A 57671-nucleotide genomic window follows, 5' to 3' on the forward strand; every position below is an offset into this window, starting at 1 on the left:
GAACCTGTGACCTTCGGGTTATGAGCCCGACGAGCTGCCTACTGCTCTATCCCGCGATGTTTCGGGTGCAAAGATACACAGTTAATACGGTTATGCAAGCTAAAAATGAAAATATTTTTAAATATCTTAATTTTAGATGCAAAGTACTGGCGTACAGTTTGTTGTGTTTTGTTGAGAAAAGTTTAAATTTTATATTTCAGTAATTCAGCATACGGATCTCCATTTAAACCTAATAAAAAAGCAAAAGCAGGTTCAGTTTTGTATCCCTTTTGTTTGAGTTTGACAATCTCTAATCGGAAATTTTCACCTTTTAATTGCAGAATTTCATGTTCTATGAGCATGTGCAGATGCGCATTCTGTTGTTGAGTTGGAATATTTTGTCCAAAGATTTCAAATTCAAAAGGGCCTATTCTAAAACTTGCAATAATCGATTCTCTGTTATCAATTACTGTTTCCCGAATGGTATAATTGTTTTTGTTTCCAAAAGCAGCATGGAGTTTTTCGATAAATTTAGTTTTGTTTTTCCAGTAACAAATGATATCCAAATCACTACTTTCGATATCAATCGCAATGGGGATGGTGCCCACTAAAATAGGATCAAATTCAACTAGGTCGCCCAAAATATTATGCTGAGTCAGGGTTTTATAAGCCTGAATTTGTTTGCTGTTTCCGTTTTTTAGATAGTCGATAGTGGTAAAATCAATCATTTACTATAATTCGTTTCTTCTTTAATTTCAGCCTTCAGTCTTTTGTTAATGTCGATTTTGGCATTGATAAAAACAAAAATAGTCGCTCCATACTCTCTTGCATATTTGTTGGTGATCTCACCTGCAATACGTGAAGATTGAAAGAAAGGGCTGGTTTCCTGAAGTTCGGCAGTTCTTTCCCAAGAGTTTTTAACTCTGATGACATTTTTGTAGGGTACATCAAGAACAAACCAATTGAGATAATCGGCATTAAAAGACACCGCTTTTATCCCTTTTTTAGAGTAATAATTTATGGCACCGGCTTGTCCGTAATTATCACAGAGTACCAGTGTTGTTTTAGGATTTGGAATTAGGGCATAAACAGAATCTGTTTTTCGGGCGAGTTCTTTCCAGCCCAGCATATCGGCAAAATCTTGTGGCAGTTCGTGGTCTTTTCCATCTTCCCAACGCAGCATACCAAGTTTTTTGTAGGCCTCTGGATTTTTCACGATGTATTCCGGACTTTTATTAGGAAAGGCTAAGTCGTACATCGGAATAAAAAATAACAATGGAAGGATAATGAAAACAGGTTTTAGATAACGTTTCCAGCCTGTTTGCAATACCTGAGAAAGAAAAACAGCTCCAAAAGCAATATAAACAGGGTACAAACCGATGGCATAATAAGCTTTGGCTTTGAAATACAGAAACACTGCCAGTGTAAAAACCATCGAAGCAAAAAAGAATCGGTATTTTTCGAATGGCTTGTAAAACAACAATGCATATAAAGCGGAAAGAATAACAAAGAGCGAACCGATGAAAAATAACAATTGCTTTTTTAAAAAATCCATTCGATCTACATTAACAAGCTGCGTTTCGGCCAACTCTTTCATGTGATGTACAATGGGGAAATGGTTGTTGTACTGCCATAAAAGATTTGGCAAAATTAGAACTACTCCTAAAAGCAGTGCCCCATAGAGTTTTTTCTCTGAAAATATTTTTCTTTGACGGGATAATAAAAGAGCAGGTAAGAGGCCGATAAGGAGAAATAGCATATTGTATTTGTTCAGAAAGCCAAAAGCAAAGACAACGGACCCAATGTAAAAGCATTTTTTGTTTTCGGTGGTCATGTACTGCACAAGCACATAATAAAAAGAAGTCCAGCATAAGATGTCCAACGAGTTAGGCTGGTACAAGATATTGATTCGTAACAAGGTCGAGAACGTAATGCAGGTGGCGCCTAAAATTAGGGCGTATAAGTTTCCTTTCAAAGCCTCAATCGTTTTCCAAACCATCAAGAGCGTTAAAACTCCAAAAAGGACAGGGAAAAACTTGACCCAGAAAACCGAATTTCCAAGTAAAAGGATAAGGTAAGAAATCCAGGAAGTAACCGGCGGAACCGATAAATAGCCCCATGCCAAATGATGCGCCTGATCCAGATGCAGGTATTCGTCGCGCTGCAAATCATATTCGGGACTTATTAAGATATATTGCAGTATAAATTTTAAGGCGATAAACCCGAGTAAAATGATGGTTTTTTTGGTCATGGTGGTTTTTGGTTTTTTAAACGGTCGTTTTTGGTAATAGTTTAAAATTAAAGCTAATATAAGTTTATTTTGGATTTTGTGGTGAGATTTGTTTTGTTGTAATCTTTCTGAAATGGAATAAAATTACCCGATAATGGAGCAGGATTGCACTTTTAAATTAGATAACTTGCAATAATCAATTATTTAGAAGATAAATATGGTCTTCCTTAAAATTCAAATTGATCGGTTTTGAATTTCACCAATTCAGAATCGGTTTTATTTCATTGATTTATTTTTTTTTAATTTAACAGGTTATTGTTTTGAGAGAATTATCTAATTGTTTTTTAATTGTTTTAATAAATATTTTTTTTATGAATTTATCCTTTGGACAAAGTAGTTCAAAAGATAAAATTTACACGCAAACTGATTTTGAGAAAAACAAAATATTTAATGAAACTTATAGCTTTTGGGACAAAGATCGGAAGAATTGGTTTTCAGTATCAGCTGACACTTCAAAAATATCTTATTTTGTAGATGCCCGAAATTATAAAGGGATCGTTAATTACGGGGTAACTTTTCGCACTAAAACTTTTAGGAATTTTAACTTTTTTGAGCATTTGTCTATGTGTTTTTTAAAAGTTGAAATTAGTAAGTGTTCCTATAATCCAAAAGACAGTATTGCAGACATTGAAGGTTTTGTGAGTGGAAATAATGAATGGGGAGCTAACGTTCTGATTAAAACAAAAAGAGAAAAGGAGTACGTCGAAATCTTTTTGGGAGAAAAAATAAATACGACAAAGATCTGTTATTTGGGACAAACCGTCAACAAAGATTCTGTCGAAGTAAAATTAAATAGTAAAGAAGCAAATGAATTTACTGTCTTGGATACATTTCCTGCGTTTTATTTTAAAAAAAAATATTCTCATTACAAGACAGTTTTGGGAAACAGATTTCCTTTTAAAATAAGCGGTAAAGTCAATAGAAACTCGCTGCTTGCTTTCGGTTCAAGTTATTCTGAAATATTTGATATAGGAGCTATGATTTATGATTCTGAAAAGAATAAACGAAACAAAATAATCCGTAGGGAAAATTATGACTGCATCCCCTTAATTACAGCTAATAAACGGGTAGCAGATATTGAGAAAGAAAAAGTACAAAAACAGGAGATCAATTATTACACTTATACACAGAATGCTGAGAACTATATTCTAGGCAGGCAGTTTGGCAAAGCAAAAGAAGAGTATAATGTTTTAGCTCAAAAATATCCCATACTATTTGCGAGAGATATTCATAATGCTATGCGTTGCGCCATACTGTCAAGAGATTATAAAAATGCCTTTTGGTGGGGAGAAAAACTGGCATTAAAAGGCATTGAATTGCCGTATTTTAATTCTAAAATTTTTGCTGTTTTGAGGAAAAATGCGGAATGGAAGAGCTTTAGTGTCAAATACGATTCCGTTTCTAAAAATGCGCAGTATAAATGGAATTTAAACCTAAAAAAAGAATTAACAGATTTACTTGATGAAGATCAGGCTGAATATGGGCTTGAAAACCGAAAGAGTCCGAAAGTATTATATGAAACAACAGAAAAAGTTACCGGTAAACTGATCGATTTACTGAAAAAAGAAGGTTACCCTTCCGAAGAAAAAATAGGCAGTCTTGTAGTAAGGGATACTGTTTTGATCCCTTTTCCTGATTTTAATGTTTTAATCCTTCATGCCATACAACAAACGCCAAAAAATAGTAAAGATCTAAACGAACTGTTGGATAAAAGCACTATTAATTTGGAATACGATCAAAAAAGGAGTTTTAATAACACCATAGGGTATGGATCTTGTTTTCGTATTTATAAAGGCAATTTATACAGTTCCAAGTCGTGTGGAAGAACTAATGATGCTGAAGTTCGAAAAATTGCATTCAAATTTAACAACCCTAATGGTTTTATTACAGATTATGGTAATTATGTGGTTGAAGCACACGATTCCAAAGATGAAAAATTGGTTGATGAGGACTATAAAAAAAAATACAATTTAATCATGAAACTTACGGATGACTGGGCGTTTTATGATAAGTATTAATAATTAGGATTTTGATATAGTCAAGGTGTAGATGAGTTTGTAAATAATGTTATCGACTGCTTAGACCGGGGTTTTGTAAGAATAGGGGAATCTGATAAGGTTGTAATTGAAAGCATGAATTTTAGTAATGAAAAAAGCTCTTATACTTTGAAAAACGCTTTATTTAGAAAATATAGAATTAGAAGAAGTGTAAAGTGTCTGGTTTAATGGGAGGTGCATCAATTCCAGGGAGAACGACTATGAAAATAAATGTTATGAAGTTCTCAATGATGCTTTCGTGTTACAAAAGCCGGTTAAAAAAATTGGAAAGAGTAGTCCGTTAACCGGAATTCAAACTAATATACAAAGCTTCAGAGAAATCCGAAGCTTTGTATGAAGATCTAAACACATTTAGTTGGCTCTGCTTCTTTCTTCCTCATTTCCAAAATCACGTTGTTTGGATTTGATGTTTTGATTACCAAATTTATAACTCAATGAAATTCTGAAACCTCTCGTGTCTGAATAGCTTTTTACATTGGTTTTAATATGGTTGGAATCATAGGAAATCAATGGTTTTTGTGCGTTCAGTAAATCTTCGCCAATGATGGTAACCGAAAGATTTTTGTTGAAAGTTAACAGCTTAACAGAGATGTCAAGAATATTTAAAGTCGAAATATTAAAGATCTGATAACGACCAGGAAGCTGTAAACCATAGTTTAAGCCAAGAAATAAGGTTTTATTAGTGTTTATGGTAAAATCATTATTGCTGTAAAGGTATCCGTTATAACCATCGATGGACTGAATAAATGCAGTTTTTGATTTTACATTCTGATAGTTTAAATTGAATCCGGTAAAGCTGTTCCACCACGACCATTTGTTGAAATTATAAGAGGTCGAAAGTCCAATTTGGTAAGTATTAGCATAGTTTAAAGGCGTGTTTCTGGTAACATTCGTATTCGGATCGATGATCGATAATTCCTGTCCAAAATCGGAAACCTGAGAAAAGTAAACAGAGTTTACCCATTTTTGATTTCGGATAAACGAGAACTCAAAATTATCAATCAATGAAGGCTTTAAGTACGGATTACCTTCGGAATAATAATAAGGACTTGTTTTAATGACAAAAGGATTCAAATAATCAAAATCAGGTCTGCGGATTCTTCTGCTGTAGTTTAAGGAAAAAGAATTATTTTCGTTTGGTACATAAGTCAGATAAGCTGTTGGAAATAATTTGATGTAATTGTTGGTGTTCGTTTGATTCAAATTTTCAGAGTAACCTTTGGTTTGTGTTGCTTCGATTCGTAGACCAATTTGAGTTTCCCATTTTGAATTTATTTTTTTACTTCCGGAGAAATACAAAGCCTGATTGTATTCTTTATAATTGAAAACATTGGATTGATTGGTGTTGAAGACGGGAGTTCCGGTTTCGTTATCGTACACGATCAGATTGTTGTTTGTATTGGTGTGGAAAGTTTTCGCTCCAAAACTAAGATTTGCCCAATCGTACGGTAAAGTAACGTCAATATTGGCCGAGTAATTTTTGATTGCATTGACATTTGAATTTGTCGAAGAAAAGTAACCTCCGGGGATATTATTTTTACTGCTGTCCAGTTCATTCCCTGAAAAGAAACGATAATCTTTCTTGTTATACTCAAAATAATCCAAGTCCATCGAAATATTTTTTCCTAAACTGTCTAATACAATCGAATTATGAAAGTTAACGGCATTCATTTTCGGGTTATTTTTCGCATTCGCATTCGAAGCGATATAGGAATTCGCCGTTCCGTTTGCATTATCATAAATAGTGGTAAAAGGATTGTTTGCATTTACTTTATCCGTAAAACTGCCAAGGTATTTAAGTCCGGTACTCCATTTTTCGGTTACTTTATAATCAAGACCAAGGCCTAAACTTAAAACATCGGCTGTTGATCTGTTTTGAACGTCCTGTTTCCAGGTTTCGTCTTTGTAGAAAATAGAACTTTCAGAAGTAGTCAGTAATTTTTGTTTCCCTTTGCTTGCAGTGGCCTGTACCGAAAGGTTATCGTGATTGTACGTAAAAAGTCCGTTCACGTTTCCGCCTGCGTATGTTTTTTGTGTGTAGGATGTTCCAAGATTAGCATTCCATGAGTTTGCTTTTGCCGTTTTTAATTTAATATTAATAAGACCGCTATTGCCTTCCGCATCATATTTTGCAGGCGGAGTTGTAATTACTTCAATACTTTTAATATTATCAGAGGGAATTGATTTCAGAAATGCCGCCAGATCTTCCTGAGGCATTCTTTGCAAACGATCGTCAATCATTACTAAAATTTCTCCTTTACCTACAATCGAAACAACCTCGTTTTGAACCCTTACGGTAGGCGTCGCTTTTAAAGCATCTAAAGCGGTTCCTCCGGTGGCTGTTACAGAATTTTCGACATTAAAAACAAGGCGGTCTACTTTTTGTTCAATCAGTTTTTTTCTTGATTTCAGCGTTACCCCCTCCAGCTGTACCGATTCTTTAATTTCAATGATACCCAGATCTGTATCGTGATCAATTGTAACTTCGCGGTTCATATATTCTGTTCCAAATTGTTCCAATATCAAACGGTAATTTCCTTTTGGTACTTTCAGAACAAAACTCCCCAAACTGTCGGTTGAAGCCTGAGCAATTAAAGTTTTTTGAGAATTGAACAAACTGCCGATGATAAATTCAACAGCTGATTTATTTTGATTGATTACTTTTCCTTTAAGTTCGTATTGCTGAGCAAAAGAATACGTTTGAAATAAAAAGGCAAGTACTAAAAGGCTACTATTTTTCATGGTTTTTAGATTAATTACGCTGCAAAACTGCGCCGAAAAAATGCCTAAAACTACTTTTATCGACAAACCCCCGGGATTAATCTACAAACCCTGTTTTGGACTTTTTTATGAATGCATATCTTTGAAAAAAACAAAAAGATGTATAAAGGAACATTATCAAAAAAAGTAGAAGTATTCATTCACATTATATATTGGCTTTTGATGGGGTATTTCACCTTTGTTAAAAATTTAATCCAGGCCAAAAACTACACCCCGGATCTGTTCCTGTCTACGTATATGATTGTGTTTGTACTAACCTTCTATTTTCATTATTTTGTGGTGATGAAATTGGTTTTTAAATCCTTTCAATGGAAAAGATTTTTTGCAGGAGTATTGGTTTCGTACTTGTTTTTTACGGCCTTACGATGGCTGTTGGAGCAGGAGATAAGTCAAGTTTTATTCCATAGAATCAATTACACCAATCCCACCTTTTTTAATTATATGGAAGACAATCTGCACTACAGCAGCATGTCAGTCATTTTAAGTTCACTGCTTTGGTTTGTGATTTATTTTATTCGTTTGCTCGAGTACAATCAGGTTATTTTGGAAGAAAGCAAAAACACCGAAATAAAATTTCTGAAAGCGCAAATCAATCCGCATTTTATCTTTAATACCCTGAACAATATCTATTCGATGGTGTATTTTCAATCCGATAAATCGTTGATGGCCATCGAAAAATTAAGTCAGATCATGCGTTTTACCACTTATGAATCTCAAAAAGAAAAGATAAAACTGGCAGATGAAATCGATTATATTAAAGCCTATATTGAGCTCGAACAATTGAGGCATCAGGACAGTGCTTTTATTGATTTCAGAATTGAAACTCAAAATATTTCTGAAGAAATTCCGCCTTATATCTTGTCTCCGTTAATTGAAAATGCTTTGAAACATGGCGTAACATCCAATGAAAAGCCAATTTTAATTGAGTTACGTTTAGAAGATAAGAAGCTTAATTTTAAAGTAGTCAATGATATTGCCGTGCAAAAGAAAGACAAGCTGGGAGGCATTGGATTAAGTAATTTGAAAATGAGACTGGAAATTCATTATCCGCAGAAACATCAAATAAAAGTAGTCAATCAAAACAACCAGTTTACAGCTGAACTTGAAATAGAATTAAAATGAAAAAAATAAATTGTATCATATTAGACGACGAACCTTTTGCAGTAAAATTAATGGCAGACTATGCTTCTAAAGTGCCGAGATTAAATGTTTTATATGCTGATTCAGATGTTTTTAAAGCCATTGAGATACTGAACAATGAGACTGTCGATTTAGTCTTTATCGACATTCAGATGCCACAATTAACGGGGATTGAATTGATGCAGATGTTCAATCAGAAGCACAATTTCATCATCACTTCTGCGTATCCGGATTATGCTTTAGATGTTTTTCAGTTTCATGTTATAGATTATTTACTCAAGCCAATTGTTTTTAATCGTTTTTATCAGAGTGTAGAGAAATTTATCCGTTGGCAGGAAACCATGCAAAACCAGCAAACCGATGATTTTCTGTTTGTAAAAGCTGATCGAAAGCATCATAAAATAGCCACCGAAAATATTCTTTACATTGAAGGACTTAAAGACTACATCAGGATTCATACCAAAGGCGAAAAAATTATGGTTTTGGAAAACATGAAAGATATTCTCGAAAAACTTCCCCTAAATCAATTTGTCCGCATTCATCGTTCGTACATTATTCCAAAAAATAAAATAAAAGTGATCGAAGGCAATCAGATACAATTGACTGGCGGTGAACAACTCCCTATTGGTGAAACTTACCGAAAACTGGTGAGTGACTGGCTGAGTTAGTGGTCTGAAAACTACAATTGAGTCACTTTATATAGACGAACAATAATTAATCTTAAAACCTGTGAACCAAATTCACAGGTTTTTTATGTTTTTATTTGTAGGAATATACCGATTGTTTATTGAAAAATACCAGTTGTTTCTTTTGAAGTTGGTATCTGGTGTACGTGCTCTAAATTTACTATCATATCGATTAAAAGAAGGTAAATAGTTGCTAGTCTATAATAATTACTATAGGAGAAAAACATAATTGCTATTTGAGAATTTTGAGATTCTATAAAGTATATGGGTAGAAAATTAAAATACAATCTCAACGAATTTTAGTTTAAGGTTCAATAGAGTAAAATGTAATTTTAAATAATAGAAGAGTGATGCAAAAAAAGACAAACGCAGTTCTTAAATATATAAAAGAGGGAGTTCTTTTTTATATTTTAGTGTTAATGGTTAGTTGTCAAGATGACTTACACCATAGTGAAGACAAGAATACCTTAAGTCTTCATAGTAATTACGAAATAACAGATGGTACTATTAAAATTGAAAGCAAACAAAGGTTAAAAGCTATTCTGTCTTCATATCAGAATGATATAAAAAATCAAGATGATTTTAATGACGAAATCAGAATAATTCAAAATAGAGGTTTTAAGCCTTTAACACCGATATTTGATCGGAATGATAATCAAAAATTAGAAGATTTTGTACGTGCAAAAAAAGCAAGACAACAAAAAACAAGTTCTACTCATAGCAAAAATATTGCAGAATCTGTAGATGAAGATTTTGATGTTGAGGACGATTTGATACAAGACCCAGGCTTCGCTGCATTATTAAATGAGGAAAGAGAATTAATTATTGGCGATAGTTTATATAAATATACTGATCATGGATTATACTTCTGCCTAGAAAAAGACAGACAAAAACTTTATAATTATTTAAAAGATTTAAGTTCTTCATCAAAAAAAAATAATGGAATTGGAATGACTGCAAAGGTTCCGCAAGATAAAGATGGAATTTCTTTCTTTATACCAGAAGAAAGTACTTTTCAAATAGTTCCTAATTCAAATACACTAGGCCAAAGCTCTTTTTCTGGGCTTCCAACACCAAAATTAGCAAAATCGAGTTTAGAGATTTCGAGAATAGATAAGGATGGTTTTTTTGAAAAAATATTTGGTGAAACTGAAGTCGATACTGAAGATTTTGATGACGGTCGTAGAATTAAAGTTAAGTTTTGGAATCAAAATTATTTCATATTTTCTTCTTTAGGTTGTAGTGCCAGATTTCAAAAAAGAGTGAAGATTCTAGGTATTTCGGGTTGGCAAAAATCATATGCTGATCAGATTGAACTAGGCATTAATGATATTTCCTATGATTATAATTTTAATGTACCTGTTTATAATGCTGCTAAATATAATTATGAAAACTTTTTTATAGAAATAAACGGTGTAAAATATGTGGGATCAGGGAAGCAAATTATTGAATTTCCAAGTGGTTCAACAAATTTCCCTTTCGCAGGGGCTTCCCCGCAAGAAGTAACAGTTCGCATATTTAATAAAGACTTATTTGATGTAAAGTATGATGCGAATAAAGTTTACAATCAAGCGGTAGATTTAGCCGTAAAACAAGCATTTAAAAATATTGTATCACTTAATCCTTCTCAGGCATCACTTGCCAAGCAAGTAGAGAGTGGCGAACTTCTATATAAAGTAATTGCCGTAAATCCACTTTCTAATAAAGTTACTATATCTACACACGGAGTTAAATGGACAAACAATAATGATAATGCAATTACTCACTACTTTGATTTTAATTTCCTTTTAACATATAAATCTAATTACAATAATCCCGAAGATTATTTAAAAGGATTACAAGGCTCAAGAAAATATACAAGCATTAGAGCAGATATTTATGGAGCTGCTCTTCATGATAACATATGGAAAGGGAGAAGATTGATTTTAGGGAATAAATAAGTAAAAACGAGGTTAATTTATTTGGTTTGATTTTAAAATAATAAAAATGAAAAGGCACATCGCAATTTTGTCATTATTATTAGGATTTGTGAATTTAAATGCACAAAATGAAAACGATTATTTGGAGAATAATTTGTTAAAAGTAAATATATTGTCTTCAGGTATTACATATGAAAGGAGTTTAAATAAGAATACGACATTATGTACAGACTTGAATCTTAATCTGTGGTTTTCTTACAATAGTAACTTAGGTAGTAATTTATTATTTACACCATATATAAGAGAACAATACAGGTACTATTATAATATTGAAAAAAGAAATTCAAAAGATAAAAATAGTAAAAAACAATTCGGCTAATTTTATAGCATTGAATGGAAGTTACTATCTAAGACCTATTGGTAATTCTGTACATGTAAGTGTATATGATGGATTTACAGTTGCCCCAATTTGGGGGTTACAAAGGATGTATGAAACAGGGATAAACATTGGTTTGGTATTAGGTCCAAGTTATAATTTCGGGACAAAAAAAGAACCGTGGATTTTGTACCAGTAATTAATTCTACCCTGGGATGGGGTAATTGGTAAATAAAAAGTATGAAAAATATTTTCACATTGTTTTTTTTAATCTCATTAGGAACTTACGCACAAAAAATTAGACCTTTTGTTGGAGTTTCGGCCTACATTGATACAGACTTTGATGGATCACTTTTTGGCGATCTGAAAATGGGAGCGGAGTATAAATTAGTTTATTATTTGAAGCCGGAAATAGAAATTAATTATATGTTTGGAGCTCTTGAGAAACTTACTGATAGAGACAATACAGGACTGCTTTTATCTGAATATTCGAAAAAAGTATCTGCCGTAAATTATAGTTTTTGTCCTAAAATTATTCTAGGGAATAAAAATGGCGATGGTACTGGGTATTTACAAATTCTTCCTAAATATACTTATTCGAGCATTCAGGCAACCGGAAATAGATTATCTAGGAATCAGGGTAATTTGTCAAAACCTCTTGAAGAAAAAGAAAAAGTCTCCACTAATCAACATTCTTTCGGGATAGGTTTGGGATGTGCCATAGATTTGACAGATGACAACTCCCAGTCATTGGCAGTAAACATTTATTTTAATAATATAAATTATGGAAGTGCACTAAATATGTTGAAACAAGATAGGAAATTTAAAACACAAGATGTGATTGGATTTGGTTTAAATTATTACTTTGTTTTCAAAAAAAAGAGCAGAGTCTGAATTCTACTAGATGCCCAGGTAAAAGAACAGAGTGTAGAGAAATTTATCCGTTGGCAGGAAACCATGCAAAACCAGCAAACCGATGATTTTCTGTTTGTAAAAGCTGATCGAAAGCATCATAAAATAGCCACCGAAAATATTCTTTACATTGAAGGACTTAAAGACTACATCAGGATTCATACCAAAGGCGAAAAAATTATGGTTTTGGAAAACATGAAAGATATTCTCGAAAAACTTCCCCTAAATCAATTTGTTCGCATTCATCGTTCGTACATTATTCCAAAAAACAAAATAAAAGTGATCGAAGGCAATCAGATACAATTGACTGGCGGTGAACAACTCCCTATTGGTGAAACTTACCGAAAACTGGTGAGTGACTGGCTGAGTTAAGTGTTTAAAAATTGTAGTTGATTTATTGGATACAAATCGATTGCCCTTACTAAATTAATTTCAAGACCTGTGAATCAAATTCACAGGTTTTTTTATGTTTTTATTGCGAAAACACACCGATTATTTCTTAAAACACACCAGTTATTGCTTTTGAAATTAATCTCGAATTCGATCCTATATATTTGGTACAATTACGAAGAGAAAAGTCATAAAAACAAAATCTTTGTGCGTCATCAATCTTTATTCTTTGTAACGAATAGAAATTGTTGCACAACACCCTGAAATACCACTTTAGCAGGGAACTATTTCCCAATTTTTTGTTGATACATTAGAAACTAAGATGCAATTTATTTACAGTATCTGTTCGAATTGTATAATGGCATTTGCTATTTAAATACCACAACTTTTGTTTCAAGATAATAAGAAGAAAGAACTTAAATGCTTCTTTTATTCTTATACGATCAATTTCCCTGACTAACCAAAACCATTAATTGTATATAGTATGAAGAAAATGACTATGATGAAAGCCCGAACGGCATCTCTATTTTATTTAAAACGGACTTTGAAGGTCAAACTAACCGCATTTTTAATTATTGCTTCAATATGTGATGCTCAATCCGAAAACTACGATCGAAATACTAAAATTTCGAAAGAGCTTCCCCTTTATGGCCTTATGGGAAAAAGTACAGACCAAAAGAAGGTTGAGGGTGTCGTAAAAGACAATAAAGGCATGCCTTTGACCGGAGTGACAGTTTCAGTCAACGGTAGTAAACAGGGAACAGTTACTAATTTTGACGGTAAATATGAAATTGCTGTAAATGAAGGTGATGTAGTAAGTTTTAGTTTTGTAGGTTTCGAAACTAAAACTATTAAGATTACCAATCAGGTTTTACTTAATGTTACTCTAGAACCCAGTACTAATAAACTGGACGAGCTTGTTCTGGTAGGGTATGGAAAGATGTCCCGGGATAAAATTACCGGTGCTGTAACAAAATTGGATACCAAAGTATTAAAGAATACACAAAATGTATCTTTTGCAGATGCGTTGATTGGAGTTGTTCCCGGGTTATTTGTACAGGAAAATTTTGCCTCTCCGGATGCACCGCCTTCTATTTTATTAAGAGGTATTGGCTCGATAAGCGCCAGTACAGACCCTCTGATTGTTGTTGATGGTGTTCAGATGCCCAGATCAGGATTGGGGGCTTTTGCCTTAAATGCTGCAGACATACAGGAAATTAGTGTTTTAAAAGATGCGGCATCAACCTCGATTTACGGATCTAAAGGAACCAATGGAGTCATAATGATCACTACAAAAAGAGGAAATAGGAATAACAGGCTGCAGGTTACTTTTAATACCAGACTTGGAGTGAAAACAGCAGATCAATCATTCACCAATGACTTGATGACTGGTTCTCAGAAATTAGACTTTGAAGAATCACTGGGTTTTTATAAAACAAATCCGGCATTACTTCAAAGCAGAAGGGCATTAGGCAAAAATGTAAATTGGGCAGATTTGCTTTTAAAGAATGAAGTAAATAGGGAAAATGATATTTCTTTCTCCGGAGGTTCCGATAAAGCGAATTATTATACTTCTGTAACGTATAATAAGGTCGATAATATTTTTGGGGGTGATTATACAAGATATACGGCAAGCACTCGAATCGATTTTGATTTGGGGCGTAAATTAAAAGTTGGATTTTCAGGAAATTTCGGAAATGTAAAGGACGTGAATAAACGTACTGTAGGCTCTCCTTTTTCAAATGCATTTATGTTAAACCCATGGTTGAGTTTTCTTGATAATAAAGGAAATCCGTTAAGGCTTTTGGATGTTGGCAGTGCTGCGGGAGTTCCATACAATCCATTATTTGTAAGAGATAATACAATTGTAAATTCCAATCGAAAAAATATTGGAGGAAGTGTAAATTTGACTTATACACCTTTCAAATGGTTAAGTTTGAATGGAGTTTTAGGAGCTAATTATAATAACTCAAAGGGTAGTACTTTTGAGAAAGTACTTGTAAAAGGCGGAACACTAACCAGTTCTAGTGGTGATAACAATAACTATACAGCTACGCTAACAGCTACTATAGCAAAGAAATTTGAAAAACATAGTTTTGACTTAGTATTGGGTAATGAAGTTAATGAATATGAAACCAACAGTCTTTCTGTACTGGCTAATACTTTTAATTCTGATGCTATACAAATCATAAGCGCCGCAAAAACGATCACTTCAGCTACAGAACAAAAATCACAGGCGGGTTCGTTGTCGTATTTCTCACGACTAAATTATAATTTTGATAATACTTATAACCTGTCATTATCCTTTAGAAGAGATGGTTCTTCCCGTTTTGGAGCGAATAACAAATATGCCAATTTCTGGTCAGTTGGTACATCCTGGAATGCTTATAAAAATTTATTTAAAGAGAATAAAATCGTAAGTTCTTTAAAATTCCGTGCCAGTATTGGTACTTCAGGAAATGACTTTATTGGAGATTTTGCTTCCCAATCCTTATATAGTTACTCTAGTCTATACATTTATGCAGGTAGCACCGTGCCATATCTGTCACGCGGAGAAAACCCAAATTTAACCTGGGAGAAGAATTATAATAAGAACTTCGGTATTGATTACGGATTGTTTAATAATCGTATTTCCGGAACTGTTGATTATTATATCAGAGATACCAGAGATCTATTAAACAATAAGCCAGTTCCGTTAACTTCAGGTTTTAAAGAGTTAATCTCTAATATCGGAAACTTTAGAAATGAGGGGGGTGAGATTAGTCTTCATACTGTAAATTTAAAAGGCAAAGATTTTAACTGGACCACTGATTTTAATATCGCTTTGAATAAGGGAACAGTTTTGGCCTTGTCCGACAAGAAAGATATTATTAACAATGCGGGATCTACCGTATTCCAGGAAGGAAGTGCTATACGATCTTTTTATATTGCAGATTGGGCTGGTGTTAATCCGGTCACAGGTTTTAATCAGTACAGAACTCAGGATGGAACGCTAGTGGATTACAATACCAATAAAACGACAACCAACCTAACAGCAATTACTAACTTGAGACAGGTTAGCAACAAAACTGCTATGCCTAAATATTATGGAGGTTTAACCAATACGTTCAGATACAAACAACTTGACCTGTCAGTCTTGATATCTTATGCTGGCGGACATTATGTTTTGAATGAAGGAATCTATAATTTATATAACAATCCGGCTTACAATCAAAGTACAGCTGTGCTTAATGCTTGGAAAAATTCCGGAGATCAGTCAAATATAGCTGTAAGACAAGTGAATACAGTTACCCCTACAGCATTCCTAGAGTCGGACTACAAAAATTCTACTCAATTTTTAGAGAATGCGAGTTACATTAAATTGAAAAACTTGGCTCTGGGATATACACTTCAAAAAAATGTTTTAGAGAAAACAGGAATCGAAAGTCTAAGAATTTATGTTCAGGGACAAAATCTTTTTACCAAAACGGCTGTAACCTATATTGATCCGGAATATGCCACTGCGGCTGGAGGCATTGGACTTTCTTCATCCATTGTGAGAGCGTATTCTCTTGGATTTAATGCTAGTTTCTAATAAAAAAGGATCACAAAATATATTGTTATAAACGTTTATCCGCTAACAATAATGATAAAAGAATTTTTATTCAACAGAAAAAAAATGAAGAACAACATATGAAGACAAATATAAAATTATTTTTTACGGCAGTGATAGTTACTTTTTTTAGCAGCTGCTCTAATGATATTATCAACAAAGAACCTCTGGATCAATTGGCTCCGGAAACACTTTTTCAGACAGAAGGCGGTTTCAGAAGTGCCTTAGACGGCGTTTATGCCGTTATGAAACAAGATTTTTACGGGTATTATTTTGGAATTTATACTATTCCGGAAGCTATTAGTGACGATCTTTTAGGTTCTGCAAATTCAAAAGATTTCTCTTTCGATAACAGTTTAGGCGCCATGTACCCGTTGGCGTACAATAGTGCAACCGGTAATGTAGAGGGATTTTGGAGAATTTCTTATCAGGCTATTAATAATGTGAATACGATTATCAAGATGGCAAGAGCAAGTTCATTACCCAATAAAGATGCTTTTTTGGGAGAAGCCTTAGGTATAAGAGCACTACTATACTATAATTTATACCGCTTTTATTCACCAGCTTATAGTATTGATAAAAAAGCATTATCGGTACCCTATCGATTTGAAACGGATAAATTATTAGATGTAAAACCCAGGAGCACTTCAGCCGAAGTGATTCAGTTTATTCAGGCCGATTTGAATGAAGCAGCAGCTTTAGCTACCAATACAGTTAACTCCTACAGAATTTCTAAGACGGCTATTTATGCATTGTCAGCCCGTGTATGTCATGAGACAGCTGATTACAAAAATGCAATTGTATACAGTAATCTGGCATTAACAGATGCGAGATATAAATTAGATAACACACTGGCTGCTTTGCAAAAGGAATGGGATAAGGACGATTCCGGTGAAATTATTTTCAGAATACGTTTTGAAATACTGAAATGGGACAAAATGCGGCACTTTTTGCCATACCGGTTCTTTCAAGTTATCCCTATTTAGTATCGACCGATTTAATCAATCTTTACGATAAAACTAAAGATTTACGATTTACAGTATATTTTAAAAATCATCCTACCATCGCAAACAGTTATTATCCTAAAAAACAAGCAGGAACCCGAACCACAACTGCCTCGGCATCAGATCCCGGTAATATAGATTTAAAACTAATGAGAGTACCTGAACTGTACTTAATATTGGCAGAATCATACTTACAGGGTAGTGACAATGCATCGGCATTAATTAACCTTAATAAATTAAGAAATGCCAGAGGTTTAGGAAATTATACAGGGACCGATCTGGGTAAAGAAATTTTAAACGAGAGAAGAAGAGAATTAGCCTTTGAAGGCTTTAGATTTACCGATCTTAAAAGACTTGGATTAGGTTTTAAAAGAGCAGACGGTACTGGTTTATTGGCGAATGCTAACCGATTTGCATTGCCTATTCCACAAACTGAAATAGATCGTTCCGGGATTGCACAAAATCCGGGATATTAATGCCGATATTTTAGGAGGAAGTAATATTCCTATTTGAATACTACCTCCTATTCAACAGTTTTAACAATGGTATAAAATCCTTTTTAAATGAAAAAGAAACGAGTCCTTATTTTATGGTTTGTATTACTTACTGCGATAGTTGGACATTCACAAAGCAAACCAACGCAAGCTAAACTAAAACCTAAATTAACCATACTAAAGAATGGATTTATTTTTGACGATAATTTTGGGCTAAAGACTGGCAGTATCATAATTGAAGACAATCAAATTATAGATTTATTGTATACGAATGATCTTAGTAAATATCCGGAAGCCACAATAATTGATATCACTAGAAAATTTGTGATGCCGGGATTAATAGATACGCACGTTCATCTGGCAACAGTTCCTAATCTCACTAGAGAAAAGAGTAATAAATACATGGAGGATCAGCTTTCTAAAATGATTTATGCCGGTATAACAACAGTTAGGGATATGACAGGAAATGCAATTATCCTTGCCGATTACAAGCAAGTGAGTGCCCTGAATCAACTGCCGGCGCCTTCCATTTTTTACGCAGCTCAGTTTGCGGGACCAGATTATTTTAATTTAGTGAGAAAGCATACTACAGAAAAAGATACTCCGTGGCAACGTACTATTACAGATACAACAAATATTAAAATAGTTGTGGCAGCAGCAAAAGGAGCAGGTGTGAGCGGAATAAAGATCTATAATGATTTAAGTGCCCGCATGATAAAAAAAATTGTAAAAGAAGCAAAAAAGCAGGGATTACAGAGCTGGAGCCATGCGGCAGTATTCCCAGCTACGCCAACCGATGTTGCCAATGCCAAAGTGAATTCGATGTCACATGCCTTTGATATAGCCTATGGCTTTTCTTCAGGGAAAATGGATCACTCAAAAAAAATACCTGCCATCGATACTATAAAAATGGACAAGTTATTACTCTTGATGAAAGCAAATAATGTGATACTGGATCCGACCAATTATCTGGCAAACAACAATAAACTTTTTGATGGGATGAAAATAACTAAAAGAGCTCACGAACTCGGTGTTAAGATATCTACAGGAACAGATTGGCCTTATTTATTCGAAAAAGACAATAGTGTCCCATTGTTCAAAGAGATAAAAATATTGACAGACAGCTGTGGTTTTACCAACAAAGATGTTCTCATAAGTGCTACACGAATTGGGGCAGAAAGTATTGGAGTACAAGACAGAGGGAGCATAGCTATAGGCAAACGTGCAGACCTTTATGTAATCAATTCAAATCCTTTACAGAATATTGAAAATTTGAAAGATGGCTTTATGACCATTAAATCGGGGATCATTTATACGAAAGAATAATTTTCAAAAAGGTTCCAATGAATAATTATAAAATAAAGTTTAAAAGAAAAATCTAATGAAGAAATGGTATTGTTTAAGAATTATAGTTTTTATTCTTAGTATAAATTGCTTTGCACAGAAAAGCACAAAAGACTATGTACGTTTGTCCGGAAAAATTACAGATAAAAATTCAGATTCTTTGCTTGTTTTCAAGAACAGAACTAAAATTAAAAGAATTAATGTTAATAAAGACGGTTCTTTCTCTGACACTCTGAGAATAAAAGAAGGTTACTATGGACTATTTGATGGTAAAGAACAAGGTTTCTTTTATCTTAAAAATGGTTACAATCTGAAAATTACTTTTGATACCAAACAATGGGATGAAACAATGACCTTTAAAGGTGATGGTGAGATACCTAATACTTATTTATTTAAGAAAGCACTGTATACTGAAAAAGCTACTGCGGATAAGTCTATATTTAAATTAGAAAATGCAGAATTTACGGCAAAAATAGATGAAATTGTGGTAGGTTATCAAAAACTTCTTGTAAATACAAAAGGTTTGGAAGCTTCTTTTATTGCTCTTGAAAAAAAGGATCTCGAAGAATTTAAGAAAAGCTGCATGGTCAGATATAACAAAACTACCGGATTAAAAAAGCATCAGCAAGAGATTCTTCCAAAAGGAAAAGTTTCGCCAAAATTCTTTAATTACGAGAATTACGACGGTACTAAAACTTCTCTGGATGATTTTAAAGGTAAGTTTGTTTATATTGATTTATGGGCAACCTGGTGCGGACCATGTAAAAAAGAAATTCCTTTTCTTAAAACTGTTGAAAAAGAATTTCATGATCAAAATATAGCGTTTGTGAGTATTTCTACCGATCGCGTAAAAGATCACGATAAATGGAAAAAAATGGTGACTGGTCTTCAGTTAACCGGAGTACAATTGTTTGCCAATGGAGATACTTCTTTTGAGGCTGCCTACGAAGTAAATAATATTCCACGATTTATTTTAATCGATCCGCAGGGTAATATTGTGGATCCAAATGCTCCAAGACCATCTGAAGATCGATTAAAAGTAGTACTAAAAGAAGCTGGTGTTCACTAGTTTATTTTGTAAAGAGATTACATCATTTTGCCTTCTTTGACATATTCTTTTTTAATCCCTTGAAGAAGATGATGAAGATTAATATTTTCGTTTTGATCTTCTAATGTTCGCAGACAGGCATATTGAATAATGTTCACAATATTAGCACCGGTAATCTCGTATTTTTTTGAAATTTCGCTAAGGTTTACATCCTCAGCAATTTTGATTCCTTTGGGCAGGTTGTTCTCCCAAAGCTGTAAACGTTCACGGGAAGAAGGCACTTCGAATTCAATTATGGATTGAAATCTTCGGGTAAAGGCTGTATCAATATTGGTTTTAAAATTAGAGGCCAGAATAACCAGTCCGGGATGATTTTCTATACGTTGCAGCAGGTACGAAACTTCCTGATTGGCATATTTATCATGGGCATCTCTTACATTGGTTCTTTTCCCGAAAACGGCATCGGCTTCGTCAAAAAAGAGAATCCAGTCTTTATCGGCCGCTTTGTCAAAAAGAGAAGATAGGTTTTTTTCGGTTTCGCCAATGTATTTCGAGATGACCATAGACAAGTCAATTCGGTAGACATCTCTCTGTGTATATTTTCCAAGAAGCGAGGCCGTAAGGGTTTTTCCGGTTCCCGGTGCACCATAAAACATGACTCTGAAACCTGGTTTAATTGTGGCTTTCATGTTCCATTCGTGGAGCAGAATCTCATTAAATTTAAGCCAGGTTTCTATTTCTTTAATCTGATTTAAAGTCGAAGAATTGAGCACCAGATCGTTCCAGTCTAATGTGGTTTCAATTAGCTGAGCAGGGAAAATACTGCTTAGCTGAGGTTTTAGGATTTTTCCGGTGATGAATTTTTCAATGTATTCGTCTTCAAGAATCAGTAAACCACTTAGTTTAGGTTCGCCGTTTGGAACAGATTCTATTTTAATGATTCTTTTTTGATAAAGAAAGGATTGATTGTGCAGGTAATTATAGAAAGAAATCCGGGTGTCAAGATCATTTCCCGCTATTAGAAACTGAGCCGTTTCGCCTGTTGGTAAAATACCGCGGTGGTTCTTTGATTTCACCCCTCCAAATTCGGGTAATTCTCCTCCGTTGGGTAAATATTCTGCAATAATCGAACTTAAAAAATCAGGTTTGATATGATGCACAAGAGCTAATGCCAATAAGAGAGTATCTGTTTCGGTGAGGTTATTTTCAATGATAAATTCGTTGATAAACCCGTTGGAATCCAGTTGGATTAAAGCAGGTTTTCCGGTTGGGTTTTCGGCTTGAAAAAGTGTATCAAGCTGAAATTGAAATTGGGTTTTAAGAAACTGAAGTATAAGTTCCATGGTCTTTTTGTTTTGCCTATTGTTATTGAATTTATAATCGGGACTTTATTTTTTTAATTTTTAAGAAAATCTATTAGATTAAGAGTAGGAAAACAGTGTTCAATTCCCTTTAAAATATCTTTATACAAGGGATTTTTTTCAGTGTATTCATCAATAAATAGGTTTTGCCATCCGCTAATTCCTCCACAACTATATAGTTTTTCTATGAATGTCTCGAAAGAAAGGTTTATTTTTTGAGGTTCAAAAGAGGAAGAAATAATATAAAGACTAATTTTTTCATTTTCAATTGAGAAAACGGTATCTCCGGCCTCTTCAATTATTAAAGGATAAAACTTACTCAGTTTTTTTTCAAAACTTTTATCCGCATTAATGAACTTAAAGTAGTTATTATCCCAAATTCTTTCCTGAGCATGAAGAACTCCTCCAAAAATGGTTTCAATTGGCAGCATTTGAAAATTGGCGAAGTAGGTTTCAGATTTCCAGCTGATTTCCAGGCCATTTCTTCGATAATGATAGAAAACAAAATTGGAGTTTAGTTTGTCTTTTATTGCGATTTCGGCTCTTCTAATTTCAATGTTGGAGCATCCAAGGTTTTCTTTATATACTGTAATTTTATGATTTTCCGGTATTTTAAATTTAGCACCTCCAATAGAGGGAAATGATTTTGTTTTTGTGCCTGAATCACTAAAGAACGATTCAAGTATTTCAGGTTTCAACTTTGTGTTGACTAAGTAGTAAAAAAAATCGTTATTGTATTTGATAAAGTGACTGAAAACCTCCTCTGAGATGTAATTTTGCCAATGGTAAAGTCCGCCAGTCTTTATTCCCAAATTCAAGTAAGATTCTAAAGTACAGTTTAATGTAACTTCGTTAAAATCGGGGCTCATTCTTATGATTTCGTAATTTTCCTTTATTGGCTTTATGAAAGTTACAAATTTGTTAATGATGTCAACATCAAAAGGGATGTATCCTTTTTGTATGTAGGCTGAATATTCTTTAAGATCTGTTTTTTCCACTTTTGTCAGATAATCTCGTAATGTTTCTAATTTGGGAATATTAAGTTTACCAAAGCATAAAATATCAACATCAGAAAACCATGATATAAAGAGTCCATTCGCAGTTGTATAAAATGATAATAAAGAGTCATTTAGTTTTAATTCAGCAGCCAGTTTTTTCAATTTACTGCTGGTCACCAGAGGACTTAGTTTTACAGTATGAGAATGATCCTTCTTTAGCATTAAATCTGAAAGTTCTTTTATTTCAAGAAGTATATTTTCCATAGTTAGAATTTTAATACGTTAGCATTGACCATAATTGGGATGGTATTTTTTATATCATTTAACCTGGTTATAGTTTCGGGTGTTCTGCGGCCTGACGGAGTTGATGGAGCACTTACTTCAGTGGTTATAGCATTTCTAAAATCAGTAACATTACTGTATGTTCTACTTCTTATGATATCCATCACGGTGTCAGTTAGAATACTCTCAAATGATGAGCTAAGCAGTGAGTCAACCCTATATTTATCTCTTGGTTGAAGAGAGTTGTAGGCTCGCACAATTTCGCTTCTTGTACCCACTCCAATTACAGGAGGATTAACCGAATTCCAGTCAGGCAAGTCAATATTTAAACCGGCATCTACAAATTTATTTCCTAATTCCCAGCTTCGATTGACGTAATTATACTCCCAGGCTTCAAATTTTATATGTTGAGCGTAGTTATCTCTTGTGACTCTGTTACTAGCATCTTTAACGTCTAAAGATCCGCCTAAGGGAGCGCTAACATTTGTTGGAAATTCTCCGCTGTAATAACTATCTACTTCAGCAACAATTTTCACTACACCTTGTTTTGTTGGATCATTAGGGCGACTTCCAATTAAATTTTTTACAGGATCATCAAACCTGTTATCGTAAGAAGAATTGTTTGATGTTGTTCCCGGAGTTAGATTTTCAGGAACTCCAAATCCTCCAAAACCCTGATTGATAAGATGGAGTCTTTTCCAATGACCGGCACCTCTCGTCAGACCTCCGGTTTGAATGGCTTCCCAGCCTTGTACAAATGAACCTCCGGGCTCCGTACCACCCGATCTGTTTGCCGATAGTAAAGTTACCTCTGCCTTATGCGCTTTGTTGCCTTGTGGCTGATAATTATATACCGGATTTGCAGGTAAATATCGTCTGAGATTACCTCTGATATGACTCATCATCTCACTGAGTTCTCTCATTTTTGAGTTTAAATTAGGGATGACCCCACTGGTATTTGCAGCATTATTTGCCATAGTTCTTATTTCTGTAGCCAATCTGATAGCATCTCTTACGGTACTATCATTTTGGTCGACTTCATCGGAATGTAAATATTCAAAGATATCTTTAGGATCACTATGAACCATAAGCTGAATCGCATTGTGATTGTCTCTAAATCTCAGAGTGTGTCTGTCTCCATCCGTCTCATCAAAAGGTCTTTCTATTTGTAGTATCTCACCTTTTACAGCATTAGTTTCTCCATTCACCTCTTCATTTTCTTCTTCACCAACTCCTCTTACTCCTTTTACTAAAATTGGAGTGTTGTGATTGTTGATGTTTGGCATTTCCGCATCAATATTCCAATTTTCACCGTTTCTTCTTGCTGTTAAATGAGTGAAATGATGTCTGGTTCTGATTGGGTTTAATTCGGCTGTAATTTGAGCTTGTGTTAAAGGATGGTTTTCGGATGTTGTAGCCAAGGCTCGTAATGCTTGTAATCCATCACCCCAATGTGCCAGAACTTCGGGTGTTGGTGGGTTTGGCGGAGCATCTGCACCTGGTGGTGTTCCGGTTGTTCCGGCATTAGGGTTTCCAGTTGAGTCTGTGACCTGAGGAGTCGCACTTCCTTCTCCTCCGGCTGCTCCTTCCTGAAATTCTGCCGGGTGCTCTGCATCTGTAGATTGGGCAGGAGGGACGTGGTCATTCATCAAATCGGTCATGAATTTATCGGAGTTAAAATCAACAGGTGCAAATTCAACTTCAGGTAATTCGTCAGAGCCTAAAACGTAATCTACATCAGCGCCAATACCAAACTCTCCCGGCAAAGGATATTCTAATTCCCCTAAAGGCCAGGTCCATTTATCATCTGGCGCAGGAGACCACCACGGACTGTCTAGTTCGACAAACAGATCACCACCTAATGCTAAGAAAGGCTGTGCAGCCATTTCGGCATGCCCGTGTATGTAAAACTCTCCTTGTCTTCCGGCTTCAGGAGATGCCGTTTCTCTGTAACCAATCGTTGGGGTGGCATCAACATATCCTCTAATTCCGGCTAATGCATTAACACCAACACCTACTTTTATATCATGACCCAGTAATTCAACACCTAATCCTCCTTCTGCTCGCAGTCGCAGTCCTGCAAACATTGACATATTGAAAGAGGCGGAAAGACTAAAATCATTAAATACTGCCGGATCTGTAGAATAAGTTCCCACTGCCCTGATGTTATAAATCTTTGCAGGACCTATTTTCGCCAGAGCTTCTAAGCCAATATTGGCAAATAAGAAGACGTTACCGACCAATGGAACTCCATACATGGTACGGACCTCAACAGTAAAAATTTCTCTTATATAATCTCGTTGGGCAAATAATTCTACTTCTGCAGGCGGCGTTATTTCTCCATGAATAGTGACATGGCCTTCATTATCAATAATAACCATAGCTCTGCCTGTCATCCATTCGGTAAAGCTAAAATCGACTTCACCCCAGCCTGCCATAGCCCTGGGGCCTGGTGTTGGTCCACTGTTTGCTTCAGGAATTCCGTTTGTTTCCCTCGCACTTTCATCAATTTGAGAAGGATCGAGCTGGCTTAAAGCCGCATTTCTGGCTGTTGCTGCATCGGTCACCAGCAAAGTAACCTGACCACTTATTTTTTCGGTTTGATACCCTACAGTACCTCTGATGTCAAAAGTTCCATTTAAAAAAGCAGCGTGAATGCTACCGTTAAAATTGGCCATATTTACAGCCAAATCAATTTCGCCGGTTATGTTTCCTTCGGCATTACGCTCAATTGTGATTTGAGTTGGACTTAGGTTAGGAACTTCAACACTTCCACTGGCTCTGAATGTGATAGCCTCACCCTGAATTCCAAAGTCAAGAGTTGCATTTACAAATCCTCCCAATTGAACAGGAATTCCATTTGCTGTTAAGGTTAGATTTCCGCCTTCAATGCTGTTTTGCACGTTTGGAACACTTGTAACGTCAATTCCAACCCAGCCAAAAGCTTCGCTATTGTCTTTAATGGCATTAATAAGTCCGGCCGGATTTCCAACTAACCGATCTCCTGTTTTTACTGTAATATAACCATTTATAGTATTGTTTTCTATTTGAATGGCTAAAACCGGGGTAATATTTATACTTGTAAGCGGACTTAAATAACTAATATTAAGATTTATGCTTTGTCTATTGTCTTTGGTATTGTAGGTACCGTCTGTATTTTTTTTCATTTTGATTACACCTGATGCCCATTGACCAAAGGTTACATTAACCTCAGCGCCTCTGTTTCCCGCTGCCTCAATCTGAGTAGCAATTGCTTCCGGTGGTGTAAATGTTGGTGTCTGTAAAGAAATACGTTCACTGCTGGCTGATGCAGTAGTAACCGGAGTTGCAGCAGTTGGCGTTTTCTGAATCATTTTAGGCTGGACGGCACTGGCGCCTTGCTGTAAGGTGTGTGTCAATTCGTGTGCTAAAAGATGCTTTCCGGCTGTTGAATTTGTATTGTATTTGCCTTCGTTAAAGTAAATGTCATTTCCACTCGCAAATGCCTGTGAACCCAATTCTTTGTTCATCTGAACGGCATTTGAATCGTTGTGGACTTTTACCTTGCCAAAGTCGGCTCCGAAACCGGATTCCATCTCTGTTCTGGTGTTTTTAGAAAGCGGAGAACCACCACCTTTGCTATTGTTTAAATTACTTTCCAGATTAGAATCATCGGAAGGGTTTGCATCGGCACCAGTGCTCATTTGAAGCTCTTTTTCGTCTTCTTTGGATTGGATTTCTTCTTCCTCTTTAGTCTGAACTTCTTCTTCGGCTTTCTTTTGCTGAACAATTGGTTTTGGAACAGAACTGGTTTCAGTGTTTTTAGTTGTTTCGTTTTGAGGAACTTCGGTTTTATTCTGAGGGGTTTCTTCTACAGTTGCTTTTTCAGGAACAACGGTTTCTTTTTCTTCTTTTTCTGATTTTAACTGAACAACGGGAGAGAGGTTTTCGGCTATTGATTTTTGAGGAGCGGTTTCCTCCTTTTTCTGTACCTCCTCTAATTTGTTTTGAACTATGGGTGATGGGCTGAAAAACGGTTCAGGGTTATTTTTAGTCGTTTTAGAAACTATCTGATCCGCAGCTTTGTCCGCTTCCGCTTCATATTTATCATTTGATTTGCCGATGCTGAGTTTTGCCTGTACACCAAAAAAAGAGCTGCTGCCTCGCTCATTCGTTGAGGTAGTTTGATTGGAGGAATGAGCTGTTTTTTTTGCAAGAGCACCCATAATTAAGTCATATTTTACCGTTTTAAAATTTAAAAAGAACTATTGATCTCCATTAGAATAATTTCTTTAGGTCCAACCAGGGATACCAGTAGCTTATTGTAATCAGGGATATTAAAATAACGACTTTGTCCAATTTTCCATCGATAAGGCAATATGGTTTTTTCATAGACCTTTTCATCGATATGGTTTGTTTCTTGTGCCTTTTGATCTTTTTTACTGAATTCACCAAAGCTGTTCAAATGATAACCGAAGTAGGAATCTCCTTTTTCAAAAACAATGGGCAGAATGTAACTTTTAGAATCTTCGGGAACCTCCCATTCTTTGGATATGGTATTGGTTTTTAAGTAGGTTTTTTTGTTTTCGGTATAAGAAATAAATACCTCTCCATTATTTAAAACACCGGCAGACTGAAGTGCTATTTTTCTTTTCAGAACAGTTTCTTCATACCATCTGAAAGTAGTGCCTTCAAGGGTAATATATTTATTGCCCCAGAAGCCGGCGAGCTTTTCAAAGGGGCCGAAGTTTGGTGTTGTTTTCTCATTTGCAGCAATACCTTTTGTATCTAAAGAAACAATTGTACTTTTAGAATTATCGATGCAATAGAGCGCATTCTGATAAGAAACGGTATGAATACCGCCCAACCATTCAAGGACTTTGACTTTTGTATAATCACCTTCAATCAGCCAGGCATTACTGATCCCAATTACCCAAATGTCTTTGTTTTCTGAGAGGAGGATTTTCATTCCTTTTAAAGGATGCTGAATTTTGACAGTATCTTTTTTTACGATATACAGGAAGTCAGAAGTTAACTTTAGAAAATCCCCATTTGTAGTAACAGCCACATCAATGACATCAGAATCGGAATGGTAGTTAAAAGAATCATTAAGGATAGAGAAAAAATGATTGTCCCGTGTGCCATTCTCAGAAACATATCGACCAATTAATGCCTCTGAAGTTCCATACAATTCCATATATTTTCCGGGAAATGAAAGTGCAGGGTTTGGAATGTCTATACGAGAATATTCGTGCCCGTTTTTACCGATTGTAGGATACTTTGATAAAGCAGGTACGGAATCTATCGATTGTTTATAGACAATTTTAAAAGTGAGGTCGTGTTTGTTTTCCGGATTCATTTTAGAAACGTTTTGACAATTGGTAAATACTAAAATTAATAATAAAGATAGAGCCATTTTCATATTTGATTAAACAATTTACCAAGGTGGATTAGAAATTTGAATTACTCCTGAAAATACGGTAATGTCGACCCGCTGTATAAAATAATTATTATGAGGCTCCGACCATAAACTGATGACGTGAGTTCCGTCGATTGCCATTGCCACGTGTCCTGGGTAAGGGTCGCCCGAAGCAGTATAAAAAATTAACTGCCCGACTGTTGGCGTCGTACCCGGATAGGTAGGCAGACCGCTGTTCCAACCCAATTGGCTCCATATCAAAATATTTGGATCTCCGCCGGAACTAAATGCATTATTATAGAAGGTCTGAATCCAGGAAGCATTAATTCGGTTAGACAGATAAGCAGCATACATGATGCTTTCCCAGCAATTCATAGTCGCAGCAGCCGGAAGTGTTCCGGAACCGCCATTGGTTACAAAATAAGCGAAGAAATCATTGTTAGGAGGGTTTCTCCAATACATTGACCCCAATAAAAGATGAGAGAAAACGGCAACAGAAACCGGAGCTGTCAGTCTTGAATTGATTAAGCTTCTGATGCTGGTATCTGCCAATGCAGCTTGTCTGTCGCCGGGAGAGGCATTTAAGATTTCATTTCTAATGGCATCATAATCAGTACTGTGATTGAGAAGCCAGGTAAGTTTTGGAATGAAATCTGAACCTTCATAATTAATCCATTCTAATTGTGTTACAATGTCAAAATTGAGATCGGTTACAGCTTCGACCATGGTTATGTTATCACAAATCGTGCTAAAAAAATCTTTCCAGAGAGGCGTTTTTAAAGCGTCTTTTTGTGCCTGGTCTGTACTGGAATGTATGACCCATGGTTTTATAGTAGCATAATCGAGTTCGAATCTCGTCATGAACATTTCGGCGTTCAGCCAGGTCAATTTAGTAGCTAAATCAAACTGCAGATCGTTTAACGCCTCAATTATAGTAATATTGTCGCAAACGTCTACAAAGAAATTCATACCCACATCGGTATGCACTTTTAGGGCATCTCTTTCGGTTTGGTTAGTCGTGGTGCTTGTAATCCAGGGTTTTATGTTTGAATAGTTGATTGACCAAGTGGCAGAAAAGACTTCGGCTTTAAGCCATACTAATTTTGTTATTAAATCAAATTGTAAATCGTCAAGAGCTTCAATCATATTGGCATCAGTACAAACGTCAACAAAAAAGTTTTTCCAGACATCGGTTTTTAAAACATCTCTTTGCGTTTGATCGGCAGCGGTTACCATTCCTTTAATTTCACTGTAGTCCATGAAAAATGTTCCAAAGGTAGCGGCGGCATTTACCCATTCCAGTTTTGTATTCAGAGGAGCTCCCAAATTATTAACTGCTCTGATCATTTGGGCTACATCAAGTGCTGCAGCCATTCTGGTTTTGTAACTGCTATTGCCTAAAATAGTTGCTTTTTCAGTATCGTTAAGCTGAGAACACATTGTAATGACTTCATCTTCGGGAACATTAAAACTGTCGAGCATTTCGTTTAGACTGTCTAAATTGCTTGAAGGATTCTGTTTTTGAATGTTGGGTTTATTGCCTTGCTGTATCGTGTGCGTAAGTTCGTGTGCTAACAGATGTTTTCCGTCCTGCGAATCGGGATTGTATTTTCCTTCGTTAAAATAGACGTCATTACCATTGGCAAAAGCCTGAGAGCCTAATTCTTTGTTCATTTGAACAGCATTAGAATCATTGTGGATTCTCACTTTGCTGAAATTAGTCCCAAAACCGGATTCCATTTGTTCCTGAGTGGTATTGGTCATGGGAGAACCACCGCCTTTACTGCTCCGAAGTTTGCTTTCCAGCGATGCCGTATTTGTTGGACTTGTTTCAGTTTCGGCACTTTTTTGAATTTCCTGTTCCTCTTCTTTGGTCTGAACTTCCTCTTCGGTTTTTTTCTGCTGAATCAGTGGTTTTGAAATCGGGTTTTTTTCGACTGGCTTAGGAGTTCCGGCTACAACAGTTTCAGTTTTGTTTTGAAGTGTTTCTTCCTGTTCCGTTTTTAATTGCGTAACAGGGGTACTCTGTTCTGCTAAAGATTTTTTTTGAACTACAGAAGATGGACTAAAAAAAGATTCCGATTTGGCATTTTGTTTTTGAGAAACGATTTGATCTGCTGCTTTGTCGGCTTCCACTTCATATTTGTCATTCGATTTTCCGATACTGAGCTTGGTCTGTACGCCAAAAAAATCCTCACCCTGCCTTGAATTAAAGGCGGATGGTCCGGAAGGACTGGATTTTGATTTTTGGTTAAAGGCTCCCATGTATCGTTAACGGTACTTGATTTTATTAATGTCTGTGTTTTGATCCCACACCTTTAAAAGCATTCTCTCCACAGGAAGCAGGAGTTCCAATGATCATGCTGAACTTGCCTGCTGTTGGGGCGGTGAAATTAATTGGAACGGTACCACCAATTTTGAACGAGGTTGGTCCCATTAAACTTTTCCCTGTGGAATCAATAATTTCGACGCTGTAACCCGAACAGGGGTTCTCGTTTTTATTTCTTGTGGTTGTTAATGAGATTGAAAATGATTTACAATCACCATTTGTTTCTAATGTTTCAATATGAACCGGATCTGAGGAGAAATGAAATATATTCGTTATATCGCAGGTCTTTTTGTCTTTTTTCTTTGGTGGTTTTTTCTTTTTGTCTTTGCCTGGACCTGAGCCTTTTCCAACATAAATATCATCTAAACGACCAATTGTTTGTACGCCAACAACACCATCGTAGCTCAGACCATTATCAGATTGGAATTTGAATACAGCAGCTCGTGTTTCACTGCCAAAATCACCATCAGCACCGAATTTAGGAAGCTGATAACCTAAATCCATTAAACCCGATTGTACTTTTTCTACAGGCTCGCCCTTACTTCCGGTAGCGAGATAATCTAAATCATCGTGCGTTTGCTCTAATTTGTAATCTCCTTTAAAACGAGGAGATTCTAAATCTTCAGCTGCAGTTGCAGAAGGATCGACGGATTTTTGTACGGCTCCGGTTTGCTGAATGGTATGGGTTAATTCATGTGCCAGCAAATGTTTCCCTTCGCGAGAATCCGGATTGTATTTTCCTTTGTTAAAATAGACATCGTTGCCATTGGTAAAAGCTTGTGCTCCTAATTCCTGACTCATTTGGACAGCATTCGTATCAGTGTGAATTTTTACATCGCTGAAATCCGCACCAAAACCCGATTCCATTTCTTTTCTGGTTTTTTTGTCTAAGCCGTTTCCTCCACCTTTTGAGTGGTCCAGTTTTCCTTCGAGTTCATTATTCTCAATTTCGGCATCGGGATTTTGCTCTTTCTTTTGTAAGGCCTTGTCTTCTTCTTTTTGATCTTTAGACTGTACTTTTTCTTCTTTTTCACAATCAGCACATTTCTTTTGTACCGGTTTCTCTTCTTCCTTCTTATCCGATTTTTTCTGTACCGGCTTTTCCTCTTCTTTTTTATCTGATTTTTTTTGTACCGGTTTTTCTTCTTCTTTTTTGTCGGATTTTTTCTGAACAGGTTTTTCCTCTTCTTTCTTATCGGATTTTTTCTGTACAGGTTCCTCTTGTTTGATTTCCTTACTCTGAACAGAAGAGATGGTCTCTGCAATTGGTTTTTGCTGTACGTTTTCTTTCGACTGCAGAAGACTTCCTCCGGACGAATTATTATTCACTACTTTATCGGCAACCCGGTCTGCCTCAACTTCAAACTGGTCACCGACTGTTCCGGTTTTCAGTTTTTTCTGGATTTTAGGTCCAAAAAAAGCGGAAGAGGAGGATTGAGCAATTGGCTTTTTATTTTCTAGCGTTCTCATCACTTCATTGTTTTATTATTTGAAATAAAAAAATATTTCTTTACCCTTTACGGGATCAATTTTCCGGAATAAAGGGTGCTACGATGCGAGCATCGTTGGAGAGCTGGTTTCTTCTTTTGGTATGATCTGATGTTTTTCGAGTTCGATCTTTATTTGTGCGTACCAGTATGGAAATATTTTAAACAATCGATATTCAATTTCTTCCGTAATGTCTTTTTTGTACTTTTTAATACCAAAGAGATGACTGTAGCTTATTTCACTGGCATATTTACTCTGTTCGGTTATATTTTTTCCTTTAAGAAGCAGGGTAGGCGTAATATTGTTATAGTCTAATACAGAAGCCAGATTGTATTGTTCTATGACAATACAGGGCTCAAAACCTTGTTGCTTTAATGGTTCAAATTCCTTACGGTTGGTGATATAGATTTTTTCCAGATCATAATAGGCATTTATAAATTTATCGCGCAGTGTAAGGTCATTAAACCCCAGTATGCCACAGCTGTAGGAAAGTCCTAAATCAGGATGCCAGTAAGGTAAATTTTGCGTGTATTGGTTAAAAAAATCGATTTGTTTTTTATAGTGCGCTTCATAACCGCATTCTTTGCGTTCGAGAATAATGGAGTCGAAATTGAAATTGATTTTCTTTTTTATAAACACATCCGTATCGAGGTGAACAAAAGGTTTGGTCTGCTTTTCGATGGCATGAATTTTTGATTTCATCCACAATTCTTTATTGTGTTCCTTATCCATTTTTGTGATTCTGCAGGGCAGCATATACAAAAAATTATAGGCAGTTTCGTCTGCATAAAGCTCAATGTCCTTGTACCAAAGATGACTGTACAAAATACTCAGAGCGGTCATGTAAACGGTTTCCTTAAGTTTATTGCCCATCTGCCAACGATTATTGATCAGAGGAAAAGCGTTCAGGCTGTATATTATTCTTGGTTCTTCCATAAAATATCGCTTAAGGTTTGCAGCTGTTGTTTTTCATCCAGATAGCAGACGTTGTTGTATAACGAAGCTTTTTTACTGTGTTTATAGAGTCTTTTCCATTCGTATTTTTCACCCGTTGCTTCTGAGGTCAATTTCGGAATCTGGTCATTATGAAATGTTTTCATTTCATCAAAGGTGGCGTGCCATACCATTTTACCTAATAAATAGGACTGGGTTAAGCCTATTTTAGAGAAATCTCTTTTGTAATAATCTGTATGGACATTTTTATCGTTGATCTGGTATTCTGAAACCAAAACTTCCCCCTCCAGATCATAAAAGCGGTTGAAAAAACGGGTGATCACTTCATTTTCTTTAATGAGGGATAAATCGTCTTCATTTTCATAAATAATATCAATATCATTTATAGGCATATCGTAATAAGCACGGAGGTTAATGTAATCCGCAATTCCGCCTACAAAGGCAATCTTTGTGATATCGAGGTTTTCAAAAATATTTTTGAGAGCTTGTTTTTGCTCGTAGAAAATATTTTGTTCATCTTCTTTTAGAAATGTGTTTTTTTCGGTTTCCATGTTTTATATCGTATTACCAGTCCACAAAAATGATCTTGTCTTTCCATGCGAGTTTTACAATTCCCAGATTCCAGCTAATTTTATCTAATAAAATGTCCTGTGTTTTTCTTTCGACAATGACTTTGGGGTTGTCTTGGCTAAGAATTATTTTACCGGGTCTTTGTAAATACTCATTTTGTAATAGGGCTATAGAAGAATTTTTCATAATCGGCCAGTTGTCTAAAACGGCTTGCAGCATTTCTTTGCCTTGATCTTTTAACTCTTCCGAGAGTATAATGTTTCGGTTTATAGGTCGGTTTATGGGGATGTTGCACAACATTTTTTCGAACAGCATTTGAGATTCGTAATCCTGCTCCCGATCTGTCGCGATATAGTGTAGCAGATGGGCGGCAGTTTCGGGATCGTTTATCGTATGGTCTTTATGGAGTAAACCGCAATTCCCGAAAAGATGTTTCAAAAAAGGATGCACCAGTATTAGTCCCGCATTGTTTACATAGTGTGAAGAAGGAACATCCGAAGTTGCTCCGTCAGCAGGGAATAATGCCGAATGCCAGTCTTCCAGATCTTTAGTTTCTTCATTTTTACTTTCGATTTCCTTACTACGATTCAAAAGAGTATTGATCTCTGCCGTTTCTGCATCATCGGTTTCCGGGGATTTTGAAGAAGGATTTCGATTTTCTTCGGTTTTCTTCTTTTTATCAGGATCAACAACTTTATGAATTTTTTCCTTTTCCTTATTTCCAGATTCTAAATCTTGAGCTTCCCTATTTTGAGCCTCCATTTTAGTATCAGGTTGAGGTTTGTTAGCAACTTCAGGAGATCTGTCAGTTTCTGAAAATTTTAATTTTAAGAATTCTTCTTTATCGCTTTCCGGAAGAACGTCGGAAGCGATTTGTTCAGAAAGAGCTTTTATATTGGTTATTTCGGGAGCAAGATTGCTTAGTACGGAGAGTACTGATTTATCGGATACATTTTGCCTGATTTGTTCTAATATGATTTTCAGGTTTTCCTGAGTTATAGAAACAAAAGAAGCAATCAGCTGCACTAATTTTTCTTTTGTCAGAGTTTCATCATGCTGTAACAATTCCGAAAAGACTATTTCCCAAATTAGATTGCGCTGATTTATGCCCTGTTTCGATTTCGAAACAAGTTTGCGCATATTGCGATGGATCTTTTCAATTATTTTGGTAGCTGTTTCTTTATCATCGGCGGTCAAAAGAAGTGTTTTTTTAAGGATATCATAAATCTGTGCGTCTGATAATTGTTTGATGAAACGGGTTCTGATTTGGGAGTTTTTCAATGCATTTCGCAATTTTGAACCGAAAGTTTTGTCTCCAATATTTTTTTGTAATTGAGGATCCTCTTCCGGACCAGGGGGAGTATTACTCTTACGATTGCCGTTACCGTAGTTATTGTCGCTGGTAATCACCCACCAGGGACTGGTTCCTGTTTCCAGAAAAATAAAGAATTCATCACTGTTTTTTTCTTCGCGGTTTATTAATTTGTAACGCTGCGTATCGGGAAAACCTTTTTGAATCTGATCTTCAATCTGTTTTTGAAGTTGATTTAAAATTTCCAGTTTTAAGGCATTAAAATTAAGTTCAGGAGCAACAGAAAGGTCTAGGTCTAATTTTTCGATCTGAATACTGTACAGTGGTATTTGAGTATGGAGCGTATCAAAATAGGCTTCTAAAAGAGGAAGGAGTTCTTCTTTTAGAAACGTATCCAGATGATCTTTGAGGTAATACGCCTTCTCTTTAGATTGGGTATTGACCTCTAGAAACAGCTTGTTGATGATATGGCTCCCAAGGTGTTGCATTTAGTTTAAACTTTTTAGTTGTGATTCAATGGCTTCCAGAATAAATTTGATGTCCTTAAACGGAATCTTCTGATCGGTTAAGAAACTTTTTAAGGTTCCTTTAGGATCGGTCTTATACTGATTTTTTACAAAACCTTGTAACAAGCTGTCTATACGTGCCGTAATGGTTGTAAAGGGTTTTTCGAATTTATTTAGGAGTTCTGCGGGCTGGCATTTTATGATGGTATAGAAAAGCGAGATATGACTTTCGGTAAGGAAACTCAGTACTGTTTTTTCCTCTTCCATTCTTGCATTTTTTGAACCCAGTAATAAATTGTGGTATACAAGTTCATTGTACATCTCGGGTAATGCAGTATTAAAATCTCCATTGATATAAGCACTGGTTTCTTTTTCAACACTTGCAAATTGTTTTTGAATTTCAGTAATCAGCGAAAGAGTCTCTTTACTAAATTTTTGTAATTCAGGCTGCTGGTTGATTTTTTCAAAAGTCAGGTTCGTTTTTTTGACGAATTCTACTGCATTAGTCAGACAGGGATTTTCAGTCGGTTTTTCGCGAATTCGGATATCTCTCGGACCGTCTATTGATTCGCCGCATCTTTTGTTGAGTGCAGAAAGCGATACTTTGATCACGTCGTTTTTGTATAGCGAAGTTGGTCGTATGATGGCTTCTGTAGCATCGGTTTCGATTATCTCTTCTTCAATGTTCCAGATGTATTTTAGAGCATCCGTGGATTTGTTGCTAAAGGCAATCTGATTATTTCTGATTGCATGGCTAAACAAAGCTACAGGTGGATTCTGCATTATAATAGTAAGGTTCGAAGGTTTACCGTTTATTAGTATAACCACCTGATCGACATCTTTAGGAACATTATTGCCGATAAAAATGTACTGACCGGCATCATTTTGGGAGACTCCCGGGCCTGATAAGACGGTTTTCTTGCTATTCGGTTCAATGGTTAAAACATGTGGTTTGAGATCATTTTTACAGATGTTTTTAGTATCGATGCTTACTACTACAGGCACTTCAAAAGTCACCGGATGCTGTGCCTGAGCATTACAGTTTCCGTTTTCACCTGTAACTTTTACCTGAAAACTATAGCTTTCTTTAGCGGGTACTTCATAGACATAAATATGTTGAATTTTTGCTTCAGTAGTGGCAACAGGCTCACTGCCATCACCAAAATCCCAAACATATTTCATGTCTTTCTGATTCTCACCGCTAATACTAAAATCAACCACAACCCCATCCTTATGAAGCGATTTCGGGAAGACAAAGGTGAAATCAAATTTTGGTTTTCTGAAAATGGTTATTTGACAGTTGGTTTCAAAATTATTGACTGTAAAAGTTATCGGTTTTCCGATGAGTTCTTCACTGACCAATTTTGGATCAAAAACAAATTCTCCATACTGATTTTTGGTCACTCCGCCATTCAAATCTTCGTCTACATCGGCTTTTACAAAACCTCCGGTTGGTGTTACGTGAAAGGGGAAGTAAGGTGTTGTTTCATCAAAGCAGATATGATTCATAGGTAAGGACAGCGTGATGAAATTATCATCGCAGCATAAATACGGCAAGGTAAAATCGGCTATTACGGGATTTATCACGATAGATTCTCCGGGTTCTTTTTTATCGCCTTCTTTTTCAAAATCGCCTGCGAGTGAATTTCCACGCGGATATTCGTACGGATAACCATAGCCGTAATAATAAGGATATTGACTGTACTCTCCTTCGATATAGATCATGACAAATGTGCCTCCGGGTGCCACACCGGATTTGTGCTCGTATCCGTGATTTTTGTTCAGATAGTAGGAGGTATAATTTTCAACTATTTTTTTCGCGTCATAGGCTTTTACTCCAAGTACAACAACATTGAATCCTAAACCGTACTGACGTCTGATGGCCTGAATCGTTTTTAGTGCTTTTTTGTAGTCTGTACCCTGATGCCCTTCGATTCTGTAGAAGTTGTGATCTGAGACCATTTCGTTAGGCCATTTTGTATTCAATAAGTTATCGTGATAACTTCTGTTATTGCGCTGTTGTCCGATAGTGGTTTTTTCGTAATCCCAAAGTTCAATAAGATGATCGCCCACGTTATTGTAAAATGGAATTGCTTTTTTACCAAGCGAACCCAATTCAAAACTAGGAGTGATTTTTATATAAGTATAGTTTACATTGTAGTTCGCTAATAATTGTACGCAGCGTTTTATCAGACTGTACAATTGCTGCAAATCTGTATTTTTTCCATAACAGATTGTAATTTCTTTACCTTCTAAATCGACAATAAATTCGTTAATGGTGTCTTTCTTCCCGGGTTCGTTAAGTGTGTCAAAAGGGAGACAATCGTTACAGGTGCTAAGGTTTTGTCCCGTGAGCAATGGTGATTTGTAAAAAGAATGTCGGTATTCAAAACAAGGACCACTTTTCTGCACTTCTCCCAGCATTAAGTGTTTGGGGAATGATTTGATGTCCGGAAAGCAAAAATCATAGTCCATATTTGATAATAAAAGTCTGATCTCATTGTAAGTATCAATTAAATCGTTGAGCAGATCGTATCGGTACTGAAAATCAGGTGGGACATTTTTTTCATCAAAACTGTACAGAGAAGCCAGATTCTTTTTTATAGAATCCAATATAGTTGGCATTTTTAAAGGGGTCAATAGGATCTCAAAACCGTCTTGCAGTCTGACCACTACATTGTTTCTGAACAGACCATTGGTGAATTTTCTTTTGATTTCATAATAACTGCTAAAATCTTCGGGCTGTAATACAATGCGGTTAGAGACCAGTTCCGGAAGTTTGTAATACAGGTTAGAGAATTTGATTTTGCTAATGATTTTATCATGAGTGTTTATCTGCGCCGCAACGGTTTTGCTTACCAATAAGGCTTTGTGATTGCCAATGATTTCCAGTCCCTGATTGTCGCAGGAAAGACTGACACAGAGATCGGAATCTTTTTCATACGATTCGATATACAAAAGAACGACAGCATCCGTTACCTCTAATCCGGTATTTTTTTTAAGATAATGTATCGGATAAGTATTGGCACTTTCGATAAGCTGCTGTTCGGCAGTTAAAAGTTCGAAGATCTCAAGCTGTTTTGAACCATCGTAAAAATAAGGTTTGTAAGCCGCTTTTTTGTTGTCGTATACTTTATAATGCGTGTATTGTTTACTTTCAAAATCAATAATTTTTCCGCCGTTTGGAGTAGACTTGTACAACTGTATAAGATCACCGTCGGTTGTGATACCGCTGCCTTGTGTTATGGTAATGTCTTTTGAAACGGGGCTGTACGAAACCTTAAATCCGCAAATGATGCCGACACCACTAAGACCAATTCTGGAAATACGATCCTGATCATCAAAATAATCTACAATCTCGTTAAGATGTCCTTCTGTTAGTACCTGATTTTTAGTGAATCTTCGGTACAGCGTTGTTATGGTTGAAAGTTTTACTAACATTTTGAATGGTATTTATAGTGATCCTAAATTTGTTTTTCCCAGTATTATTTTCTCGAATTGATTTTCGTTTTCGTCGTTGCAGTCAAATAATCTTCCTGTAGGATATAAATTGCTGAGGTTCGATAGAGAGGTGATAAGCTTTATGAGATCTGTCTCCGGCTGATCCTGATTCAATAAGGTTTTGGCAAATAAATAATCCTTGTAAGAGTTCTCAAACCGCAAAAGTTCGTTTTCTGCCGGATTTTGAATTTCATTTTTCCGATGTCCGATCCAGCAGATTTTTGCCAGCACATGCGCCGGTAATTCTTCCTTAATTACTTTTTCGATATAATTTCTGAAATCGATGTTGGCAAAACGCAAAGTATATCCGGGCAGAATAATACTGACGCGATAGGAGTAAGGGTCGAGAGGTTCACAGCTCTTACACTCATCGGTGCAGACCGGTAAAAATGTTGCCAGATTTACAATAGTCTGGTTCACATCCGGGCGAAGCATCATGTGTTCTACAATAAACAAACCTTCTTCTGTAAACACTTCTTTCATAAAATGAATCAAATCGAGAATAGACTGTTTTACTTTAGCCAAAGAACTGTAGTAAGTGTACCTTTTGGCAATGATACGGTCCTTATTGTTCACATCCGTAATTAACGGATTAATGATGTCATACGAATACTTTCCGGAAGGCGACCGGTGTATCTGGATGTTATCGATGACCTGCGGATCTGTGATTCCTTTTTTAAAAGCCTCTTCGACATTGTATTCGCGGGTTTGAATGATTTGTAAAATAGCAAAATACATTTCCCGATTGGCGACCGAAGTGTCGTAATACTCTGTTGTGGCCGAGAGTACGATTTTGTTTTTATCATCCCTGATTCTCCATCGGTATACCAGTTGATTGTCGGAATCAATAAAATGATAGAGATCTACAAAGGAATCCGAAAGATGCCTTCTGTTGTAGTTTTTAATCCCCAAAAGCCTTGCAATTCTCTTTTTTACCCCCGAGACATTATCAGTATCCCAGAGATTGCTGTTGGGCTGTCGGTAATAGTTAAAAGAGCTGCCGCGGTTTTTGCTTACGATTTTATAATCTTTCAAAAAGTCTTCTTTGTTTTTCAGCACCACCTCATCCGTAGCACTGCCATAGATACTTTTGTTAATGAAAACATACTCAGAGAAACGTTCTGCAAACCGCCCTAAAAGATGGTCCAGAATAGAATTTCGTCTTTCAATATTGTTGTCCAGCTCTTTAAAAAGAATTTCGGTCAGATAATCATCATTGTTTTCAGGATAGTCCTCCACCAGTTCGCTAAAGCCTTTAATGTCTTTCACCGCCTGAGTAAAAAATGTTTTAGTGAGATTGCCGCTTACCGAAAGTATTTCATTAACCTTTCCCAAATGTTTAAAATAACTGGCCAGAATCTGATCAAAGAATAATAGATAGGCTTTAAGCTGTTTGGCCTGCGATTGTCGGGCCACTGTGGCTCCTGACGGTAAACCGACTTCTCCGATTCCGTACGTATCCGGAAAATCGTTCTGTATGGTGGTATAACTGTTTGGGTTTAAATAAGTGCCTTTTGGTATTTTCAGTTCTTTGTGTTTGCTGGAATAATCGGTAGCTTTATCTTTTACGTCATTAATTCCCTTCAGATAAAGATCTACCTGGGTTTTATTGATGTTCAGAGGCAGTACGCCTTTATTGTAGTTGAAAACACTTTTATTACAGATTACCGGTTTTTGGTATTCTTTGAGGCAAAGCAGCCACTGATTGGCCACCGCTTCATCATCGCCGCAATTCCCTAGAGAAATATCTTTGATGGTCAGCACTCCGGGCACATTCATGATCAGTTTGATAATATCCGATAATCGCACCTCACTGGTCAGTTCGGCTTCGATTAATTCTTTGGTATCAATAAAACCGTGTTCCAAAACCGGCCCGTCAAAAATTTCTAAGGAAGTGTACCCCTTATCAAGCATTTGCTTAACCGAATAAAAATTAACGGTGGTTGATAAATAACCGTCTAATGCGGTTAACACCAGGGCATGAACCATTTCTTCGTCGGCCTGAGTATCGATCTCAATACTGGCACATATTTTTATAGGATATTCATCGACTTTTATAATGTTGATCAGGTCTTCACACAGATTTCTGTTGGCATGAAATTTTTGTCTGATTTTGTCTTTGACACTATTAATTTCAGAGAGTTTATTGCTCTCGAAATCGACATAAAGATCGTATAAGCCTTTGAGCTGAAATTGCTTTTTAAGGCGGCTTGGGACTTCGCTAAAATCCTGATAATTATAGGATAGCAGTTCGTCTTTGCAATTCACGTAAACGGTTTTGTAGTGCTTTGCCGGCCAGCAGTTTTTAACGCCGTCGATATCGATAAACAGTTTTCTGTAATCCAGTGCAGTAACCGGACTTGTAGTCAATACTTCGGAAGCCTTAAAAAACTGGTTGGGAATATCTTTTTCTTTTACGTCAGAAGCAAGGAGGTTTTCGATTGGCAAATCGGTTCGCATACCGAGATCGGTTATCGCATAACAAAGCATCTCCAGCATCGTGATACCGGGATCATGCGAATTAAAATCAGTCCATAATTTGCCACCCAGTTGTTCGATATACTCAATGCCTTTTTTTCTGAGATAGAAAAAATCCAAGTCATCTTCGGTCGCAACCTTTTTAGGAATTGTATTATGTGGATTTAGTATTGACATGACTCTTCGGATTGAAAATTAGGTGTTGTACAACTGTTGATTTTTGTAGAAATGATATGATTTTTTACCGACACCAGTATGCGTTTTGGGTTAGACGGTGACAGTACCGGCAAGAAATCCAGTGTTGCCTGATAAGTAATATCGTTCGGATTTTCTGATTCGGTATTGTCTTTGAGTTTCGCCATTTCTAACTCTGCTAAATAATCTACATAGTATAATTTTTCGATATAGTCAATGATCGTACTCCGGTGTAATTCAATCCCAAAAAGGATGTCCTGAGTGGTGTCAAATGCCCACGGCGACAAAAATTTGGTGATATCTTCATTGAGCTGTTTTTTATAAAAGTTTTCATCGTATTGAGCATAAAACCGCACATTGAGTTTGATGATCACCTTCTCGTATTCCGGATTAATTACAGCGACTTCGACATGCATACTGTTGAGATTGCTGATGTAATTTCGAATCTTATTTAAGGTAGCCGTATTTACTCTTGGTTCATAAAGGTCAAATACATTTTTGTTTATAATATCCGGGACCACTATAAGAGTAATATCTCCGGGAGAAAGAAAGGATTCCTTTTCATTATTGGTATGGTTCAGGCATTTTACTCTGAAAACTTCCGGAAACTCCTGAAGGATAAGATGCTCATAATCCCATAGCGTTATCGCTCTGTTTTTGTGGCGAAGACGTTCACTTACCCGTTTGTAATAGGTCTCGTCTGATTCCTGTGCTTTTCCGTTAAAAGAATTAAAAGGCTGTGCGACACTTTTCACCTGTGTGATGCGGGTAATGAGTTTAGAAATCGTTTCAGCGGGCAATCCTTTTTCTAAATGAGACAATTCGTTATTGTGGTTGTAAAATTCGGCTGTAACCACTTGTGTTTTAATATCGATTATTTTGCAGACGGCATCATAAGCTTTATGCATTTTTGCTCTTACCCAGATCAGGTTGTCCGGAAATAAAGTATTTGTTTTGGTAGCCTGTTTTGGAATCGCAAATTTCAGTATCCCCGACTTTAAAAAATTATCGGTAGAATTGGCTAAAATTTCATTCTCGATATTTTTCCATTGATTGTTACAAAGAACAAACCATTCTATTTTTTGTCTCCCCACGAAAGAGTCTACCTGTGGATTTTCGCTTCCTTCAAGTATCTGCACCAATAAAGCAACCTGCTGTAAAGTTTCGGCTTCCTCAAGACCGATGTAAAATTCGCCTCCTTTGCAATAATCAGGAACGAGACGGCTTGTAAGAGCGCTATTAGCATCCAAAACCCCTTTCTGTCTGGCAACATTTTTTAAATAAGAATGTTCTTCACTCTGTCCAAATGGAGCTTCATGAAATAATCGGATTCGTTCTGACTGATATTCGACTTCGGTTTGATGGGTAAAATTGACCGTTTCCTCCGCCGTATAATCTAAACTAATGGTTTCGACAAATGGCGTATAAGCTTCATTCGGAATCAGGGTATCCGCAATTTTACTCATAACAGCGAGTGTATATATTTTGGGGTACAAAGAGTGCAGCAACGATTGGTTTAGCGTCAATCGGATCGGGCCGCTTTTGTCAATGTCGTAACCGTCTCCTGCTAAAGGAAATTCGGTTACATAAACCCCGTCTTTTAGCGTAAACAAAGTAGTGTCTGTAATTTTAGTTTCCCAGTTTTCTTTATTTAAGAGAGATACATTACCTTTAAAATAAGCATCGGAGTCTACAATAAGATCGGTGTCGACGGTGTTAAGAATCAAATTACTTTTTTTTGGAATATTTATGGCGACAGCATCTGCTTTAGGCTCAGGGTCTTCCGGCTGATTTACGGCTTTGTCTTTTATAATTTCTTCCAGAAACATTCCGTTAAAGAAAAGAGTCTGGCTTATTGTGGTATCCTGATATTTCTTTTTGTAGGCCTGATAGTGCGTTTTAAAAGATTTGGGGGTGTTTTTCCATTTTATAGAGACGTTGATATTCTTCCATTTTTTGGAAAACATTTCCGGATAATCAATAAGAAATGAGGAACCGCTGGTAGGCTGTGTGGTAAAAGGATAGAAAGGCTTTTCGGCATTTAGTAAACCGGTATCGCTTTCGAGTAATAGTGATTTTACATCTTTTACGTCTACTTTAACACCAATGCTGCTGACGGTTTTGGTCACCAGATTTCTAAACAAATAATGTCCTTTTTTGTCTTCTGTACGAATTAAAAATCGGATAACAGGTTCTGTAGTAGAGAAATGTTCTCCTAATTTCTTTTGATTATAGTTTACAACAGAGGGGGTATCTTTTGAAATTTGAAACACCAATCGCAATTGCTTTCCCGCAATACCTGAAGTAGCAGCTGTTCCTATAAGTTTAAAAGGACCAAGCCATGCTTTTTCACCACTGCAGAAAATGCTGATATTATCAACAAGATCATTGACGGTAATGGGTTCTTTGAACGGTTCGGTATCAAAAGTAAAAGCCTCATTGAAGGTAACGGTAATATCGATATTTCTTTCGCCTTCTTTTAGTTGCAATAAGGGTGAAGCGATGGTAAAGCCAAGTCTGGCAGCTTCCAGTTCAGTATATTTTTCTTCATCAGAAGTATATCCAAACGGCAGCCAGTACTTGGATCCTTCCTTAAGACTTTCTCCCTTTCCATCAAGAGAGTTGGCCACCTGGCTGCATTTTATCTCCCCTAGCGTGATATCATTATAAACACTCTTAAGCGCCGTAATTTGAGCTTTGTTGGCAACTAATTCTTCGGTTGTTTTATAGATAAGTTTGTTGCCTAAAGCATCTTTTCCGGCATCCAATTGCGTTTGTGCTTCGATTCGTTCTTCGGTACTTTTTTTAGCCAGCTCGAAAATAACATGTACCTGATCCGGTTTTGCAGCGAGTTTTTCGATTTGTAAAATATCCTTGTAAAAGAAATCGAGATGTTTTTTGGTAATTTTATTAAAGCGCTCTTTAGACAGTTCCAATAATTTCAGGAAACAGATAAAAAGGGTCATGTGAGGCGTTAACGTGCCTTCGAATTCAATATCCCGAAGTGTTTCCGAAATACTTTCTTTCAGAAGCGTATAATCTTTGTCTTTTCTGTTTGGAATGTCTTTTTTCGAATAGCCAAAATGATCAAAAATTTCCTGCCAGTTTCCGGAAGCTTTTTTGCTGTTGTTGGTGTCAAAAAAGTTAACCTGTTTGGCAAAATTATAGGTAAAAAGAAACCAGTCTTCCCTATCAAAGTCATGGAGCTCCAAATTGTGGGGATCGAGAATACTATTCACGCGGTCGCCCTGATCGGTGCCATTTCTTTTAAATAAGGTATCGTTGGTATGGTCGCTGTTGTTACACATAATGCTTTTTATATCAATTTTACTTATATTTTAGTCCAATGCAATTGGACTATATTGAATATACAATCGGTATTAAATATTAGTTCCTTCTTGTTTGTAGAAAGGATATACCATATTAGTTCTGGAATTGGTTGCTCTGATTCTGTAATCTAAAGCCACTAACAATTCGCCATTTAAATCATCTCCCTGACTGATGTCGATTTTCTCCACATCAATTCGCGGTTCATGGTATAAAATGGCGGTTCTGATGAGTTCAGACACATACGTTTTTAAGGTTGTGGTTAACGGTTCAAAAAGAAGTTCGTCTACATTACAGCCGTATTTAGGGACCATAATACGTTCTCCTATTTTGGTTGACAATAGAATCTCCAGACTGCTTTTAATGTCTTCTTCATCAGAAATCATTACAGTAGCTCTGGTTGTTTTCTTAAATTCGGGAGGAAAACTCCATCCGGTTCCTAAAAAAGCTTGATCTGTTTCCATAATTAACCAATTAAAACGGTTGCTAATCCGGCTACTATTGTGCCTCCATGTGCGGTGGAATCCCCCATACGTGCTGCGGGTTTTCCTCCAATTAAAACGGTTGCCGAACCTGCGGCGATGGTATCAGGAGGTCCTGTGCAGGTAGCCATATCTCCAACACATGCGGCTGGAACTCCGCCAATTAATACGGTTGGCGAACCGGCAGGTAAAATTGGTCCTCCCACATGGGGAACGGTTCCGGTAACCATTGGGCAAACGTGCATATCTGTAATTCTGGCGGCTGGTGCTCCCATAATTTTTTATATTTCAGTTCAATATTTTTTATATTATTGAGTACAATTGGTATTGACTTAACCTTCGTTGAGTGTAATTCATTTTAACACATAGTAACATAGGTGTTGCATCCTAAAAAAGGCGTTTCACTTTATTTAAATACACATAACCTTTTATGTGAAAGAAATAAGTTTCTTTTCTGCTCTCTTTTTGCACTTAAAAATCTATGTTTCTATGTGTTAAAACTTTTTTTTTAAAATTATCTCCAACAGATTAATTTATTTGTACGATACTTCCTTTTACAATAGCCACTGCGCTTGAGGACATTTCAGCTCCCGCACTTCCTTCGGCTTTAAACTGCGCTTTGGCTTTTAAGGATACGTTGGTTCCTTCAATTTTAACGTCACCTGATGCGACTATCTCAATGTTTCCGGCGCTTTCCATTTTTATACCATTACTGTCTATGGTAATGACATTCGAATTTTCATCTTCAATAACGATAACACCTTTATCTTCGTCGAGTGTTATTTTTTTACCCGCCGGAGTTTCAATTCCTATCGATTTTTTCTCGTCGTCAAACATGACCTTCATTTCACTTCGGGTTACGATCCCTTTTTGGTGATTATCGTCTGAAGCTGTTATAGGAGCAGGCTTTCCACTACTGTGAAGCATGCCCAAAACAATGGCATTGTTTGGATCTTCGTTGACAAAACCAATAATTACTTCATCTTCTATTTCGGGTCTGAAAAAAATGCCTCTGTTTTCTCCTGCATCGGGCGAAGCAACACGGCACCAAATACCCTGTTCTTCATTGTTGATGATGGGAATTTTGACCAGAATGCGGTCTTCACCATTAGGGTCGCCTTCCAGTTGTGTGACGATTCCGGCGTGAAGTCCTCTTATGGCCGGCATGATTCCGGAACCTGTTGGCGTGTGAATGTCATAGGTTTCAGAGAACCACTCCGGATTTAATCCGAATTGGGCATCGATGGTCCAGTTTCCCTCTGTTAGTTCGTGAAAAACTCCAGTGATGTAAGCGCTTCCGTTGAATCGGTCACCAACGCCTTCCAGTGTAATGATGGTGTTGGGCTTTACGGCAGGGATTCCTTGAAATTTGACTCTTCCACGAACTTTGGATAATTGCTGAAACAGTAATTTGGCGTCGGCCCAATCCTGCAATTCTGTTTCAGTAATGGTACCTCCGTGACGCAGTTCCAGATTTTCCAGTTCGATAGTTTCAGACAAATCAGAAGCCGATAAATTTCCATTGAGACTTACACCAGGATCATTGGCTTCGATTTCCACTAATTCCTGATTGGTGTAATCCCAACTGTACGAAGACACTTTGGCAAATTGATTTCGGGCATCAATTTCGGCATCAAAATCAAGCAAAGTTGCTCCGAAAGTAATGGTTTCAACAGCTGCTGAACTCAGATCGGGTTTGCTGATGGTGATTTTTCCGTTCTCTACAAAACAAAGTTTTCCGTTAGCCTGTGCTCTTGAAACGATAAAATCCCAGTCGGAAGTATTGTACTGAACCAGTTCTTTATGACTAAAATTAGTAGCTTCAACGTCTTTTTCCAGTCCGTATGTACCTATAATTTCCTCAAAAGCATCACTGTCTTTTACATCATAAAAATACTTGCTCTTTCTGCCGATCGTTAGTTTTACCGCTTCGTCTTTACATTCAATAATGAGCAAAGAAGCACCGCTTTTTATTTTGATAGAATGTTTGATGATGACTCCTTTGTAAATGGCCTCCTCATCATTGTGATAACCGGCATTGATTTCAATTTTTTTCCCCGGAATCAATAAATCCTCATTACTCAGTTTAAAATCTCTTTCAGAAGCTTCTCCGTCTGTGAGAACAATTTGAGCCATAGGAATCCGGTTCACCTCATTTTGCACTACAATACTTTTTACCTGATAGGTTTTAGACAATTCTTCCCCTTCAATTAAAATTTTGTACGTTACTAAATCGGCACTCTGACTGGTTTGTATGACTCCGCTGTTGTTCATCAGGATTGTTTTTGTAAGGGTGGGAAAAATAGTTTTTGCCCGGTTTTTAATTTTCTGAAATTGATAATGTTATTGACTTTTGCAACTTCGAGATAATACTTAGAATCACCGTAAATATGATAGGTCATCAAGGGTAAAGTATCGCCTTCTTTTACAATTCTGTAATGCGTTAAATCCGGCGATTTATTATTTTCTCTGGCTGCTCTGAGGTTGTCTTCCACAAAACCCTGAAATTTCGCTTTTGCGATAGCTCTGATCGGAGTTCCGTCCGGATTAAAGAGTTTGAATTCTATTTCCATTTCGGTTAGAGCCCCTTTAAAAAGCAAGGTTCCCCATGAAATCATGAGATAGTTGGGTTTGTGTTCGTCACCGTTGTAATCCAGAATGACCTTTTTAAATTTCTCAATGTCGTCTATAATACCATTACTCGAACTTTTGTAGCCGCTAATCACTCCCGATCGGTCGAAAACAAAATCAAGTTCCAGATTCTCCGGTAGTTTTTTGTTGAACTTGGGAGATACCGTACTCGTTCCGGAGGCCTGAGTGTCATCAGTCTCAATTTTATAGTGATAGGTATATTTCTCCGGATTCATAAGCGTAGAAAACTTACCATCGGCAATTTTGTTATTAAACTGCGGGTCACTATAAGCAACGATTTTCAGTTTTTCTAATTCTCCAGCCATGATTAACGTTCTTTTTTACGTTCGATAATTTTCATTACCTGATCTACGCATTCTGCAACGGGCTCTTCTCCTTTACTTTTCGGAGAATTTGGAGAAGCAGCCGGTTTTGATCCTTCACTCACATTTATTTTAATGTGAAGCTCTTTTATTTCTATTGGCATAACTAACTTTTCATTAAGGTGAAATAATTATAAGTAAGCTCAATGTTTTCGACGACGAGCTTGCTTTCTTCGGCATTAAAGTCTTCCACCGACCATTTTACAGGGTAGGCGTGAACCACATTCCAGGAAACCAAAGGCTGATGCTCCTGGTTCAGTAGTTTGACCGTCAGGTTTACGGGTTCAAAAGAAAAATTTTCAATAGCTTTTCTGCACCAGTCAATGACATCAGAATCAATCAATATTCCTCTCTTTAAAGTCAGGTTTGGATATTTTGTCTTTACCGGGAGTTTGTGTTTGAATCTGTTTTCTCCACCCTCGGCAATTTCTTCTGTCTCGATATCAACAGACAAGCCGGAAACCGATTGGAACTGATGGTCTTTTTCTTTCGTACCAAGACCTTGAAATTCTACTAAAAAGTGAAAACCGACAGGTGGATAATAATTAGCCATGATTAGTCATTTTGAATCGATAAACCTTCGTGAACCAATTCCATAGATTCAATAGCGACTTCGTTTCCGTCGGCTTTTAAATCAGTGGATTGAATTTTGGTAGGCCATGCATTTTTTACTTTCCAGGTGATTACAGGATTGTGTTCTTCGTCCAGTAATTTGATGGTAATATCCCTTCTTTCTATGGTATTTAATTTTACCGTATTCCACCAGGCATAATACTCATTATCACTTTTAAAAGTTCCTCTTTTCAGTGTGATGTTGGAGAATTTCTGCATGCCTGGCATTTTGATCTTGCTGTACTCGGGACTTGCTCCCTGACGGTATTCAATAACCTCAGTTTCGACATCTAATCCCGAAACTTCTGTAAATCCTATTTTTGTTCCACCCCAGTCAACTGAGAAATGAAACTTTGATAGCGGATAACTCATGATCTATGTTTTTTAATGTTAGTGTTTTATTGTACATGTTATATTTTTAAAACTGTCCTGAGACTTTTGGAATAATGCCGATATAGCATGAAAATAGGCAATTTTTATTGGGCTATATTGAATGCATAATCGGTATTAATTAAGATTCCTGCATTTTGTGAGAGAAGCGAAGTATGATAAATTCCGCCGGACGAACTACTGCCATTCCAATTTCGACAATTAATCGGCCTTCGAGAATGTCTATAGCCGACATGGTTTGCCCCAGTCCGATTCTGACATAAAAAGCCTGTTCCGGTTTAGCTCCTGCCAATGCTCCGGCTCTCCATTGCAGAATCAGGAAATTTTCTATCATGGCTCGCACGCGTATCCAGGTGTTGGCATCGTTAGGTTCAAATACAAATTGCTCGGTCGCTTTTTTGATGGATTCTTCGGCCATATTAAAGAAACGTCTCACCGGTACATAACGCCATTCGTTATCGTTTCCGGCTAATGTTCGGGAGCCCCAAACCAACGTTCCTTTACCAGTGAAACTTCTGATGGCATTGATCGATTTACCGGCAACCGTATCAACATTTAAACCGTCCTGAATATTGTTGGTAATTTTAACGGTAGGTTTTATGACATAGTTCAGACTTACATTGGCTGGCGCTTTCCAAACCCCTCTGTCTTTGTCGACTCTGGCATAGACTCCTGCAATAGCCGAACTAGGAGGAAGTGTTATAGGAAGGTTGTAAATTTCGGTAAGGATTTTATTGTAAGTAGCGTTGTCAATTGCTTCCAGAGCACTTAATTTTCTTCCGTTTAATTCTCCATTATTTAAATCTTTTCCGCTAACCGATTTAATAGCATTCAAAAGCGCGGTAAGGGCGGCGGCAATGCCTGAGAAATTATTGACTAGTCCGCTGATTCCGGTTTGAGCATTCAGTGGAGTATAGGTTACCAGTTTTTTTATTTCTGTGTCAAAATTTAAAGTGTCGGTTAGTAGAATTTTTTTCAGTTTAGGATCTGTGTTTTCATCCTGTATTTTTTTCTTTAACGCTTTTAAATTTTTATAGACAGCATCGATTTTACCCGGAGCCGTAAATATTAAATTGAAAGTATTCAGGGTTGAGGTGATGGTGTTTGCAATTCCCGGATCTTCGTCTGAGATGGTACTGATGGCAGCATTGGCTTCATCGTTTAACGAACTCTTTAATATGGATAAAGTTTCCAAAGTAGTCAGTAAAGGGTTCAGTTTATTTAAGAAAGCCGTTTTTTTGGCAGGGCTGCTCGCGAAGGTTCCGCCTAAATCAAAACCGGTGGCATTATTACTATACATCTGCAACAACAGATCACTAATCTGTCCGGCAATATCGCCGGCTACTGGTTCGTTTACCAATTTGGTTACCGTAGCAGCTATTCCGGTTGCGGGGTCTTCAATAGGTACTAATCCCACAGCAATTTGATCGTAGGCTTTTGCCGTATAAGAATAGTGTTTTAAGACAATTTTACTTGCATCAAAAGCATAATCAAGTATGGTTTCTAAATGTGGATAATAAGCTGCTCCGTATTTAATAGTATCTTTTTCAGAACTCACTTTATTTCTTAAATCGTCTATATTTGCATCTGTAGGGCTTGATTCATCATAATTAAGTGTATCAATCAGTGTAAATCTGTCCTGAAGATTTTGGCATTGGGTCAGCGCATCGTTGTACAATCCGTAGTAATCCGTAATCGTGATTCCTGATACTTTTGTGGCGTCGGGAAACAATAACAAAGTCGGTTCATCTACTTTTTCTATTTCTGCTAATCCGCTTTTTAGTGCATTACTGTTGTTGATCGCAGTAACAGCAGAATCTGCATCGTCTAAATCATTGCCATAACGGCCTACTGAAACAATGTAGCAAGGACCACCGCCATTTGCAAAAAACAATTGCAGCGAATAATACATCAAAAAGGGCTGCTTTGAAGTAGGCTGATCTACAATAATAGATCTAACATCACCATTATCCGTAGAAACATCATTGATGGTAACACTAATGGTTGTTTCCGGTTTTGCAAGACCAAAAAAACGTTCGTACTCTAAGAGAGAGGTTATTCGGGTGGGCTTTAATTTCAAATCTCCATTAATCTTGTTTGTAGCTTTTTCAGTATAGCCAATAAAAGCGGGAATTGCTGTTTCTACCTGGGCAACAGAAGGAGGAAATTTTACGATTTCCTCAACATATACCCCGGGTGTTTTGTAAGTTGTTGCCATGATTAATTGTTTTTAATTATTAAATAAATATTTCAGAATAGTAATCACCATTGTCTTTTGTTATTGCTTTTACAGATGGATTAGGATAGCTGCTGCTCACGGGTTGCGGTACGTCAAAATCGGTTAGCGGGTCAATTTCAACAAAGCCGGAACGTGTTAAGGGTTTTGTTGTATTGGTTTCAATTTCGGAGGCAGCTTTGCGGTTGATGTATTTCCAAAGCGTTTTTCGATTGTCAAAATGGATTTTGAAATTTGGACTGTTTATTTTACCATCATCGTCTATACTATTTTCAGGACTATTATCGCCTTGCAGCGTCAGTGAAATAATCCCAAACAGGTCTTGTGTTTCTGATGAATGTAGTGTTGAAATTAGATCAGTTGTGGTTTCTTCAGATACTAAATATGCACTTGATATTAACTTGTTGTCATTAATTTTAGGCAGGTATTTGAAGCTAACCGGTTCTTTAGGAGGTTTCACATTACTGAACAGAAAGACCCGGTTAGGCGTAAATTCTAAATTGGTGTAATTTTCAAATTGATAGTCATGGATAGTGATTAGAAAGTTCAGGTTCAAATCGGCAGGAACTTTGATAAACGGATCTGTTTCGTCATCTTCTTTGACTTTAATATAAATCTTGAAACCTGTTTTATTTTCTTTGAACACCATTTTATAGTTTTGGAGTATAGTGTGGGTCTCCAGAGTTGGTGTGATCGTGGTGAAAACAGCAGTGTTGAACTTTTGAAGCATCTTTTCTTTATCGTCATTCGACATACTTGCAAAGGTTTCTTCACCATTATTCAGGAAATAATTATGCAAAATGGTTACCTCCAATAACAATCCGTATGTGATACTATAACTCATGATTGTTTTCTTGTTTTCGTTATACCCTTAATTCTGCTGATAAGTGGTCCTTCACTTTGAGCAATATTGCGTTCAATTTGTATCATGCTCACCTTGTACAAAGCCGATGGAAGCTGTTTGCCGCCCAGAGTTCCCCAGATATAGTTCAATTCTTCAAAAGTGGGGGTGTAAAGCTCAACGGTAAATCTGAAGTTGTCGATATTGGCCATGGCCACATTATTTCGGTTGTAAATAGTATCAGACTGTGTAAAAAGTTTTTTCCCCTGAAAAAAAGTAATGATTTTCGAAATATCATTTAAAGAGTTGATGTATATGGTTCTGTTGGCGCTAAAGAGCAGGTACAGATTTAAGTTGATGACACTGTTTTTATAGATCGTTTTATTGCCTTGAACAATGTGATTGGGAAAGTTTTTCAAAGTCGCTTCTTCATCCAGATTGATAAGAGTAAGTGCTACCTTATCTTCCAGATTTCCGGATACCGTTTCATTTTGTGACTCCAGAAAAGCAATGTTTTCAGGCACAACCGTTTTTTCTAACCCAATTTCATCGAGGTAGTTGTTGACTTGTTCTGTAATAATCTGAATAACTTCAAAAATCATCTGGTGAAAAATTTTAATATTCTGATATTCTTTAAGAAAAGGCAATTCAAATCTCTGCCTTTTTTAAAGCAGTGGGTGTATTTTAGGCTTGTTTTTGTGATATTCCGCTTGTAGTAATACGATGTAATTAGGCTAAAAAGAAGTAGCTCTAAGGCGCAGATTTAAAAATAAAAAGAAGTATTTCCAGGCTTAAATTTGGATTTGTAATAAAAACGTGGGCTGATAGAATATCTAAATTAGAAAAACTTAGGGATATCAGGACAGCGTAAAAATACCCTTTTTTAAACAATCTTATAGTTTGTAAAATATTAATTTTCAGTTACTTAAGTGTTAATTGATGTTTTTGCTTTATATTTTTAGAAAAAAATAACGTCAGAATTTCCGCATAACATCAAAATTCTAATACGGAAAAGCGTAAAATGGTCATTTTTTTAGGTCTATTTAATTGTTATACAGGTCAGTATATTTTTATTCGTCAATTGTCGAGTCATTTTTTGTCTAAAAAAAAGAAAAGGGCGATAATAAAGAGACCAACCTTTGTTCTAAATGTGAAAACTGATCTCATGCTGTTATTTGGGTTTCTTATGGATAAAAATTCGGCACTCATGCCTTTTTTTTAATTTGTGTTTTGGCAGACTGGTAATTTTATAAAGAAATACAAATCAGGAGATCACTTTAAAAGAATACCAGAGAAGAGATCTGCTGTCCAAAACAAACAAGACTCCTAATTTAGAACCGCCAAACAATGAAACCTACAAAAGAATTTACAGTTGCAGATTATCTGCTCACCCGACTCAAACAATTAAATGTTACCGAGGTCTTTCAGATCCCGGGCGATTATGTGAAACATTTTACACAAGCTCTCGAAGACTTTAACGGAATTAAAACCATTGGAACATCAAATGAATTAGATGCTTCGTATGCAGCAGACGCCTATGCCCGTACCCGAGGTTTAGGAGCGGTATCTTTGCAATATGGGGTAAGTACTTACAGCGCATTGAATGCCATTGCCGGTGCTTATGTCGAACGCAGTCCTGTGGTTGTAATTAGCGCTACACCCGGAGCAGACGCAAGGCAAATTGGAAATATGTACAATGTACTTTATCACCATTCTACAGGCAATCTCAATGCCGATCAGGAAATTTTTGAAAGAGTAACCGTTGCGGCCGAAACGCTGAGCAGCTCTGTAGATGCTCCTGAAAAAATCGATAACTTAATTATTGCGGCACTTACACATCAGCGTCCGGTTTATATAGCCTGTTATAAAGAGGTATGGGGTGAACCTTGTCCTAAACCTTCCAATAAAAAATTAGAACCTAAGATCATAAAAAGCGAAGCAGCGGAATTGGAGAATGCAGTTTCGCAAGCCTGGACACAAATCAGTCAGTCAAAAAAACCGCTGATTTTTGCAGGAGTAGAGCTTTTACGACACAATTTATCAAAGCAGTTAGAGGAACTTATTAAAGTAACTGGAATGCTGTACACTACAACGTCACTCGGAAAAACAGTTCTTGATGAGAAAGGAGATAAGTTTATAGGAACGTACTCTGATCAGGCTTCGATACCTGAAGTGATTAAAATAGTGGAAGCTTCAGACTGCATTTTGTCTTTGGGAACGATTATTACCGATGACTATTTATGGCTGGTAGAAAATAAATTTTCAGCTATGATCCAGGTAACCACACAGGAAATGCGGGTAGGTTATTTTACTTATGAAAATGTAACCTTAAAAGATTTCATCGAAGCCTTAACCGAACGTTTCAAAAAAGCTTCTGGATATCCTTTAAAAGCAGTAGCTCCCGCTCAGCCAAAATTTCCCGAACCATGGCGATCCAACTCAGACCCTAAATACAACAAAACTCCCGAAGTAATAACATTCAACCGCTTTTTTGAGAGAGCCACTTATTTTCTGGAAAAACAAAAAATGCTGGACGATATCGTATTCACTTTTGGGGTCAGTTCTTCTATGTATGTAGCCACCAATATGTACGGATTATCTAAGAATGCCTTTATTTCTTCTGCTGCCTGGCAGTGTATCGGTTTTGAAACTGGTGCTGCTTCCGGAGCTCAGTTAGGAAGTGGTAAACAAGCCTGGACTATCGCAGGTGACGGTGGTTTTATGATGGTAGCACAAGCGCTTTCGACCCTGGTAAAATACAAAATCAACTCTGTAATCTTCGTGATGAGCAATGGGGTATATGCCATCGAACAGGTATATGTTGACATGGACTCTTTTAAAGAAGGTTCGTCTCATAAGTTTGATGAATTTGATATTCTTCCAAAATGGGACTATCAGGCACTTGCCAAAGCATTTGGAGCAAAGAGCTACCGTGCTGAAACCGTAAAAGAATTAGACGAAGTACTTCTTAAACTAAAGGAAAAAACAGATCTGCCCACTCTGGTAGAAATTGTAATTCCTCAAAAAGACCTGGCACAGCAGATGGAAAGGCTGGGGAATGAATAAAACAACTAGTAAAAAGCAATAAAAAAATTAAAAACATAAAATCATGAGCAAAAAAACATACTCTATTTTTGGAGCCGGTGCAGCCGGACTCTATACAGCGTGGAGATTACTGGATGGAAAATCCAAACGCGACAAAAATGAAAAAATGCTGATTAAAGGCGATGTATTAGAACTCTACGACTGGGGGAAATATGATTTTTCTAAAAAAAACCAGGGAACCAGAGAGGCAGGAGCACGCGTTTGTACGTGGCATTATAAAGACAACAAAGACAATTCGTATCTGGAATTGGGCGGTATGCGATATTCATATTGGGACGGCACTCCACAAGGAGCAGGACATCGTGTAGTCACAAAAACGATAGAGAAACTGGATTTAAAGAAAGATTCAGTTGAATTTAACGAATCTGCTGATCCTTTAATGTCTTTGCGTACCAAGAACATGTATGTCTCAGATGTTAATTCGAATCAGCCGGCTCCTTATTTTACTAATAATTATGGTGAAGATGCTCCGCCAGATGATGGATTCACCACCATACAATCTGTAGCAATCACAGCAACGTCAGGTCCTGTTACCCGTAGAGAATGGTGTAAGTTTTATGAGAATGGAAAGATCGAGATTGACATGCCGGACAGTTCCATCTTTCAAAGAGGAGATTTACTAAAGGATATTGGATATTGGAATCTTGCCTATGACAGACTTGGACAAGAAGGATTTGGCTATCTGGCAGATGGTAACGGCTATAGCTCCAATGTAGTAAATAGTCATAGTGCCCAGTCGTTTAATGTTAATGACGAGTTTACGCCGGGAACAGAATATAAAACGCTGGTAAAAGGATATTCCAGCTTATTTGTTGCCTTATTTGAGGAAGTTGAAAAACTAGCCAAACAAAAAGGAATTACGCTGAATTATTTTCCGGATACCCGATTGCGTTCGATTTTGCATACTAAGGCAGGGATTCGTTTTACTACCGCAAAACGCGCAACTCCGGATAAACTTGCCGATAGTAAAATATGTGATGCTGCATTCTTGGCCATGCCTCGCGCATCCATTGAGCTGGTAGCTCAGGCAACACGTTATACAGATGATGAAGGTCAGGACATCTTAAACCACGAAGAAGTACAGCTCTATCTGGAATCTGTAATTATGGAACCTTCCTATAAAATAGGGATGTTTTTTACTACACCATGGTGGAGAACAACCGAAGCCGGAAGCCCAACTTATCCTGCCAAACTAACTAGTTACTTTTTAACGCAGGAAGGAATTGCTAAACTGAAAAAAGAAAAATTTCCTTCTAATTATCTGAAAGCAATAGAATCAGCAAAAAATCCCGTTATTATCGCGACATCGTTTAACGATAAGGCCAGTTTTATAGCTGCGGTAGAAAATGCGATTCAGGAACGCCTGACTTTTAAAGAAGAAAAGCAAATCTCAGCTATAGCCGAATTAGATACCATTGGTCCAAGTATTACCGATATGCCGATCCGACAAGTGGTTTATTTTGGTGATAATGCCCTCAATCAAAAAGGGGAAAAAGTGTATGGTATTTTGGCCAGTTATGACGACATTCAATACACCACATTTTGGAAAGCTTTAGAACTTGGCCCTCATGGAACACGTGAAATTCCGGAGTCCAGAGATTGTCAAACGCTAGAGGGGCCGCGTGTAGCTACTCCGGTAATGGTCAAAATGCTTCGTTCGCAACTGGCAGCATTACATTTTGGACCACAGACGGATTATTCGGCCGTACCTGAACCTTTAGAAACCCGATATATGGACTGGTCGCTTCCGCCATTCAATGCCGGATATCATGCCTATAAATCACACTATAATCTGGGTGATGTACAACGAAAAATTAGAAAACCTTCACAACTCGTTCCAAAAGCAGACTGCGATATTTTTATCGTTGGAGAAACCTATTCAAACGATCAGGCCTGGGTAGAAGGCGCCTTCTGTACCGCCGAATCGGTTCTGAATGACTTCTTTGGTATCGAACCAATTATAGATGAAAAATACTATCCATTTATCAGTCCGGAATAGTAGATTTTGGACTGTTTTTTAACCGCAGAGATCGCAAAGGTTTACGTAAAGTACGCAGGAATAGTAGGCGGAAGGATACATAAAACTGTGTGTTAAAACTAATTGCATCCAGAAAGTTAAAGGAAACAACAAAACAGGCGATTGTATTGGAGTTTGTCACTCCAATACAATCGCCTGTTTACTTATCTGAATAAATCAGCAGTTTTAACAATGAGTATTGCTATTGAAAAAACGATATGCTTTCTACTAAAAATAAAAAAAATCTGTATTAATCCGCGTTT

39 protein-coding genes are annotated in these 57671 nt (G+C 36.7%); 14 read left to right on the forward strand and 25 right to left on the reverse strand.

Features of this window, described 5'->3' with window-relative positions; translation table 11 throughout:
- Positions 1-182: 182 nt before the first annotated feature.
- Together JO950_RS07950 and JO950_RS07955 are read right to left on the reverse strand one after the other, a co-directional pair.
- Positions 183-707: a DUF4269 domain-containing protein gene (locus JO950_RS07950; RefSeq protein ID WP_202702164.1), complete on the reverse strand. Its 525-nt coding sequence runs from the start codon at positions 705-707 to the stop codon at positions 183-185.
- Positions 704-2230 (reverse strand): glycosyltransferase family 39 protein, encoded by a 1527-nt coding sequence (locus JO950_RS07955; RefSeq protein ID WP_202702165.1) that lies wholly within the window; start codon positions 2228-2230, stop codon positions 704-706. Before JO950_RS07955 ends, JO950_RS07950 begins: the two co-directional genes overlap by 4 nt.
- Positions 2231-2580: 350 nt before the next feature.
- Between JO950_RS07955 and JO950_RS07960 the strand changes: the two genes are divergently transcribed.
- Positions 2581-4287 (forward strand): hypothetical protein, encoded by a 1707-nt coding sequence (locus JO950_RS07960; RefSeq protein ID WP_237732312.1) that lies wholly within the window; start codon positions 2581-2583, stop codon positions 4285-4287.
- A gap of 390 nt (positions 4288-4677) precedes the next feature.
- Here JO950_RS07960 and JO950_RS07965 read toward each other — a convergent pair whose 3' ends face one another.
- Positions 4678-7068: an outer membrane beta-barrel family protein gene (locus JO950_RS07965; RefSeq protein ID WP_202702167.1), complete on the reverse strand. Its 2391-nt coding sequence runs from the start codon at positions 7066-7068 to the stop codon at positions 4678-4680.
- Between the two features lie 138 nt (positions 7069-7206).
- Here JO950_RS07965 and JO950_RS07970 point away from each other — a divergent pair, with 138 nt between their 5' ends.
- From JO950_RS07970 to JO950_RS08015, 11 genes are all read left to right on the forward strand, one after another.
- Positions 7207-8229, forward strand: coding sequence for a sensor histidine kinase (locus tag JO950_RS07970; protein WP_202702168.1), 1023 nt, complete (start codon positions 7207-7209; stop codon positions 8227-8229).
- The gene (locus JO950_RS07975; protein ID WP_202702169.1) at positions 8226-8915 is read left to right on the forward strand and encodes a LytTR family DNA-binding domain-containing protein; all 690 of its coding nucleotides are present in this window, start codon (positions 8226-8228) and stop codon (positions 8913-8915) included. The genes JO950_RS07970 and JO950_RS07975 overlap by 4 nt, the downstream gene beginning before the upstream one ends.
- A 368-nt stretch (positions 8916-9283) precedes the next feature.
- Positions 9284-10873, forward strand: coding sequence for a hypothetical protein (locus JO950_RS07980; protein WP_202702170.1), 1590 nt, complete (start codon positions 9284-9286; stop codon positions 10871-10873).
- 46 nt (positions 10874-10919) lie between these two features.
- A complete protein-coding gene (locus JO950_RS22235) occupies positions 10920-11231 on the forward strand; it encodes a hypothetical protein (RefSeq protein WP_237732313.1) in 312 nt (103 codons plus the stop codon).
- A 237-nt stretch (positions 11232-11468) separates the two neighbouring features.
- A complete protein-coding gene (locus JO950_RS07990; protein ID WP_202702172.1) occupies positions 11469-12122 on the forward strand; it encodes a hypothetical protein in 654 nt (217 codons plus the stop codon).
- 63 nt (positions 12123-12185) lie between these two features.
- Positions 12186-12512 (forward strand): LytTR family DNA-binding domain-containing protein, encoded by a 327-nt coding sequence (locus JO950_RS07995; protein WP_237732314.1) that lies wholly within the window; start codon positions 12186-12188, stop codon positions 12510-12512.
- Positions 12513-13014: 502 nt separating this feature from the next.
- Positions 13015-16104, forward strand: coding sequence for a SusC/RagA family TonB-linked outer membrane protein (locus JO950_RS08000; protein ID WP_237732315.1), 3090 nt, complete (start codon positions 13015-13017; stop codon positions 16102-16104).
- A gap of 98 nt (positions 16105-16202) precedes the next feature.
- Positions 16203-17108 (forward strand): RagB/SusD family nutrient uptake outer membrane protein, encoded by a 906-nt coding sequence (locus JO950_RS22240; RefSeq protein ID WP_237732316.1) that lies wholly within the window; start codon positions 16203-16205, stop codon positions 17106-17108.
- On the forward strand, positions 17051-17602 hold the full coding sequence (locus tag JO950_RS22245) for a RagB/SusD family nutrient uptake outer membrane protein (RefSeq protein ID WP_237732317.1): 552 nt from the start codon (positions 17051-17053) through the stop codon (positions 17600-17602). The genes JO950_RS22240 and JO950_RS22245 overlap by 58 nt, the downstream gene beginning before the upstream one ends.
- Before the next feature lie 87 nt (positions 17603-17689).
- Entirely contained in the window at positions 17690-18946 is a 1257-nt protein-coding gene (locus tag JO950_RS08010; protein ID WP_202702173.1) for an amidohydrolase family protein, read from the forward strand.
- Positions 18947-19001: 55 nt separating this feature from the next.
- Positions 19002-20033 carry a TlpA disulfide reductase family protein gene (locus JO950_RS08015; RefSeq protein WP_202702174.1) on the forward strand — a complete coding sequence of 344 codons (1032 nt, stop codon included), beginning with the start codon at positions 19002-19004 and terminating at the stop codon, positions 20031-20033.
- 17 nt (positions 20034-20050) lie between these two features.
- On the opposite strand, the gene JO950_RS08020 is transcribed toward JO950_RS08015, so the two are convergent.
- The 22 genes from JO950_RS08020 to JO950_RS08125 all read right to left on the reverse strand — a co-directional run bounded on the left by JO950_RS08020 (position 20051) and on the right by JO950_RS08125 (position 52888).
- The gene (locus tag JO950_RS08020; RefSeq protein WP_202702175.1) at positions 20051-21355 is read right to left on the reverse strand and encodes an ATP-binding protein; all 1305 of its coding nucleotides are present in this window, start codon (positions 21353-21355) and stop codon (positions 20051-20053) included.
- Positions 21356-21408: 53 nt separating this feature from the next.
- Complete coding sequence (locus tag JO950_RS08025) at positions 21409-22635, reverse strand: hypothetical protein (protein WP_202702176.1); 1227 nt, start codon at positions 22633-22635, stop codon at positions 21409-21411.
- A 2-nt stretch (positions 22636-22637) separates the two neighbouring features.
- A complete protein-coding gene (locus tag JO950_RS22250; protein ID WP_237732318.1) occupies positions 22638-26858 on the reverse strand; it encodes a DUF4157 domain-containing protein in 4221 nt (1406 codons plus the stop codon).
- A gap of 29 nt (positions 26859-26887) precedes the next feature.
- Positions 26888-28048, reverse strand: coding sequence for a hypothetical protein (locus tag JO950_RS08035; RefSeq protein ID WP_202702177.1), 1161 nt, complete (start codon positions 28046-28048; stop codon positions 26888-26890).
- Between the two features lie 21 nt (positions 28049-28069).
- Positions 28070-30316, reverse strand: a complete 2247-nt coding sequence (locus tag JO950_RS08040; RefSeq protein ID WP_202702178.1) for a DUF4157 domain-containing protein — start codon at positions 30314-30316, stop codon at positions 28070-28072.
- A 25-nt stretch (positions 30317-30341) separates the two neighbouring features.
- Complete coding sequence (locus JO950_RS08045; protein WP_202702179.1) at positions 30342-31850, reverse strand: DUF4157 domain-containing protein; 1509 nt, start codon at positions 31848-31850, stop codon at positions 30342-30344.
- 78 nt (positions 31851-31928) lie between these two features.
- Complete coding sequence (locus JO950_RS08050; protein ID WP_202702180.1) at positions 31929-32804, reverse strand: DUF6734 family protein; 876 nt, start codon at positions 32802-32804, stop codon at positions 31929-31931.
- On the reverse strand, positions 32786-33373 hold the full coding sequence (locus JO950_RS08055) for a hypothetical protein (protein ID WP_202702181.1): 588 nt from the start codon (positions 33371-33373) through the stop codon (positions 32786-32788). The genes JO950_RS08050 and JO950_RS08055 overlap by 19 nt, the downstream gene beginning before the upstream one ends.
- Positions 33374-33386: 13 nt before the next feature.
- Positions 33387-35192, reverse strand: a complete 1806-nt coding sequence (locus JO950_RS08060) for a contractile injection system tape measure protein (RefSeq protein WP_202702182.1) — start codon at positions 35190-35192, stop codon at positions 33387-33389.
- On the reverse strand, positions 35193-38651 hold the full coding sequence (locus tag JO950_RS08065) for a PKD domain-containing protein (protein WP_202702183.1): 3459 nt from the start codon (positions 38649-38651) through the stop codon (positions 35193-35195).
- A 12-nt stretch (positions 38652-38663) separates the two neighbouring features.
- The gene (locus JO950_RS08070) at positions 38664-41366 is read right to left on the reverse strand and encodes a hypothetical protein (protein WP_202702184.1); all 2703 of its coding nucleotides are present in this window, start codon (positions 41364-41366) and stop codon (positions 38664-38666) included.
- The gene (locus JO950_RS08075; protein WP_202702185.1) at positions 41354-44692 is read right to left on the reverse strand and encodes a baseplate J/gp47 family protein; all 3339 of its coding nucleotides are present in this window, start codon (positions 44690-44692) and stop codon (positions 41354-41356) included. The genes JO950_RS08070 and JO950_RS08075 overlap by 13 nt, the downstream gene beginning before the upstream one ends.
- 72 nt (positions 44693-44764) lie before the next feature.
- Positions 44765-45175, reverse strand: a complete 411-nt coding sequence (locus tag JO950_RS08080; RefSeq protein ID WP_070908779.1) for a GPW/gp25 family protein — start codon at positions 45173-45175, stop codon at positions 44765-44767.
- 2 nt (positions 45176-45177) lie between these two features.
- The gene (locus JO950_RS08085; protein WP_017497863.1) at positions 45178-45468 is read right to left on the reverse strand and encodes a PAAR domain-containing protein; all 291 of its coding nucleotides are present in this window, start codon (positions 45466-45468) and stop codon (positions 45178-45180) included.
- Between the two features lie 253 nt (positions 45469-45721).
- Positions 45722-47467 (reverse strand): type VI secretion system tip protein VgrG, encoded by a 1746-nt coding sequence (gene vgrG / locus JO950_RS08090; protein ID WP_202702186.1) that lies wholly within the window; start codon positions 47465-47467, stop codon positions 45722-45724.
- A complete protein-coding gene (locus tag JO950_RS08095) occupies positions 47467-48150 on the reverse strand; it encodes a hypothetical protein (RefSeq protein ID WP_017497865.1) in 684 nt (227 codons plus the stop codon). Before JO950_RS08095 ends, vgrG begins: the two co-directional genes overlap by 1 nt.
- A 2-nt stretch (positions 48151-48152) precedes the next feature.
- The gene (locus JO950_RS08100; protein ID WP_165607941.1) at positions 48153-48311 is read right to left on the reverse strand and encodes a DUF5908 family protein; all 159 of its coding nucleotides are present in this window, start codon (positions 48309-48311) and stop codon (positions 48153-48155) included.
- Between the two features lie 2 nt (positions 48312-48313).
- Positions 48314-48760 (reverse strand): phage tail protein, encoded by a 447-nt coding sequence (locus tag JO950_RS08105; RefSeq protein ID WP_017497867.1) that lies wholly within the window; start codon positions 48758-48760, stop codon positions 48314-48316.
- A 2-nt stretch (positions 48761-48762) separates the two neighbouring features.
- Positions 48763-49191, reverse strand: coding sequence for a phage tail protein (locus JO950_RS08110; protein WP_202702187.1), 429 nt, complete (start codon positions 49189-49191; stop codon positions 48763-48765).
- Between the two features lie 139 nt (positions 49192-49330).
- On the reverse strand, positions 49331-51427 hold the full coding sequence (locus JO950_RS08115; protein ID WP_202702188.1) for a phage tail sheath C-terminal domain-containing protein: 2097 nt from the start codon (positions 51425-51427) through the stop codon (positions 49331-49333).
- Between the two features lie 19 nt (positions 51428-51446).
- Entirely contained in the window at positions 51447-52289 is an 843-nt protein-coding gene (locus tag JO950_RS08120; protein WP_202702189.1) for a hypothetical protein, read from the reverse strand.
- Complete coding sequence (locus tag JO950_RS08125) at positions 52286-52888, reverse strand: DUF4255 domain-containing protein (RefSeq protein WP_202702190.1); 603 nt, start codon at positions 52886-52888, stop codon at positions 52286-52288. The genes JO950_RS08120 and JO950_RS08125 overlap by 4 nt, the downstream gene beginning before the upstream one ends.
- Before the next feature lie 745 nt (positions 52889-53633).
- On the opposite strand from JO950_RS08125, the gene JO950_RS08130 reads away from it, so the two are divergent.
- On the forward strand, positions 53634-55352 hold the full coding sequence (locus JO950_RS08130; RefSeq protein ID WP_202702191.1) for an alpha-keto acid decarboxylase family protein: 1719 nt from the start codon (positions 53634-53636) through the stop codon (positions 55350-55352).
- 43 nt (positions 55353-55395) lie between these two features.
- Entirely contained in the window at positions 55396-57390 is a 1995-nt protein-coding gene (locus JO950_RS08135; RefSeq protein ID WP_202702192.1) for a hypothetical protein, read from the forward strand.
- Positions 57391-57671: the final 281 nt, after the last annotated feature.

Source organism: Flavobacterium sp. UGB4466 (assembly GCF_903469665.1).
Classification (GTDB): Bacteria; Bacteroidota; Bacteroidia; order Flavobacteriales; family Flavobacteriaceae; genus Flavobacterium; species Flavobacterium lipolyticum.

Bases quoted from the DNA above. Each gene is read 5' to 3' on its own strand.
- JO950_RS08125 (WP_202702190.1), bottom strand. From the start codon at position 52,888: ATGATTTTTGAAGTTATTCAGATTATTACAGAACAAGTCAACAACTAC.
- JO950_RS08040 (WP_202702178.1), bottom strand. From the start codon at position 30,316: ATGGGAGCCTTTAACCAAAAATCAAAATCCAGTCCTTCCGGACCATCC.
- JO950_RS07950 (WP_202702164.1), bottom strand. From the start codon at position 707: ATGATTGATTTTACCACTATCGACTATCTAAAAAACGGAAACAGCAAA.
- vgrG (WP_202702186.1), bottom strand. From the start codon at position 47,467: ATGAACAACAGCGGAGTCATACAAACCAGTCAGAGTGCCGATTTAGTA.
- JO950_RS08025 (WP_202702176.1), bottom strand. From the start codon at position 22,635: ATGGAAAATATACTTCTTGAAATAAAAGAACTTTCAGATTTAATGCTA.
- JO950_RS08000 (WP_237732315.1), top strand. From the start codon at position 13,015: ATGAAGAAAATGACTATGATGAAAGCCCGAACGGCATCTCTATTTTAT.
- JO950_RS08050 (WP_202702180.1), bottom strand. From the start codon at position 32,804: ATGGAAGAACCAAGAATAATATACAGCCTGAACGCTTTTCCTCTGATC.
- JO950_RS08120 (WP_202702189.1), bottom strand. From the start codon at position 52,289: ATGAGTTATAGTATCACATACGGATTGTTATTGGAGGTAACCATTTTG.
- JO950_RS07960 (WP_237732312.1), top strand. From the start codon at position 2,581: ATGAATTTATCCTTTGGACAAAGTAGTTCAAAAGATAAAATTTACACG.
- JO950_RS08075 (WP_202702185.1), bottom strand. From the start codon at position 44,692: ATGTGTAACAACAGCGACCATACCAACGATACCTTATTTAAAAGAAAT.
- JO950_RS08135 (WP_202702192.1), top strand. From the start codon at position 55,396: ATGAGCAAAAAAACATACTCTATTTTTGGAGCCGGTGCAGCCGGACTC.
- JO950_RS08080 (WP_070908779.1), bottom strand. From the start codon at position 45,175: ATGGAAACAGATCAAGCTTTTTTAGGAACCGGATGGAGTTTTCCTCCC.
- JO950_RS22250 (WP_237732318.1), bottom strand. From the start codon at position 26,858: ATGGGTGCTCTTGCAAAAAAAACAGCTCATTCCTCCAATCAAACTACC.
- JO950_RS07975 (WP_202702169.1), top strand. From the start codon at position 8,226: ATGAAAAAAATAAATTGTATCATATTAGACGACGAACCTTTTGCAGTA.
- JO950_RS07995 (WP_237732314.1), top strand. From the start codon at position 12,186: ATGCAAAACCAGCAAACCGATGATTTTCTGTTTGTAAAAGCTGATCGA.
- JO950_RS08070 (WP_202702184.1), bottom strand. From the start codon at position 41,366: ATGTCAATACTAAATCCACATAATACAATTCCTAAAAAGGTTGCGACC.
- JO950_RS08045 (WP_202702179.1), bottom strand. From the start codon at position 31,850: ATGAGAACGCTAGAAAATAAAAAGCCAATTGCTCAATCCTCCTCTTCC.
- JO950_RS08020 (WP_202702175.1), bottom strand. From the start codon at position 21,355: ATGGAACTTATACTTCAGTTTCTTAAAACCCAATTTCAATTTCAGCTT.
- JO950_RS08065 (WP_202702183.1), bottom strand. From the start codon at position 38,651: ATGTTAGTAAAACTTTCAACCATAACAACGCTGTACCGAAGATTCACT.
- JO950_RS22240 (WP_237732316.1), top strand. From the start codon at position 16,203: ATGAAGACAAATATAAAATTATTTTTTACGGCAGTGATAGTTACTTTT.
- JO950_RS07970 (WP_202702168.1), top strand. From the start codon at position 7,207: ATGTATAAAGGAACATTATCAAAAAAAGTAGAAGTATTCATTCACATT.
- JO950_RS08095 (WP_017497865.1), bottom strand. From the start codon at position 48,150: ATGGCTGGAGAATTAGAAAAACTGAAAATCGTTGCTTATAGTGACCCG.
- JO950_RS07955 (WP_202702165.1), bottom strand. From the start codon at position 2,230: ATGACCAAAAAAACCATCATTTTACTCGGGTTTATCGCCTTAAAATTT.
- JO950_RS07965 (WP_202702167.1), bottom strand. From the start codon at position 7,068: ATGAAAAATAGTAGCCTTTTAGTACTTGCCTTTTTATTTCAAACGTAT.
- JO950_RS07980 (WP_202702170.1), top strand. From the start codon at position 9,284: ATGCAAAAAAAGACAAACGCAGTTCTTAAATATATAAAAGAGGGAGTT.
- JO950_RS08110 (WP_202702187.1), bottom strand. From the start codon at position 49,191: ATGAGTTATCCGCTATCAAAGTTTCATTTCTCAGTTGACTGGGGTGGA.
- JO950_RS08100 (WP_165607941.1), bottom strand. From the start codon at position 48,311: ATGCCAATAGAAATAAAAGAGCTTCACATTAAAATAAATGTGAGTGAA.
- JO950_RS08015 (WP_202702174.1), top strand. From the start codon at position 19,002: ATGAAGAAATGGTATTGTTTAAGAATTATAGTTTTTATTCTTAGTATA.
- JO950_RS22245 (WP_237732317.1), top strand. From the start codon at position 17,051: ATGGGACAAAATGCGGCACTTTTTGCCATACCGGTTCTTTCAAGTTAT.
- JO950_RS08060 (WP_202702182.1), bottom strand. From the start codon at position 35,192: ATGCAACACCTTGGGAGCCATATCATCAACAAGCTGTTTCTAGAGGTC.
- JO950_RS08055 (WP_202702181.1), bottom strand. From the start codon at position 33,373: ATGGAAACCGAAAAAAACACATTTCTAAAAGAAGATGAACAAAATATT.
- JO950_RS08010 (WP_202702173.1), top strand. From the start codon at position 17,690: ATGAAAAAGAAACGAGTCCTTATTTTATGGTTTGTATTACTTACTGCG.
- JO950_RS08105 (WP_017497867.1), bottom strand. From the start codon at position 48,760: ATGGCTAATTATTATCCACCTGTCGGTTTTCACTTTTTAGTAGAATTT.
- JO950_RS07990 (WP_202702172.1), top strand. From the start codon at position 11,469: ATGAAAAATATTTTCACATTGTTTTTTTTAATCTCATTAGGAACTTAC.
- JO950_RS08115 (WP_202702188.1), bottom strand. From the start codon at position 51,427: ATGGCAACAACTTACAAAACACCCGGGGTATATGTTGAGGAAATCGTA.
- JO950_RS08085 (WP_017497863.1), bottom strand. From the start codon at position 45,468: ATGGGAGCACCAGCCGCCAGAATTACAGATATGCACGTTTGCCCAATG.
- JO950_RS08035 (WP_202702177.1), bottom strand. From the start codon at position 28,048: ATGGCTCTATCTTTATTATTAATTTTAGTATTTACCAATTGTCAAAAC.
- JO950_RS08130 (WP_202702191.1), top strand. From the start codon at position 53,634: ATGAAACCTACAAAAGAATTTACAGTTGCAGATTATCTGCTCACCCGA.
- JO950_RS22235 (WP_237732313.1), top strand. From the start codon at position 10,920: ATGAAAAGGCACATCGCAATTTTGTCATTATTATTAGGATTTGTGAAT.